The sequence below is a fragment of the Arthrobacter sp. TMS2-4 genome (assembly GCF_054511075.1).
This window is the reverse complement of the sequence record NZ_JBTNDI010000002.1, coordinates 343433-401103: the sequence shown is the minus strand read 5'-3', so window position 1 is coordinate 401103 and position 57671 is coordinate 343433. Positions and strand designations below refer to the sequence as shown.

Sequence of the window (57671 nt, the reverse complement as noted above, 5' to 3'; positions counted from 1 at the left end):
TCCACTGGCCCCGGGTGCCGCAGTTGGCGCAGGAGATGTCCTTCAGCCCGTTCTCGGGGGCACGGCCCTTCTTCTCCTCGTACTCCTCCTCGAGGTGGTCGGCCCGGTACCGCTTGTGGCACGACAGGCACTCGACCAGCGGATCGCTGAAGACCTCGACGTGCCCGGAGGCCTCCCAGACCTGGCGGGGAAGGATGACGGCGGAATCGAGCCCGACGACGTCCTCGCGGCCGCGCACCATCCGCTGCCACCACTGCCGCTTGATGTTCTCCTTGAACTCGGCCCCGAGCGGCCCGTAGTCCCAGGCAGAGCGCGAGCCGCCGTAGATCTCCCCCGACTGGAACACGAAGCCGCGCCGCTTGGCGAGCGAGATGATGGGGTCGAGTGCTGACTTGGCTGCTGCCATGGTGTGTCTCCAGTTCTGGGCAGGCCGCTGGGTGCGGTCCGCTGGTGGGGGTCGCGTGGTTCCGGCCGTCCGGCCCGGGTGGACGGGCACGGAGGCTCCCCGCCAGCCTACCGGTCCACCCCGTGTGCCCGGGGCCCGTCCCCTGCGACGAGACACACTCCGGCGCCCGGCGGACCTTGACGCGGACCCGAAGTCTTCCTAGGTTGAACCCATTGCGGCGTGATCCACGTCACTTCAGCCCGGACGGACCGGGCGCTCGCACCCCTGAGGAATACCATGACCCCATCCCTACCGCCGCGCGCCCATCTCGGTCGCTCGGCGCTGGTCCTCGCCGGCAGTGTTGCCCTCGTCGCCGGCGGAAGTCTCGCGGCGAACGCCGCCCCGACCTATGACAGCAGCACCAACAGCTCCTCGAAGAAGCTCCGGACCGCCGTCACGGTGGAGAAGGTGGTGGGGCACCTCACCGCACTGGACGCCATCGCCGAGGCCAATGGTGATACCCGGGCCTCCGGCACAAAGGGCTACTCCGACTCGGTGGACTACATCGTGGGCAAGCTGACCGCGGCGGGGTACACGCCCACCGTCCAGTCCTTCACGTTCCCGTTCTTCGCGGAACTCAGCCCCGCCGTGCTCGAGCAGTCCACGCCGGACGACGTCACCTACGGCCCCGACGACGTGGCCACCATGACCTACTCCGGCGCCGGCTCGGCCTCGGGCTCCATCGAGACCGTCGACACGACCGGCACGGCGAGCGCCGCCGGCACCAGCGGCTGCGAAGCGGCCGACTTCGCCGGATTCACGGCGGGCTCCATCGCCCTCGTGCAGCGCGGTGGCTGCACCTTCGCGGCCAAGGCCGCGAACGCAGAGCAGGCGGGCGCCACCGCCGTCGTGATCTTCAACACCGGGGTGGGGGCGAACACCGGCGCCGTGGCCGGGACGCTCGGAGCACCGGATCTCGTCGGCATCCCCGTGGTCGGGGCGAGCTTCGCCGCGGGCACCAGCCTGATCGGCGACGACGTGACCGGCAGGGTCGTGGTGGACACGATCTCGGAGAACCGCGAGACGTACAACGTGATCGCGGAGACGGCCACCGGCAGCTCGGACAACGTCGTCATGGTCGGTGCGCACCTGGACAGTGTCCTCGCCGGTCCGGGCATCAATGACAACGGGACGGGCAGTGCGGGTATCCTCGCCGTGGCCGAGGGCATGAGCAAGGTCAAGACCGCGAACAAGGTCCGCTTCGCCTGGTGGGGTGCGGAGGAGGAGGGCCTGCTCGGCTCCGAGCACTACGTGGGCGACCTCCTCGCGAAGGGCGAGCTGGACTCCGTGGGCCTGTACCTCAACTTCGACATGATCGGCTCGCCGAACTTCGGCCGGTTCGTGTACGACGGCGACAACTCGGCCTTCCCCGTCGGCCCGGGTTCCGCACCGGGACCCGACGGGTCGGGACAGATCGAGCAGGACTTCCACGACTACTTCGCCTCGGTGGGCCTGGCCTCCGGTGAGACCGCCTTCAGCGGCCGCAGCGACTACGGGCCCTTCATCGCCGAGGGGATCCCGGCCGGCGGACTGTTCACCGGCGCCGAAGGTATCAAGACCCCTGAGCAGGCGGTCCTGTTCGGTGGCGTCGCGGGAGCCCCCTACGACGCGTGCTATCACGCGGCGTGCGACGACACCAACAACCTCAGCATCGAGGCCCTCGATCAGCTGAGCGACGCCATCGCCCACCTCACCGTGACCTACGCCATGAGCACGGCCGACGTGAACGGCGCCGGAGCCCCCGTGAAGGGCAGTTCCACGAAGGACCGCTTCGAGGGCAACCCCCTCGGCGGCGGCACCGAGAGTGGCGGCGGCCTCCACCCGGAGCACGACCACGATCACGAGGTCGCGGACCGCTAGCCGGAGTCAGCAGCATCCGCAGGGGCTGGTCCTCAGGGACCAGCCCCTGCGGTGTGCCGGTCAGGCCCGGGCGCGCCGCGGCCAGGGCAGCGTGGTGAGGACGATCGCCGCGAGGGTCAGGAGCGTGCCCGCGACCGTGGCGAACACCACGATGGTGCCGGGGGCCGGGACCACGAGATCCAGGAGGAGCGAGCCCACGAGCTGGCCGCCGATCATGCACAGTCCGGTCAACAGGACGCCCAGGCTGCGCACCAGCAGCGCCCCGAGCGCGATGAAGATGCAGCCCATCGGGCCACCGAGGTAGTACCACCACTCGGAGGGCAGCGGGTTACCGGGCCCCGCGACGGCGACCTTGATGAGCCAGGCCGCGAGCAGGACGACAGCGCCGGCGATGAAGTTCATGAGCGTGGCGGCGAGCGGCGTGCCGTAGTGGAGTGCCGCGGTCCCGTTCATGGCCTGCTGGAAGCTCATGAGCACACCGGCCAGGACGGGCAGCAGGACGGGGACCAGCCACGCCGAGACGTCGCCGGCGGCCCCGAACCGCGGGGACACCGCCCAGATCACGGACAGGACCGTCAGGACCACACCGATCACCCGGAGGGGCGTCGCGGCGCGCCGGCCGCCGGGCCCGATCCCCGCCCTGTCGACGAGGAGTCCGCTGAGCGACTGGCCCATGACGGTCGCCACCGTGAACAGGGCCACGCCGAGGATCCCGATGGTCAGCGACTGCGAGAAGACGAAGAACGCCCCGATGGTCCCGGCCGCGATGTAGAAGGGCGGGAAGCGCCGTTCCCGCACGGACGGGATGATCTGCAGTGCGCCCGCCCGGGCGCCCGGCAGCACGAGGGTCAGGACGATCATGACGACGAGCCCCGTCCCGAAGCTGATCAGCGCCGCGGCGATGCCGTCGTCGAGCACTGTGCCGAGGGCACCGTTGATCCTGCCCTGGAGGGGAATCGCGAGCCCGGCGACGAGCGCGAGCGGGAAGCCGAGGGCAGGGGGCAGTACGGGGGCGTCAGACACCCGTCCAGCCTAGTGCGGCGCATCCGGCATGATGGGATGCATGACCGAGAACGCAGGCACCGCTGAACTGCCCATCCGCGACGACATGATCCGGCTCGGGCAGGCGCTGAAGCTCGCCTCGCTCGCGGAGGACGGCGTCGAGGCCAAGGCGCTGATCGACAACGGGCTCGTGCAGGTGAACGGTGAGATCGAGGAGCGCCGCGGCCGGCAGCTGCATGCCGGGGACACCGTCAGCGTCAACGGACAGACGATCCGGATCAGCCGCGCCGAGGCGTGACCCGGCCGCCCGGACCCGGGCTCAGCTGCGGCCGAGGACCGTCATGGTCAGGAATTCGCGGACGTGCGCCAGTTCCTGCTGGTTGATGCTGTGGAACATGTTCGGGTAGAGGATCTTCGTCAGCTTCGTGTGCGTCACGAGCCAGGCGTGGGTGACCTCGATGAGCTCGGGCGTGATCACCTGGTCCTCCTGGTCGCGTCCCCAGAAGAACGGGACGGGCGCCGCCGCGGCCTCGTCGTCCCGGAAGAACGCGTGGCCCTCCGAGGGCACGGTGAAACCCGAGAGCCCGACGACGCACGCGAAGTCGGCGGGACGGTGCCGCAGGAGCGACGTCGCGACGGCCATGCCCTGGGAGAAGCCGAGGAGGCTGACGCTGGAGTGGGTGCCGCGGACGGAGTCGAGCCAGCCGGAGACGGCGGTGACGCCGTCGACGACACGCCCCACGGAGTAGTCGGCCTCGCGGGAGAGCGGGAACCAGGAGTAGCCGGGTCCCGCCGACAGGGGTGCGCGCACGGACGCCACCGTGAAATCGGCGGGCAGGTGGTCGGCGAGGCCCATGAGGTCCTGCTCGTCGGCCATGTAGCCGTGGAACAGGACGAGCAGGGGTGTGCCCCCGCGCTCGGGTTCCGGCTTCGACCACAGGACCTCCGGGGCCCAGGACTCGGTGGGGGGCGCAGCGGTGCCGGTGGCAGGTTCGGTCATGGCCCCCATCCTTTCATCTCTCCGCCGCGGGGCCGTACGCTGGCTGGGTGACGCCTTCCGACGCCGAGTCCTCGCCGCCCCCCGACGCCGCCCCCGCTCCGGACGATTCCGCGCCGGATTCCGACCTCAATCCGGACCCGCATCCCTGGCACCGCTATGTGGCCCTGGGTGACTCGTTCACGGAAGGCATCGGGGACCCCAATCCGGAGAGCATCGGGGGCAACCGCGGCTGGGCGGACCGTGCCGCGGAGGAACTGGCCCGCGGCCAGGCGGATTTCGCCTACGCCAATCTCGCCGTGCGCGGGCGACTGCTGCAACAGATCATCGACCAGCAGGTGGACGCCGGCCTGGCCCTCCACCCGGACCTCGTCACCATCTCGGCCGGCGGCAACGACCTCCTGCGCCGCGGCGGGGACCCGGACCTCCTCGCCGAGAAGCTCGACCCGGTGGTCGGCACCCTTGCCGCATCGGGCGCGACCGTCGTCCTGCTCACGGGCCCCGACGTCCGTGACACGGTCCTCGGGGGCGTCCGGGCGCGGACGGCCATCTACAACGAGAACCTCCGCACGATCGCCGCCCGGCACGAAGCGGTCATCGGCGACATGTGGGCCCTGCGTCAGCTCATGAATCCGCAGATGTGGGACCCGGACCGGCTGCACTTCTCGCCCCTCGGGCACCACACCATCGCCATGATGGTGCTCGATACCCTCGCCGTCCGGCACACCCTGCTGCCGCTGCAGCCCAGGGATCTGCCGGCGCGGCGGTGGCGGACGGCGCGCGCCGAGGACCTCGTGTGGGCGCGCGAACATCTCGTACCCTGGGTCCTGCGGCGGCTCCGGCACCAGTCCTCGGGTGACGGCGTGACCGCGAAGCGGCTCGAGCCCGGGCCCATCTTCGGCCCGGGCATGCCGCCGGGAGCGGCGGAGTAGCTCCCGGCGTCGCCGCTCAGCCGTCGAGCGAGACCTCGCCGTTCGCCACGGCGTCGGCGCAGGCGCCGAGGTCCGGTCCGGGCTTGAAGTCCACGAACTGCGGCTGCAGCTTCTGGAACAGGAACTCGTAGACCTCGTCGCGGGTCTTCCCGTCCATGGTCTCCACGGCTTCCTTCACGGCACCCTGCAGCGCGCGGTCCGCGTCGAGCAGGATCTTGTCGCGGGCTTCCTGGTTCCAGCCGATGGTGCTCAGTTCCATGAACAGCTCCTTGTCATTGCACGTCGATCCGTCCGGCCTTGTCGCCCCGACGGGCCCGCCACCAGTTCCTAAGCAGGCTTAGTTCCACCCTAGGCGCTCGGCAGGGGAATCGGCTACCGGCTGTAGAAGGACGATCGGAGCTGGTCGTCGAGCTGGTGGATCTGGGTGAGGAAGGCGTCGTGTCCTATCGGGGAGGAGATCAGGTGGACGGGGACGTCGCCGGGCAGGCCGGCCGCGAGCCGGTGGGACTGCCAGGGGAAGTACAGCCGGTCGGTGTCCACGGCGGCGATGAAGAACTCGGACGTCGCCGCCCCCAGGACGTCCTCCAGGCTCCCGCGGTCGCGTGCGGCGTCGTGGCTCATGAGCGCCTCGGTGAGGATCACGTAGCTGTTCGCGTCGAAGCGGTCCACGAGCTTGTCGGCCTGGTGGTCCAGGTAGCTCTCCACCCGGTAGCGCCCGCGGTCGGCGGGCAGGGCGGACCCGACGGGCCGCTCGGCGTCCTGCTCCGCTCGACCGAAGCGTGCTTCCAGTTCCTGTTCCGCGCGGTAGGTGATGTGCGCGATGCGCCGCGCCAGGCCGAGGCCCGCTTCCGGAGGGGGGCCGTCGTAGTAGTCGCCGCCGCGGTAGGCGGGGTCGAGCCGGATGGCCTGCAGCTGTGCCTGGGCGAACGCTATCTGTTCGGCCGAACTGGCGGCAGTGCAGGCGATGACGGCGCACCGCTCCACGCGGTCCGGGAACATCAGTGCCCATTCGAGGGCCCGGGCGCCGCCCATCGACCCCCCGAGCACGGAGTGCCAGCGCCCGATGCCGAGCTGGTCGGCGAGCAGGCTCTCCGCGCGGACGGCGTCGCGGATGGTGACGAAGGGGAACCGTGCACCCCACGGCGCGCCGTCGGGCGCGAGGCTGGCCGGTCCCGTCGAGCCGTAACAGCCGCCCAGCATGTTGACGGACACCACGAAGTAGCGGTCGGTGTCCACCGTACGGCCGGGACCCACGAGGGAGTCCCACCAGCCCTCCTCCTCCGAGGCGCCCCGGGCCACGTGGGAGCTGCCGGTCAGGGCATGCTGCACGAGGACGGCGTTGGAGCCGTCCCGGTTCGGCCGGCCCCAGGTCTCGAACGCCAGCTGGACGTCGGGCAGCGTCCCCCCGGTCTCGAGGGCCAGCGGGCCGATGGACGCGATACGGAGCAGCCCATCTCCGTCCGGGGGCGCTCCGTGCGTCCGGGCGGGCAGCGGGGCAGGAGGGTACGTGGTCACGAACCCTCAGGCCCCCTTGGCGGCGCGGAAGCCTGCATCCAGGTCGGCCAGGATGTCGGCGATGTGCTCGAGGCCGACGGACAGCCGGACCAGGCCGGGCCGCACGCCGGCGGTGAGCTGCGCCTCCGCCCCGAGCTGGCTGTGCGTCGTCGACGCGGGGTGGATGACGAGCGAACGGACGTCGCCCACGTTCGCGACGTGCGAGTGCAGCTCGAGCCCGTCGACGAAGCGCTTTCCGGCATCGAGTCCCCCGACGATGTCGAAGCTCACGATCGCTCCCGTGCCGTTCGGCCCGTACTTCCGCCCGCGGTCGTACCAGGGACTCGAGGAGAGCCCGGCATAGGTGACGCGTTCGACGTCGTCGTGCCCTTCCAGCCATTCGGCGACGGCCTGCGCGTTCTGCACGTGGCGTTCCATGCGCAGGCTCAGGGTCTCCAGTCCCTGGGCGATGAGGAAGGCGTTGAACGGGGAGACGGCCGAGCCGAGGTCGCGGAGCAGCTGCACGCGGGCCTTGAGGATGTACGCGAGGTTGGCGCCGAGCGCGCTGCCCACCCCGAGGTCGCGGGCGTACACGAGGCCCTGGTAGCTCTCGTCCGGCGTGTTGAAGCCCGGGAACCGGTCGGGGTGCTGCGCGAAGTCGAAGGCGCCGGAGTCCACGATGACCCCGGCGATGGCGTTGCCGTGCCCGCCGAGGTACTTGGTGGCCGAGTGGACCACGATGTCCGCACCCCATTCGATGGGCCGGATCAGGTAGGGCGTGGCCAGTGTGTTGTCGACGATCAGGGGGATGCCGTGCTCGTGGGCGACGGCGCTGACGCCCTCGATGTCGAGGACGTCCTGCCGCGGATTGGAGACCACCTCGCCGAAGAAGAGCTTGGTGTTCGGTCGGAGTGCCGCGCGCCACTGGTCGAGATCGTCGGGGTCCTCGACGAACGTGGTCTCGATCCCGTACTTCTTCAGCGTGTGCCGGAAGAGGTTGTAGGTGCCGCCGTAGAGGCTGGGGCTGGCCACGATGTGGTCGCCCGCCTCAGCGACGTTCAGTACCGCGAAGGTGCTCGCGGCCTGGCCGGAGGCCAGCAGCAGGGCGCCGACGCCGCCTTCGAGGCTCGCGATGCGGGTCTCGACGACCTCCTGGGTCGGGTTGCCGATCCGCGTGTAGATGGGCGCGAGTTCCGCCAGGGAGAACCGGTTCGCGGCGCTCTCCGCGCTGGGGAAGACGAACGACGACGTCTGGTAGATGGGGAGCGCTCGCGCCCCCGTGGCCGGGTCCGGCACCTGGCCGGCGTGGATCTGGCGTGTTTCAAAGGACCAATCGTTGGACATGGTGCTCCCTCTGATCAGGGGCTCCGCCTGTCCGGCTCCCGCCGGCGCCGCCGTTCGGGGAGACCGGACCCCGCAGGAGCCCGCGCTTGAACGGCGCCGATGGGACGCCGGACCTGGTCCTCACCCGGGGCACCCCACCGCGGTTGGAGGGTTGCCGGCCAGCAAGCCGGGGCTGTGTGCTGGCACTCATGACCTGCCTTCATGAAAGCCGATCCGGGGGGATCCGGCAACCGTGTGACCCTCCGTGAAGCAGCCCGCAGACGCGCTCCCGATCCGGCTGCGAGACACGCGTCGCGGAGTAAGGCTTGCCTTAGTCGAGACCCAGATCACTTAGTGCCAAGATAGCCGCATGCGCCTGGACCATGTATCTTATGCCTGCGAACCCGATGGACTTGCCGCGACGGCCGAGCGGATCTCGGCCAAGCTCGGCGTGGAGCCGGTGAAGGGTGGTGTACACCCCCGCTTCGGTACGCGCAACATGATTTTTCCCCTGGTCAACGGCCAGTACCTGGAGGTCGTCGAGGTGCTGAACCACCCGGCGTCGGACAAGGCCCCGTTCGGCCAGGCCGTCCGCGCCCGCTCCGAAGCCGGCGGTGGCTGGATGGGCTGGTGCGTCGCCGTCGACGATCTGGCGCCGTTCGAGGAGCGCCTCGGCCGCAGTTCCGTGCCCGGCAACCGGAAGTTCCCGGACGGCCAGGAGCTCACCTGGCAGCAGATCGGCATCAAGGGGCTCATCGCGGACCCCCAGGTCCCCTATCTGCTGCGCTGGGACGACGGCACGGAGGAACTCCACCCCTCGAAGGCCCGCCCCGCCTCGGTGAAGCTGGACTGCCTCACCATTGCCGGCTCGTCGGAGCGCGTGACCGACTGGCTCGGCACGGATGTCGAGCAGACGCTCGACGACGTGCAGGTCGAGTGGATCGCCCCCAACGGCACGCCCGGCGTCATGTCGGTGACGTTCGAGACCGACAGCGGGCGCGTCGAGATCTGACCGGTCGTCCCCGCACCCTCAGGGGTGCGTGTAGGTGAGGCAGTCGGCGGCGTCCGCGCCCGGGCCCACCTTCACGGCCGGCGCGCTGCACAGCAGGTCGTGGTTGAAGCTGCATTCGGAGCGCTGGCACGCACCGACGTGCGCGATCACTTTCGGCAGACCGCCGCTGACGGACGTGTCGATGAAGGTGGCGCACGTGGCGTGTTCCTCCACGCCGGACACCGTGATCGCGACGGCCGTGCAGCCGTCGTGGTTGAACGAGCAGTTGTGGACAGTGCACTCGGAGACGTTGGTGACGACGCTCATGATTCCTCCTGGCTGGTCCGACGGGGCACCGGTCGCGGAGCCCCGATGGTGCTGGGTGAGCACACGGTAGCACCGGGCCCCCCGGTTCTTTGAGTCATGATTCGGGTGCGTAAATCAGCCGGGCGCCGCCCGGCCGGGGCATCTCACGCCCCGATCCCGAGGGCCGGCCCCAGCAGCGCGTAGCCGACGAATCCCGTGATGTCGATCAGCGCGTGCGCGATCACGAGCGGCAGCACCCGCCGCGTCCGGGTGTAGAACCAGGCGAACAGCAGCCCCATCAGGACGTTCCCGATGAACGGGCCGAACCCCTGGTAGAGGTGGTAGCTGCCCCGGATGAGGGCACTCGTGATGATGATCGCGGGCGTGGACCAGCCGAGCTGCCGCAGGCGGATGAACAGGTAGCCGACGACGATGACCTCCTCGAGCACCGCATGCCGGAGCGCGGAGAGGACCAGGACCGGGATGGTCCACCAGTAGTCGTCGAGCGCGGCCGGCACGAGCGCGGTCGTGATCCCGAGGGCGCGGCCCCCCGCATACACCCCGAGCGTGCCGACGGCGATGATCGCCGCGAGGCCCACCCCGGCGCCGATGGTGCGCAGCGGCTGCTCGAAGGTGAGGCCCAGGCGCCGGACGGCCGAGATCCCGGGACCGCTGAGCAGGAACAGGACGAGCGCCACGGGCATCAGGGCGAAGAAGATGTCCAGGAGCTGGTAGGCGAGGTCGAAGTACTCACGCTCGTTCAGCACCGGGTTCAGGGTGGTGGTCTGGCCGGCGAGGGGTCCACGCGTCAGTTTGTCCGTCAGGCTCACGACGGCGTACACGCCCGACTGCCCGAGCGAGAGTCCGAAGACGATGAGCAGTTCGGCGGTGATCCGACGCGGCGAGGCCGGACCCGCGGGGCCGTCCGCGGGCGGGGCGGTGGAGGACGAGGAGCCGGCAGTCATGACGCTATCCTGCCAGCGGATGCCGGGCGGCTCCCACCCGGCTCACCGGACGCGCGTGCCCGCCCGCCAGACGGCGTGGACGAGCGGCATCCCGGGCCGGTACGCCAGGTGGGTGACCGACGGCGCGTTGAGCAGCTGCAGGTCCGCGCGGTGCCCGACGGCGAGGGACCCGACGGCGCGGCGGCCGTCGGCGTCGTCCCCCGTGTGGCGCCGCAACGCCAGGGCGCCGCCGTAGGTCGCGGCACGGACTGCCTCGTGGACGGTCAGTCCCATCTGCAGGACGGCGGTGGCGACGCAGAAGGCCATGGAACTCGTGTAGGAGGTGCCGGGATTGCAGTTGCTCGCCAGGGCGATCCGGGCGCCGGCGTCGAGCAGGCGCCGCGCCGGAGGGAACGGCTGGCGCGTCGAGAGGTCGCAGGCGGGCAGGCACGTCGCGACGGTCCCCGGCACGTCGTCCGCGCCGGATGCCGTCCACGTTCCGGCGAGCGCCTCGACGTCCGCGTCCAAGAGGTGGTTCACATGGTCGACGCTGGCGGCGCCGAACTCGGCGGCGAGCGCGACGCCGGCGCCCGGGCCGAGCTGGTTGCCGTGCACGCGCAGGCCGAGACCGGCCGCGGCGCAGGCTTCGAGGACGCGGCGGGACTGGTCGGGGGTGAAGGCGCCGGTCTCGCAGAAGACGTCGGCCCAGCGCACGTACGGGCGGACGGCGTCGAGCATCGGCCCGCACACGAGGTCCGTGTAGTCCTCGGCGTCCACTCCCGCCGGGACGAGGTGCGCGCCGAGGAAGGTGACCTCGTCCACCACGCCCGCCGCGATCCGCGCGCCGCGTGCCTCCTGCGCGACGTCGAGCCCGTACCCCGTCTTCGTCTCGAGGTAGGTGGTCCCTCCCGCGGCGGCCTCGGCGACGCGGGACAGCAGGAGGCGCGTGAGGTCGTAGTCCCCGGCCGCGCGCGTGGCCTCCACGGTGACCGCGATGCCGCCGGCGGCGTAGGCCTCCCCCGCCATCCGGGCCTCGAACTCGGCCGTCCGGTCCCCGGCGAACACGAGGTGCGTGTGGCTGTCCACCCAGCCGGGCAGCGCCGCACGGCCACCGGCGTCGTACGCCTCGTCCGCCGCGGGAGCCCGGCCGGCCGGTCCGATCCAGCTGATCCGCTCCCCCTCGAGGATGACGGCGGCGTCCCGCAGCACGGCGCCGTCGGCGTCCTGCGTCAGAAGCTCACCGATGTTGGTGACGAGGACGGACATCAGTGCCGCTCCCAGGGCTGCGTGGACCGGGTCGCCGGGCTCGCGGGATCGTTGCGGGCGTTCGCGGCGGCGTCGAGGCGGCTGATCGCCGCGGCCAGCAGGGGGCCGGGGTCGCCGAGTGTCGTGTGGAGGCCGTCCCGCGCCGTCAGGACTCCCCCGACGACGACGCCCGTGACGTCCTGCGCCGTCGCCGTGTACGCGAGCTGCTCCCAGGAGGATCCGGCGGTGCGCGCCGTGTGCGGGTCTACGGCCATGTAATCGGCCGCCAAGCCCGGGCTGAAGCCCGCCCCCGGGCGACCCGCCGAGCGCGCCCCGCCGAGGGACGCGATGCCGTGCAGCCGCTCCGGATCGAAATGACCCCTCCGTCCGGTGCGCAGTCGCTCCCCGTGCTCGAGGGCCCGCATCTCGAGCCAGGGATCGACGACGGCGTGCTGGTCGGTGCCGAGGGCGAGCGACACCCCGGCGTCGAGGAGCTCCCCGGCCGGACCGAGTCCGTCCGCGAGGTCCGCCTCCGTGGTGGGGCAGAGGACGACGCTCGCCCCGGCGTCCCCGAGGAGCGCGATGTCGCGCTCCGTCACGTGGGTGGCGTGGACGGCGGACAGCCGCCCGGTCACGAGCCCGTGCCGGTCGAGCAGCGCCGTCGGGGTGCAGCCGGTGGCGCGGAGGCACTCCTCGTTCTCGGCGGGCTGCTCGGAGAGGTGCACGTGCAGGGGCAGCCCGGGCGGGAGGTGCTGCGCGATCACGGCGAGGTCCTGTTCCGGCACCGCGCGGACGGAGTGGACAGCCGCCCCGACCGCCACCTGGTGCGCGGGGTACTGCGAGGAGACCGCAGTGCGCAGCGCGGCGAGCCGTGCGAGCCACCGCTCCGCGGTCCCGTCGGAGAAACGGCGCCGGGCCGCCCCGAGCGGTGTCCCGAACCCGCCGGCGAGGTAGCACGTGTCCAGCAGTGTCAGCCGGATCCCCGCGCGGACGGCCGCCCGCGCGAGGGCCAGCTCCATGGCGTGCGGGCCTTCCTCCTGGCTGTCCTCGGCATGCTGCCCGTACGGCGTGCCGTCCTGCCGGTGGTGCACGTAGTGGAATTCGACGACGCTCGTCCACCCCGCCACCACCATCTCGGCGTACGCCGCGGTGGCGAGTTCCTCGTACAGCGCGGGCGTCAGCGCGTCCGCCGCGCGGTACATCGTCTCCCGCCATGTCCAGAACGTCCCGCCGCCCGCATGGGTGCGCCCGCGCAGGGCACGGTGGAACGCATGCGAGTGCGCATTGGCGGCGGCGGGGAACACCACGCCGCGCAGGACGACGTCGCCCTCCCGGGCCGGGACCCCCGGCAGCACGGAGGCGACCAGCCCGGCGTCGTCCACCTCGACGCGGACCCCGTCCGCCATGCCGTCGGCCTCCAGCCACGCGTGCTCGCACCACACGGCGCGGGGGTTTGTCACAGGAGGTCGTCGAGGACGTCCGCGAGAGCGGTGGCCCCGGCGTCGGCGTCGTCGCGCTCCACGAACTCCTCGGGCGAGTGGCTGACGCCGGTGGGGTTGCGCACGAACAGCATGGCGGTGGGAGCGACGGCGCCGAGGATGCCGGCGTCGTGCCCCGCGCCGGTGGGCAGGGTCGGTGCGCCGGGGAAGGACCGGCCGAGTGCGTTGCCGAGGGTGCGCTGGAGGGCGCCGTCGAAGTGGACGGTGCCGCTGCGTGACTCCTCGGTCAGGGTGGCGCGGCAGCCCTCGAACGCGCAGATCTTCTGGGCCTGTCCGTGGATCCGCTCGATGAGGGCGGCCGTGAGGGCGTCCTCCTCGTGGCGGACGTCCAGCCAGAGGTCCACGCGGGAGGCGATGACGTTGGTCCCGCCCGGCACGGGCTGCAGCCGGCCGACGGTCGCGCGGGCGCCGTCCTGCTCGGCGGCGGCCTTCCGGACGGCGAGGACCACCTGGGCGGCGGCCACCATGGGGTCGGCGCGGTCGGCCATGAGCGTGGTTCCGGCGTGGTTGCCCTGGCCGGTGATCGACAGGCGCCAGCGCCCGTGGCCGAGCATGGTGGAGCCGATGGCCACGGCCGAGTCCAGGTCGATCAGTCCGCGCCCCTGTTCGACATGGAGTTCCACGAAGTCGCCGATGCGGGCGATCGCCTCCTCGTCGCGGCCCAGGTGCGAGGGGTCGAGGCCGGCGGCCCGGGAGGCCTCGGCGAACGTGGTGCCGTCGGTGTCCGTGAGGGAACGGACGGCGTCGGGGTCGAGCGTGCCGGTGAGCAGGCGGGACCCCAGGCAGGAGACCCCGAACCGGGAGCCCTCCTCCTCGGGGAACACGGCGATCGCGAGCGAGCGCTGCGGCCGGACGCCGCGCCCGCGCAGCAGGTCGACGGCCACGAGGGCGGACGCGACGCCGAGCGGGCCGTCGAAGGCGCCGCCGCCGGGCACGGAATCGAGGTGGCTGCCGGTGACGAGGGCACCGTCGCGGCTGTCCGTGGCGTCCCACCACGCCCAGAGGATCCCGTTGCGGTCCGTCTCCACGGCCAGCCCGCGGGCCTCGGCCTCCCCGATGAACCATTCGCGCAGCGAGGATTCGGCGGGCGTGAAGACGCCCCGCGAATAGCCCCCGCGGGTGGTGTCGCGGCCGACGTCGTGAATGGAGTCGAGGACTGAGGAGACGGTCTGCACGGGGATACCTTCCGGTCGGGAGTCTTCAGGATTGCATGGGGATGCGGACCCCGCGCTCCGTCGCGACCTCGCGGGCGCGCCCGTACCCCGCGTCGACGTGGCGGATCACGCCCGTCCCGGGATCATTGGTGAGGAGCCGCTCGAGCTTCTGGGCCGCGAGGTGCGTGCCGTCGGCGACGGAGACCTGCCCGGCGTGGATGGACCGGCCGATCCCCACGCCACCCCCGTGGTGGATGGACACCCAGGTGGCCCCGGAGGCGGTGTTCAGCAGGGCGTTCAGCAGCGGCCAGTCGGCGACGGCGTCGGAGCCGTCCGCCATGGCCTCGGTCTCCCGGTAGGGCGAGGCGACCGACCCGGAGTCCAGGTGGTCGCGGCCGATGACGATCGGGGCGGACACCTTCCCTTCGGCGACGAGCCGGTTGAACAGCAGTCCGGCCTTCGCGCGGTCCCCGTAGCCGAGCCAGCAGATCCGCGCCGGCAGGCCCTCGAACTCCACGTGCTCGGCCGCGGCGTCGAGCCAGCGGTGCAGGTGCCCGTTGTCCGGGAAGAGTTCCTTGAGGGCGGCGTCGGTGACGGCGATGTCCGCCGGGTCCCCGGAGAGGGCCACCCAGCGGAACGGGCCGAGCCCCTCGCAGAACAGGGGCCGGATGTAGGCGGGGACGAACCCGGGGATGTCGAACGCCCGGCCGTACCCGCCCTTCCGGGCCTCGTCGCGGATCGAGTTGCCGTAGTCGAAGACCTCTGCGCCGGCGTCGAGGAAGCCGACCATCGCCTCGACGTGGAGGGCCATCGACGCCTGTGCCTTCTTCGTGAAGCCGTCGGGGTCCGCCGTGGCCTCACGCTCCCATTCGTCGACCGCGATCCCCTCGGGCAGGTAGCTGAGCGGGTCGTGGGCCGAGGTCTGGTCGGTGACGATGTCGACGTCGAGCCCCCGCCGGAGCAGTTCCGGGAACACGGTGGCCGCGTTGCCGACCACGCCGACGGACAGGGCCCGCCGCTCGCGCTTCGCGGCGAGGACCTGCTCCACGGCGTCGTCGAGCGTGTCCGCGACGGTGTCCAGGTAGCGTTTGGCGACGCGGCGGCGTAGGCGCGCCTCGCTGACGTCGACGACGAGGACGGCCCCGCCGTTGAGCGTGACGGCGAGGGGCTGGGCGCCGCCCATGCCGCCGCAGCCGCCGGTCAGGGTGAGCGTGCCGGCCAGGCTGCCCTCGAAGCGCTTCCGCGCGATGGCGGCGAACGTCTCGAAGGTGCCCTGGAGGATGCCCTGCGTGCCGATGTAGATCCAGGACCCGGCGGTCATCTGCCCGTACATCATCAGGCCCTCCGCCTCGAGGCGCCGGAACTCGGGCCAGGTGGCCCAGTCCCCCACGAGGTTCGAGTTCGCGAGCAGCACGCGCGGTGCCCACGCGTGGGTGCGGAAGACGCCGACGGGCTTGCCGGACTGCACGAGCAGCGTCTCGTCGTCCTCAAGCGTGGTGAGGGTGCGGACGATGGCGTCGTAGGCGTCCCAGCTGCGGGCCGCGCGGCCCGTCCCGCCGTACACCACCAGGTCCTCGGGCCGTTCGGCGACCTCGGGGTCGAGGTTGTTCATGAGCATCCGCAGCGGTGCCTCGGTCTGCCAGCTCTTCGCGGTCAGGTGCGGGCCGCGCGGGGCCCGGATGGACCGGGAGGGATCGTGTGTCGCGGAGGGAGGAGTGGTCATGCCGGTTCTCCTGTCAGGTCGTCGGGCGTGGGGACGGCGCCCGCGCCGGGCTCCGCCAGGAGGGCCGCGGCCTCCCGTGCCACGAGCGAGCCGAGGCGGTGGGCCTCCGCCTCGGTGATGCGGTAGCTGGGGACGACGACGCTGAGCGCCGCGACCGTGCGGCCGCCGGGCGAGACCGGCGCGGCGATGGCCGTGACGTCCGCCTCGACGCCGTCGCGCACGACGACGAACCCGCCGTCCGGGGGCCCGCCCGTGAGGACCGCGCCGACCGCGGTGTGGGCGAGCGGGATGCTGCGCCCCACCCAGCTGGCATGGCGTACGGAGTGGGTGCCCTCACGCATGGCGAGGTAGACGCCCTCACCGTCGTGCGAGGGGACGCTGAGGTAGGCCGACTCGCCGGTAAGTTCCACGAGGCGGTCGAGGGCCGGCTCGGCGAGGGAGACGAGGGATTCGTGGCCGAGGGCCTGGGCGCCGAGCTGCACCACGCGGAGGCCGGGCCGGTAGGCGCCGGTGACGTCGCGGCGGACGAACCCCGTGCCCTCGAGGGTGCGCAGGAGCCGCAGCGCCGTCGACGCCGACAGGTCGGCCTCCCGGGCCGCGTCCGCGAGCGTGAGCGATCCGGCACCGCAGACCGCACCGAGCAGCACGAGGGCCCGTTCGACGGTGCGGGTCGACGACTCGGCCATGGCCCTCCTTGCTTTCGCGGTCGCAGTAGATTTCACTTATTGAAACTCTCTTTTCACTCAATGGCAAGAGCGGCAGGTGCCGCGGGAACCGAGGCGCAGCGTGGACCAGCAGACCGTGATCGTGGGCCCGGGCCCGCTCTCCCCCGCCGACGTCGTCGCGGTGACGCGGGACGGCGCCCGGGTCGACCTGGCCGCCGAGGCCCTCGCCGCCATGGCCGGCTCCCGGGCGGTGGTCGACGCGCTCGTCGACGACGGCACGCCGCACTACGGCGTCTCCACCGGCTTCGGCGCCCTCGCCACCCGGCACATCCCGCTCGACCAGCGCACCCGGTTGCAGCGCAGCCTCATCCGCAGCCACGCCGCCTCCTCCGGCGCCGAGGTGGACCGCGAGGTGGTCCGCGGCCTGATGCTCGGCCGGCTCTCCACCCTCGCGACGGGCCGGACCGGGGTGCGCCCGCTCGTGGCCTCCACGTACGCCGCCCTGCTGAATGCCGGCATCACGCCGGTCGTCGGCGAGTACGGCTCGCTGGGCTGCTCGGGTGATCTCGCGCCGCTCTCCCACGTCGCCCTGGCACTGATGGGCGAGGGCCAGGTGCGCGACGGCGCCGGGCGCCTGACGGCGGCGTCGTCGGCGCTCGCGGCGGCGGGCATCACCGCGGTGGAACTGCGCGAGAAGGAGGGACTGGCCCTCATCAACGGCACGGACGGGATGCTCGGGATGCTCGTCCTCGCCGCGGCGGACCTGCGCCGGCTCCTCACGACGGCGGACCTCGCCGCAGCCATGAGCGTGGAGGGCCTGCTGGGCACGGACGCCGTGTTCGCCGAGGACCTCCACGCACTGCGACCGCACCCGGGCCAGCTGGCGTCAGCGGCGAACATCCGCACCCTGCTGGCGGGGTCCGCGCTGCTCGCCGACCAGTTCACGTCCGCGACCGGCCGGCACCGGTTCACGCGCGTCCAGGACGCCTACTCCCTGCGCTGCGCACCCCAGGTCCACGGCGCGGCCCGTGCCACGCTCGCGCACGCCGAGGCCGTCGCGGCGATCGAGCTGGGGTCGTCCATCGACAACCCGGTGATCACGCCCGATGGCCGGATCGAGTCCAACGGCAACTTCCACGGGGCGCCCGTGGGGTACGTGCTGGACTTCCTCGCGATCGCCGTCGCGGACGTCGCCTCGATGAGCGAGCGCCGCACGGACCGCTTCCTCGACCCGTCCCGCAGCCACGGTCTCAACGCGTTCCTCGCGCACGATCCCGGGGTCGACTCCGGCCACATGATCGCCCAGTACACGCAGGCCGGCATCGTGTCCGAGCTCAAGCGGCTCGCCGCCCCCGCATCCGTGGACTCCATTCCCTCCTCGGCCATGCAGGAGGACCACGTGTCGATGGGCTGGGCCGCGGGCCTGAAGCTGCGCCGGTCCCTCGACGGCCTCACGCGCGTCCTCGCGATCGAGATCCTGACGGCCGCGAGGGCGCTGGACATGCGCGACGGCGGGTTCGCCGGTGGGTCCGCGGGGTCCGCGGGCGGACCGCGCAGTTCCGCTCCGATCGCCGCCGTCCGGGCACGGCTCCGGCAGGACGTCGAGGGCCCGGGCACCGACCGCTACCTGGCCCCGGAGATCGAGGCCGCACGGGTACTGGTGGACGACGGCTCCCTGCTCGCCGCGGCGGCTCAGGCACTCCCGGCGTCCCTCCGGTAGGGCTTGTTACGGTGGACTGACCACCCCGAGAAAGAAGTGCCGCTCCATGTCCTCCCCCGCCCCCGCCGTCAAACCCCCACGACCCCAGGCGGTCCTCACCGTGCTCGAGACGCAGTGGCTGAGCCCGCACCTGGTCCGGGTCGTGGCGGGCGGACCGGGCTTCAGGGACCTGAAGGACTGTGACGCGACGGACAAGTACGCCAAACTGCTGTTCGCCAAGCCCTCCCTCGGGCTGACGCCGCCCTACGACCTCGCGGCCCTCAAGCACTTGCTGCCGGCGCATGACCGCCCCGTGAAGCGCACCTACACCGTCCGGTGGCTCGACGCCGCGACGGAGCGACTGGCCATCGACTTCGTGGTGCACGGCGACGCCGGCATCGCCGGCCCGTGGGCCGCGCAGGCCTCCCCGGGCGACCCGCTGGTCCTCATGGGCCCCTCCGGCAAGTGGTCGCCGGACCCGGATGCCGACTGGCACCTCTTCGCCGGGGACGACTCCGCGCTGCCCGCGATCGCGGCCGGACTGGAGGCCCTGCCACCGACCGCCGTCGGGCACGCCTATCTCGAGGTGGACACCGCCGCCGACATGCTCCCGCTCGGCGCCCCCGCGGGCGTCGAACTGCACTGGCTGACGCGGGACGGCCGGGAACCGGGAACGACGACGCTGCTCGCCGACGCCGTCGCCGCCGGCCCGTGGCCCGAGGGGCACGTCGACGCCTTCGTCCACGGGGAGCGCGGCGCCATGAAGGCCCTCCGGGACATCCTCTTCAAGGAGAAGGGCCTCGCCCGCGCGCAGGTCTCGCTCTCGGGCTACTGGGCGTACGGCCGGGAGGAGGACACCTTCCAGGCGGAGAAGCGCGAACCGATCGGGAAGATTCTCGACGAGGGCGTAGCCTCGTGATCGGTCACGACGTGGCGGCATCACGCGTCCCTCCCGACAAGTCGTGCTGATCGGCGACGACCGTGCCCGGCGTCCCCCTGCCGATCATCGGCGTCTTCCCCTTCCCGTGCCGGTGTCGCGCAGGATCGAGGCATGCAGCGGAACAGCAGCAGAGCGGTCGCTGCGCCCAGCACTGTCAGTCCTGCCCAGAGGGGCAGCTCGGCTCCGGATCCCACCCCCTGGCGGGCGACTTCGACGCTCGCGGCGGCGAGCGTGAGGGTGTAGACGGTCCCGCCCACGCTCATGACACCGGCCAGCACCCAGCCGGATGCGCGGCGACGCGCCAGCCAGACGGCCGCGAGGAGCATGGGCGGCACGATGAAGACGAGATCGATGACGAAGACGACCCCGGTCGGGTGACCGGAATCCAGGATCGGCTGGGGGACCTCACCGGTGGCGAGGTAGCTGAGGGACATCCCGCACCACAGGATGCCCGGACCAGCAGCGACGGCGCTCGTGTAGGCGATGGCGACAGCGCGGGCCGCGGTCCCGCCCATCCCCTCACCGAGCCGGCGAAGATCGAGGCGCGTCACGGAGAGGAGCAGGGCATACAGGGGTAGCCCGAACGATGCGACGTACAGCAGGAAGAACTGGTTGAACGCCGCGGCCACTGCATAGAACAGGTAGGCGTACATCGTGTAGAAGAGCATGCCCAGCCACAGCATCCGGCCACGCGGGGACCCCCTCACCTCCAGGACCAGCCCGAGGAGCAGCAACGGGACGGCGACCACGAGGGTGACCATGTCCTGCCCCCGGAACGTGGCCGTGATGAGGTCGTTGTCGCGGTAGAGCCAGTCGGTGGCGAGGACTCCGCCCGCTGACGAGGACGCCATGGTGATGGCGGCGAGAACGGTCAGCAGGTAGGCCACCCGAAGGTCGGATCGTCGGGCGGTCGTCGGGAGGTGCCCGGGGTTCCTCATTGTGCTCTCCCCGTGAGGTGTGGACAGGCGGAAGACGATGTCAGCAGACCATCCCGCGTCCCGGCCGCGGTAGGGCCGAAGGGCTCGGGCGCGGAGGTGCCCTGCCGTGCACGGACCGGGCCCCGGCTCGCGCGGATCAGGTTGCGGGGACCGTCCGCCGACCCTGCTTCAGGAGGCGTCCGGCGAGTTCGGTCGCCGGTTCGGCGATACGCGCCAGCACGGGCCCGAGCACGGCCATGATCAGCACGTACGTCGTTGCGAGGGCGGCGATCTCGGGGATCACGGCGCCGGAGGTCACCGCAAGCCCCGCGATCACGATCGAGAACTCCCCGCGCGCCACGAGGGCCGTGCCGGCACGGGCCCGCCCCAGGCGTCCGATGCCCTGGCGGCGGGCAGCCCACCAGCCGGTGGCGATCTTCGTCGCCGTCGTGACGAGGGCGAGGAGCAGCGCGACCCCGAGCACCGGGGGGATGGTCGCCGGGTCGGTGTTGAGCCCGAAGACCACGAAGAAGATGGCGGCGAAGAGGTCCCGCAGCGGTTCGAGGAGGCGGGCGGCGTTCTCCGCCGTCGCGCCGGAGATCGCGATGCCGAGGAGGAACGCCCCCACGGCCGCCGAGACCTGCAGGGCGGAGGCCACGCCCGCGACGAGCAGGGCCGCCCCGATGAGCGTCAGGAGGAAGACCTCGCGGTCCTTGCTGTCGACGACCGCCGAGACCGCGTTCCCCCAGCGCAGCGCGACGACGAGCACGAGGGTGACGACGAGGAGGGAGACCCCGACCGTGCCGAGTCCGCCGGCGAAGCTGAGCCCGGCCAGCACCGCGGTGAGTACCGGTAGGTAGACGGCCATCGCCAGGTCCTCGAACACGAGGATCGCGAGGACGGTGGGCGTCTCCCGGTTGCCGAGGCGGCCGAGATCGCTCATGACCTTCGCGGCGATCCCCGAGGAGGAGATGTACGTGACGCCGCCCATCACGAGAGCCGCGACCGGCCCCCAGCCCAGGATGATGGCGACGAGGGCGCCGGGCGTGAAGTTCAGGACGAGGTCGACGATCCCCGCCAGCCAGGACTGGCGCATCCCCGTGACGAGTTCCTTGGCCGTGTATTCCAGCCCGAGCATCAGCAGGAGCAGGACGACGCCGATCTCACTGGCCACCTCGCTGAACTCGATGACCCCGTCGAGCTCGAGGAAGCCACCCTGCCCGAAGAACAGGCCGCCGAGGAGGTACAGGGGGATGGGCGAGAGCCCGATCCGGCCCGCAAGCCGCCCGAGGACCCCGAGGAACAGGAGAATCGCGCCGAGTTCGATCAGGGTGAGGGCGGTCGTGTGCATAGGCGGCGATCAGCCGTTGCGCAGGATGGCTGCTGCGGCGTCCAGGCCCTCCGTGGTTCCCACCACCACCAGCAGGTCGCCGGCGGCGAGCGTGAAGTCGGGGGTGGGTGAGGCCTGGACCTGGCCGGAGCGGAGTACGGCGACGAGTGACGCGCCGGAGCGCGAGCGCATCCTCGTGTCACCGAGGGAGCGGCCGTCGAAGGGCGATCCGTGGTCGATGTAGAACTGGCGCGTCGAGACGCCGGGGAGGTCCCGGTGTTCCTCCGTCAGCTGGGCGACGAGCTGCCGGGACCCGAGGAGGTTGCCGATCGTCGCCGCCTCGTCGGGGGTCAGCGGGATGGAGGCTACGCAGGCATCGGGGTCGTTGGCCTTGGAGATGATGAGGTCGAGCTCGCCGTCGCGCTGCGAGACGATCCCCACCCTCCGGCCGGATCCGGTGACGATCTCGCGCCGCACCCCGATGCCGGGCAGGCGCGTTTCGATGACGTTCATGCGAATATCCTAGTCCCGCGTGGACTGCCCGCCGGCGGGCAGGGCGCCGATTGCGCTGCCGTTCGCTGAGGGCGTCGAGGCGCTCCCCCGCGCGCAGCCGTCAGGCCGGACGGAGCGCGGCGGCGGCCGCGTGCACGCGGTCCGGATCGGCGCCGAGGTCGGCCGGATCGGCGCCGGTGAGGAGGACGGCGGCCAGTTCGGCGATGCCCGACGACGTCTGGAACCCGTACCCGCCCTGTCCCGCGAGCCAGAAGAACCCGGGGTGGCCCGGGTCGAATCCCACCACCGGCACGGTGGTGTCCCGCTGGGTCCGCAGCCCCGTCCAGGACCGGCGGACGCTGGTGATCCCGAGGGTCGTCACAGCTGCGAGCCGCTCGATGAGGCGTTCGACGTCGCCCGGGTGCGGCTGGGCGTCCCCCGCCTCCGCCGGCTCGGACTCGGCGGGCGAGATGAGGACGCCGCCGGCGTCCGGGCGGTAGTAGAAGGACTCGTCGGCCGCCGCGACCATCGGGGACCCCGCCCGGGGCGCGTTGTCCGCCGCGACGATCGCCGCGGTCCGTCGGAACGGCACGAGTCCCTGGGGCGCGACGCCGCACAGCGCCGCGACGCCGTCGGCCCAGGCTCCCGCCGCGTCGACCACGATCTCCGCGGTGATCGGGCGGTAGCCGGCGCGGACGTTCCACGCGGAGCCGTCGTAGCGGGCCTCGGTGACGGGCGCGGAGGTGAGGATGATGACGCCGTCGTCGCTCGCGCTCCGCCGGTGGTATTCGAGCAGCAGGTCCGTGTCCGTCCCCACGCAGTCCGTGTCGATGGCGGCGGCCGCGAAGGCCTCGGGGCGCAGCTGCGGGCAGAGGTCGAGTGCCTCGGCGTGCGTGAGGCGGCGCATCGCAGGGCTGGCGTGCGCCTCGATGTCGGCCTCCGATCCGACGAGGACGAAGGACCGCGGCACGGTCAGGGGCAGCCCCGTGGAGGACTGGACGCCGTCGAGCAGGTCGAGGGTGCGCCGGGTCAGGTCCAGGACGGGGGCCGGGCCGTAGCTGGGGATCAGCTGCCGCGCCGAACGGGAGGAGGTGTGGTAGCCGAGGGTCGGCTCGGACTCCACGAGCACCACGCTGGAGAACGGCGCCAGTGCGGAAGCCAGGGACAGGCCTGCGATGCCGCCGCCGACGATCAGGATGTCGCACTCGAGGGAGCTCATTGCGTCATCCTAGGCTCGCGCACCTACCTTTCCGTCAGCCCACGTGCGCGCCCGGGGCGCCGTCGACGTCGGCCGGGCCCGCCGTCACGTCCGCGCGGGAGGCGACGAAGGCCTGGACGCAGGCCTCGATGTCCCCGGCGGTGTGCGCGGCCGAGAGCTGCACGCGGATCCGGGCGGCACCCTTCGGGACCACGGGGTAGCTGAAGGCCGTGACGAAGACGCCCCGCGCGAGCATGGCGTCAGCGGTCCGGGCCGCGAGGACGGCGTCGCCGAACATGACCGGGACGATCGCGTGCTCCCCCGCGAGCAGGTCGAAGCCCTCCTCCGTCATGCGGCGGCGGAACAGCGCCGCGTTGGCGGTGAGCGTCTCGCGGAGCTCCCCGCTGTTCTGCACCAGGTCCAGGGCGGTGAGGGTCGCGGCGACGATCGACGGGGCGAGCGAGTTCGAGAACAGGTAGGGGCGGGCACGCTGCCGCAGGAGGGCGACGATCTCCGCCCGGGCCGCCACGTAGCCGCCGGACGCTCCGCCGAGCGCCTTGCCGAAGGTGCCCGTGAAGATGTCGACGCGGTCGGCGATGCCGGCGTGCTCGGGTGTGCCGGCACCGGTGGCACCCATGAAGCCGACGGCGTGCGAGTCGTCGACCATGACCATCGCGTCATAGCGTTCGGCGAGATCGCAGATTCCCTCGAGCGGCGCCAGGTAGCCGTCCATGGAGAAGACGCCGTCGGTGACGATCAGTCGCCGTCGTGCCCCCGATGCCTCCTGCAGCTTCGCCTCGAGGTCCGCCAGGTCGCGGTTGGCGTAGCGGAAGCGCTGCGCCTTGGACAGGCGGATGCCGTCGATGATGGACGCGTGGTTCAGGGCGTCGGAGATGACGGCGTCCTCCGCCCCGAGCAGGGATTCGAACACGCCGCCGTTCGCGTCGAAGCAGGAGGAGAACAGGATGGTGTCCTGCGTGCCGAGGAACCGCGAGACGCGGCGTTCGAGCTCGAGGTGCAGGTCCTGGGTGCCGCAGATGAAGCGGACGGACGCCATGCCGAAGCCGCGCTCGTCGAGGGCCGCCTTGGCCGCCGCGATGATGTCCGGGTGGTCGGCGAGGCCGAGGTAGTTGTTGGCGCAGAAGTTCAGCACCCGGGCGTCGTCGGCCCCCAGCGCGCCGGCCGTGATGTGGCTGGACTGCGGTGAGGAGATGCGGCGCTCGTGCTTGAACAGTCCGGCACGGCGGATCTCGTCGAGTTCCCCGGCGAGCTGGTCGCGGACTGCTGAGTACATGGTGTTCCAAACCTCCTAGAGGGTGGTCCAGTCGAGGACCACTTTGCCGCTCGCGCCGCTGCGCGCTATCGCGAATCCCTGCTGCCACTGGCCGGCGGGAAGGCAGTCGGTGACCACGGACGAGACGGCGTCGCGCAGGGTCCCGTTGGACTGCAGCATGGCGCTCATCGCGTACCAGGTCTCGAACATCTCCCGGCCGTAGATGCCCTTGAGGGTCAGCATATGGGTGACCACCTTGCCCCAGTCGATGGAGATCGGCCCTGCCGGCAGGCCGAGCATGGCGATGCGCCCGCCATGGTTCATATTGTCGATCATCTCGGGCAGCGCCGTGGCATGCCCGGACATCTCCATCCCGATGTCGAAGCCCTCCTTCATGCCCAGTTCGCGCTGCGCGTCGGCGATGCGCCGGCGGCTGACGTCGATGGCCACATCAGCGCCGACGCCGCAGGCGAGGGCGAGCCGCGACGCGGAGACGTCCGTGATGGCGATCTTGCGGGCTCCCGCGTGGCGGGCGACGGCGACGGCCATCAGCCCGATGGGACCCGCGCCGGTGATCAGCACGTCCTCCCCGACGAGCGGGAAGCTCAGGGCGGTGTGGACGGCGTTGCCGAAGGGGTCGAAGACGGCACCGAGCTCGGGCGTGATGGTCGCGTCGTGCACCCAGACGTTGGTCTCGGGCACGACGACGAACTCGGCGAAGGCGCCGTCGCGCTGGACGCCGACGCTCGAGGTGCGGATGCACATCTGGCGGCGTCCGGCACGGCAGTTGCGGCAGATCCCGCAGACGATGTGGCCCTCGCCGGAGACGCGGTCCCCGATGCGGACGTCGCGGATGCCCTCGCCGAGCGCGACGACCTCGCCGTAGAACTCGTGGCCAGGGATCAGCGGTGCGGTGATCATGCCCTGCGCCCAGGGGTCCCAGCTCTCGATGTGGAGGTCCGTGCCGCAGATGCCGGTGGTGATGACCCGGATCTTGACCTCGCCCCACCCCGGATCGGGTTCGGGCCGGTCCACGAGCTCGAAGCCGGGGTGCGCCCCGGATTTGTACAGCGCCTTCACTGAACGGTTCCTTCCATGCCGCGCCTGTCCCCGACGGATCGCGTCGGGATCGTGCGGTACGAGTGCCAGGGCGGAATGTGCCCGGAGCAACAGTAACAGCGGGTGCGTGCCGGCAGGGCTACGGTGCGTCCTCGAGGACCGCTGCCAGCGTCTCGACGCCGAGGCGGAGGAACGCCGGGGAGTCGTCGGAGGATGCCGCCATGGCGCTCCCCATGCTCAGCGCCCAGCCCCTCGCCCGATCCCACGTCGCGGCGTCGACCGGACGCAGTCGCTCCGTCTCGGCGCGGAAGACGGATCGCCCGACGGCGTCGAAGTGCAGCCATGCCGCCGCGAGGTCCGTGGCCGGATCCCCGGAGCACAGGTCGCCGAAGTCGACGACGCCGGCGAGCGTGCCGTCGGGCGCGAGGACGACGTTGGCCGGATGCAGGTCACCGTGCAGCCAGAGCGGCTCCCCCGACCATCCCGGCGCGGCGAGGGCCGTATCCCAGACGCGCAGCAGGGACCCCGCGGGCACCCCGACACCCTCTGGAAGGGCCGCCAGGCGAGGCCGGACGACGCCGTCGCGCGCCGCCAGCGGACCACCGCGACCCACGGGGCTGACGGGAGCATCGGTGGGCGCCGACCGATGGAACTCCGCGAGGAAGCGCGCGAGCGGGGAGGCGGCAGAGGAGCGTGCGGCGCGCGGGACCGTGCTGCCGCTTGCGCCGTCGATCCACCGGGAGATCGACCAGTGCCACGGATATCCGGCACCGGGTCGACCGAACTGCAGGGGCGCCGACGTCGGCACGGGCAGGGTGGCGGTGAGACGCGGCAGCCACTGCTGCTCCGCGACCATCAGGGCGTCGGCGACGGCGCGCCTGGGCAGGCGTGCCACGAGGTCATCCCCCACCCGGAACAGCGTGTTGTCCCAGCCGCCGCTCACGAACCGCACCGGCAGATGGGCCAGCTCCGGCATCTGCTCGTCGAGCAGGGTGTCGACGAGGGACGGCGTGACGTCGAACTCGGCCTGGGGCATGACGGCCATGTGGACCTCCTCGGGACGCAGGGCCGGGGCGACGGTGCAGACCCGTGGGAACGTTACCCCGGATCTGCACCGCCGCCGCGGCGGCTGGCGCTAGGCACCGCCGCCGCGGCGGGAGCTACCCTTCGACGCCGAGGCGCTGCAGGATGAGCTCGCGCACGCGACCGGCGTCGGCCTGCCCGCGGGTGGCCTTCATGACGCCACCCACGATCGCGCCGACGGCCTGGACCTTGCCGCCCCGGATCTTGTCCGCGACATCGGGCTGGGCCGCGAGGGCGCCGTCGATCGCCTCGAGCAGCGGGCCGTCGTCGGACACGACCGCGAGGCCGCGCTTCTCGACGACCTCCGCGGGTGTGCCCTCGCCGGCGAGGACGCCGTCGAGCACGTCGCGGGAGAGCTTGTCGTTGATCTTGCCGCTCTCGATGAGCGCGTTGAGCTCGACGATCAGCTCGGGCGTGACCCCCAGCTCGGCGGGCTCGACGTCGGCCAGCTTGGCGCGGCGGGAGATCTCGCCCATCCACCACTTGCGGGCCACGGCGGCGGTGACGCCGGCGGCGATCGTGTCCTCGATCGAGGACATCACGCCGGCGTTGACGACGTCGCGGAACTCGGCGTCGGAGTAGCCCCAGTCGGCCTGCAGGCGCTTGCGGCGCTCGGCGGGCGGCTCGGGGAGTTCGGCGCGCAGCTTCTCGATCCAGGCGTCGTTCGTCACGACGGGCACGAGGTCCGGCTCCGGGAAGTAGCGGTAGTCGTCGGCGTCGGACTTGGGGCGTCCCGACGTCGTCGACCGCGTGTCCTCGTGCCAGTGGCGCGTCTCCTGCTGGATCGGTGTGCCGGAGTCGAGGACGGCGGCATGCCGCTGGATCTCGTACCGGACGGCGTGCTCGACGGCGCGCAGCGAGTTCACGTTCTTCGTCTCGGTGCGGGTGCCGAACTTCTCCTGGCCCTTCGGCTTGAGGGAGACGTTCGCGTCGCAGCGCACGTTGCCGCGCTCCATACGGGCGTCGGAGACGCCGAGGTTCTTGACGATCTCCCGGATCGCGGCGACGTAGGCCTTCGCGAGTTCGGGGGCCCGCGAGCCGGCACCGACGATCGGCTTCGTGACGATCTCGATCAGCGGCACGCCCGCACGGTTGTAGTCCACGAGGGAGAACTCGGCGCCCTGGATGCGGCCCGTCGCGCCGCCCATGTGGGTGAGCTTGCCGGCGTCCTCCTCCATGTGGGCGCGCTCGATCTCCACCGTGAACACGGTGCCGTCGGCGAGCTCGATGTCGATGCTGCCGTCGTAGGCGATCGGGTCCTCGAACTGGGACGTCTGGAAGTTCTTCGGGGTGTCCGGGTAGAAGTAGTTCTTCCGCGCGAAGTAGCACTTCTCGGCGATCCTGCAGTTCAGCGCGAGGCCGATCTTGATCGCGGACTCGACCGCGACGCCGTTGACGACGGGCAGCACGCCGGGCAGGCCGAGGTCCACCGGGGTCACGTTGGTGTTGGGCACGTCGCCGAACGCGTTGGGCGCGGAGGAGAACATCTTGGTCCGCGTGTTGAGCTCCACGTGGACCTCGAACCCGAGCACCGGATCGTACTTCTCCATGGCCTCGTCGAAGGACAGGACCTCATCGGTTGCAGCAGTCATCATTTACCACCTGTGATCTCGGGGGCCTGGGCCAGCAGCGGCCCGCCCCACGTGGCTTCGAGCAGCGATTCCAGGACGGCACCCACACGGTAGAGGCGCGCGTCCTTGCGGGCGGGGGCGAGGAGCTGGATGCCGACGGGCAGCCCGTCCTCGTCCGCGAGGCCCCCGGGCAGGGACAGGCCGGGCACGCCGGCCATGTTCGCGGGGATGGTGGCGACGTCGTTCAGGTACATCGCCAGCGGGTCGTCGAGCTTCTCGCCCAGCTTGAACGCGGTGGTCGGCGCAGTGGGCGAGATGAGCACGTCGGCCTGCTCGAACGCGGCGGCGAAGTCGCGCTGGATGAGCGTGCGCACCTTCTGCGCCGAGCCGTAGTAGGCGTCGTAGTAGCCGGCGCTCAGGGCGTACGTGCCGAGGATGATGCGGCGCTTGACCTCGTCGCCGAAGCCGGCCGCGCGGGTGGCGCCCATGACGCGCTCGATCGTGGGCATGCCGTCGGGCACCACGCGCAGGCCGAAGCGCACGCCGTCGTACTTGGCCAGGTTGCTGGAGGCCTCCGACGGCATGATCAGGTAGTAGGCGCTGAGCGCGTACCGGAAGTTGGGGCAGGAGACCTCGACGATCTCGGCGCCCGCCGAGCGCAGCAGTTCGAGCGACTCGTGGAAGCGCGTGAGGACGCCGGCCTGGTAGCCCTCGCCCTGGAGCTCCTTGATGACGCCGATGCGCATGCCCTCGACCTGGCCGAGGCGGGCGGCCTCGACCAGGGCGCCGACCGGGTCGGTCAGCGACGTCGAGTCGTGGGGGTCGTGCCCGCCGATGACCTCGTGCAGCAGTGCGCTGTCGAGGACGGTGCGGGACACGGGACCGATCTGGTCGAGCGAGGAGGCCATGGCGATCGCGCCGTAGCGGGAGACACCACCGTAGGTCGGCTTCACGCCGACGGTGCCGGTGACGGCGCCCGGCTGGCGGATGGAGCCGCCGGTGTCGGTGCCGAGCGCAAGGGGTGCCTCGAACGCGGCGACGGCGGCCGCGGACCCGCCGCCGGACCCGCCGGGGATGCGGTCAAGATCCCAGGGGTTGCGCGTGGGTCCGAACGCGGAGTGCTCGGTGGAGGAGCCCATCGCGAACTCGTCGAGATTCGTCTTGCCCAGGATCGGCATCCGCGCGGCGCGGAGCCTGCGGACCACGGTGGCGTCGTACGGGCTCTGCCAGCCCTCGAGGATCTTCGACCCGGCCGTGGTCGGCTGGCCCTTGGTGACGATCAGGTCCTTCACGGCGATCGGGACGCCGGCGAGCGGGTGAAGGGTATCGCCGTCGGTGCGGGCCTTGTCGACCCCGGCGGCGACGAGCAACGCCTCGTCGGTGTTGACGTGCAGGAACGCGTTGATGGCGCCGTCCACGGCCTCGATGCGGTCCAGGTAGGCCTGCGTCGCCTCGACGGCGGAGACCTCCTTCGCGGCGAGCTTCTGCGAGAGGGCGTCGGCGGAGAGGTGGATCAGGTCTGTCATGGGTTACTCCCCGTCCAGGATTGCAGGGACCTTGAAGCGGCCGTCGGCGTTGTCGGGAGCGCCGAGGAGGGCCTCCTCGTTGCTGAGGGTCTCCCCCACGACGTCGTCGCGGAACACGTTGCTCAGCGGGATCGGGTGGCTCGTTGCGGGGACGTCGTCGCCGGCGACCTCGCTCACACTCTTGATGGAATCGACGATCACCGCGAGTTCCCCGGCCATGCGGTCGAGCTCGTCGTCGGTCATATCGATGTGGGCGAGCCGCGCAAGGTGCGCGACGTCGTCCCGGTTGATCTCGGCCATGGATCTCCCCTGGAAGTCGGAGGTGGGTATCTGCCTCCAGTCTAGTGCTGGCGCGTGCGGCGCCCGGCACCAGCGGGGGCGGCGTCCGACGACGGCGCAGCGTGCGCCTCCAACGGCAGGCGGAAGACCCAGAGCAGGATGTCCTCGTTCGGGACCTCCCAGTCACGGCCCGGAACGCGGACGAAGCCCATCGACTCGTAGAGGCGGTGCGCCCGCACCATGTCGGAGCCGCTCGTCAGGCTCACGGCCTCGATGCCGGGGAGGGTGCGGGCGTGCTCGATGATGCGCTCCACCATGGCGCGGCCCACGCCGCCGCGCTGCACGGCCGGATCGACCGCGAGCATCCGGAACTCCAGCTCACCTTCGACGGCGATGTCGGTGTACCGCTGGCCAGCGAACGTGAGGGCGACCGACCCGACGATGACGCCGTCGCGCTCGGCCACCCAGACCTCGGCGTGCTCGGCGCGGTGCTCGATATCGGCCAGGACCGCCATGTACGGGTGCGCCTCGTCGGTGAAGTACCCGGCGTCGAGGTACGCGCCGCGCGTGATGCGGCGGACGTCGTCGTAGTCCTCGGGCTGGACGGGCCGGACGGTGATGCGGGCGTCGGAGGGTGCGGTGGTCACGGCCTCATTTTGCCACGCGGCGACACCGCCGGGACGCCGTCGTCCCGGCGGGCGCCGGCCCTGCTGATGGTGCTGGTCAGCCCCGCCTGATGGGGAGCTTCCTGGGAGGGCCGGCAGCGCGTTGCATCATCCGGAAGCGGCGTCCTGACGTCCAGGACGCCGTCGGTGTAGCTCGCCCGGATGTCCTCGTCCTTCACGCCGTCGGGGAGCACGATGTCACGCCGGAAGCCCGATGCTGCGGGCGCTCGACCGGGTGCACCTGGCCCCCGGTTTCACCTACTCCGAGCGCGACGCCGGGACCAACGGGATGGGGCTGGCGCTGGCCGACCGTTCCCCGGCCCTGGTGCGCGCAGGAGCATTACAGCACCCGTCTTCGACCCGGCCAGCGGGACCCTCAAGGGGTGCGTCAACATCACCACCTGGTCCGATGCGTCCGCCGAGTGGTTGCTGGCCCTCGCGCAGTCGGCGGCCGGGAACGCCACGGCCCTGATGCTCGGGCCGTCGCAGGGCCGACGTCAGAAGCAGGGCCCCAGAGTTGGCGTGTTCCGACTGCGGCGCGACGGCCTGGAACCCGCCGCCGGGACCCCCGCGGATCGACGTGCGGCATCTGCCCGCCCACACCCTGGGGCGGTGCGGCACGCACCTGAGCCGGATCGAGACGCTCGAACGCGACGAGATCGTTTGATGCCTGGCGCAGCCGGGGGCCACGGTGACTGCCGCCGCGGCGGGAGCTCGGCATCAGCCGCGCGACCATCTACCGCCGGATCGCCCGGCTGGGGATCACGCCTCCGAGGTGATCCGGCGCGTCCCGGCGGAAGCTTGTGTCCTCGCGATCGGAGGTCGAAAGGCGCCGTTCGTTCGTCGCGTCCTTACTCACTCGATCGACGGCATCCGGCGCTCACCACAGCGCCGGCGGAATGCATGGTCGGACGAGCTTCCCCAGCTGCAATCCACGGAGATTTCCCGTGCAGCGACTGGCCGCGACGACCCCAATAATGTCGGTGGTGGTTGGGAGAATTCAGTATGGACAGCAGCCGGAACGCTCCTCCCGAAACCGCCGATATCGGTGGTTCTGCCGGGTCGGGTGCGGTTCCGGCCGGTCGCGTGAGTGTTGGCTGGGTGGGGGATCTGATCGACGCGATGGGCTCCCTGCCCATGTCGGCGGATGGTGCTTCGTTGATCGATGAGGTGCGTGCCCTGGAGGAGTTGAAGTCGGCGATCGCGGGTCGGCAGGCGCGGGCCGCGGTGGCGTTCGATCTGGTCCGGCGTCAGTGCGATGCCGCGGCCGGTGTCCCTGCCGTTGAGCAGGGTCGCGGGGTGGCCGCGCAGCTCGCCCTGGCCCGCCGCGAGTCCCCAGCACGCGGTGGCCGGCTGCTCGGCCTGGCCCGGGCGCTGGTGACGGAGATGCCCCACACAATGGCAGCCCTGGAGGCGGGCCAGGTGAATGAGTGGCGGGCGACCCTCATGGTCCGGGAGACGGCGTGCCTGTCCGCGGCGGACCGGTGCGCGGTCGACGACGAGGTGGCAGCGGATGCGGGCACGTTCGACGGCGCCGGGGACCGACGGCTCGTCGCCGCGGTGCGGGCGGCGGCGTACCGGCGGGACCCGAGGTCTGTGACCGAGCGGGCGAGCCGGGCGGCGGCGGACCGGCACGTGAGTCTGCGCCCGGCCCCGGACACCATGACCTACTTGACCGCCCTGCTCCCGGTCGCGCAGGGGGTGGCGGTGCACGCGGAGCTCACCCGGCACGCCGACACCCAACGCGCCAAGGGTGATTCCCGCAGCCGGGGCCAGCTCATGGCCGACGCCCTCGTCGAACGCACCACCGGCACCCCGGGCGGGTTCTCCCGGATCGAGGTGCAGCTGATCATGACCGACCGGACCCTGTTCCAGGGCGAGAGTGAACCGGCCCGCCTGCCGGGCTACGGGATCGTCCCCGCCGGCTGGGCCCGCAACCTCCTCACCCAGAAGAACGCAGGACAGCAAGCCGGGCAGCATCCCGGACAGCCGGCCGGGCGACCGGCAGGGCACCGGGCGGAGCACGCACCCGATCAGCCCACCGGGCGGCCCGGACAGGGTGCAGGACACGCGTCGAGGAGCGAAGCCGATCCCGCAGCCGATCCCGCCGCCGATCCCGCAGCCGCGCAAGCGTTTCAGGTCTGGCTCCGGCGCCTCTACACCGCCCCCGGGACCGGGGAGCTGATCGCCGCCGACTCCCGGGCCCGGCTCTTCACCACCGGGCAGCGCCGCTTCCTCCAGGCCCGGGACCACCTGTGCCGCACCCCGTACTGCGACGCCCCGATCCGGCACTACGACCACATCATCCCCTGGCACACCAACGGACCCACAAACCTCGCCAACGGGGCAGGGCTCTGCGAGGCATGCAACCACACCAAAGAACTCCCCGGCTGGACAACCACAGCACCACCCAGCAGCCTCAATCCCGACCCCGACAGCAGCCCCGGATCCGGGGCAAGGCACGGCCTCGCCATCAGCACGCCCACCGGCCACACCTACCACTCCACCGCCCCACCCCTCCCCGGCAACGGACCGAACGGGAGGGACCACGAGTTCGAGGCCGGGAGGCGCGCCGACGCGGCGCCCCCGCCCACATCGCCGGACCACGCGCCGGACCACGCGTCAGAGGATCAAGGTACACCGGCGTATTCCTCCGCGCGACGGAGCCGACGAGCCGAACTGCTCTACGCCTGACGTCCAGACTGGACGTTCGATCAACCCTCCACCGCGAGGGCCGAGTGGACGGGCGTGCAGTCTTCATGGCTCTGAGGCCGGCGATCCGACGGCGAGCCGCGACCTCCACCCAACGCGAGCTACGGGCCTGCGTACCCGACCACCGGGAAATGCGGCCCAACGCCAGTCAGGACGCCGTGACCCGCCGGTAGCCGGTCCCGTCGGGGTGGCGCTCCAGGAAGCCGTGGTCGACGAGCGCGCGCCGCAGTATAGGGATGTCGTGCGTAACGGTGGCAAGCAGCCGGTTGACCTCGGGTTCGCCGAGTTCCTCGTCGGTCGGGAAGAGCCGCCCCGCGAGATGCGCGAGCAGGTCGGTGCGGTCCTGTCCGACACGCGGCAGGCCGTCGAGCCGTCCGTCCCGGAAGAACCGGTCCACCCCTTTCGGGGTGGGGACTGCCGCAGCGGCGAGAACCTGTTTGAACAACCCGTCAGCCACGGCATGCTCCGGCGTCAGCAGCCCGGCATCGACCAACCGTTGCAGCTCCTTCGGCGTCGCGTCGAGCGGCTCCCCGAGCACGGCTCGCGCGTACAGCTCGCGCGAGCGGCCGCCCGCGAGCGTGGACAGGACCTTCTGCCAGGACGGCGTGGTCATACCTGGCCCTCGCCGGACGCGGACCCGGACGCGGCCGCGGAACCGGGAGGGGACCCGGATGCGGAACCGGGAGGGGAACCTGATGCGGAACCGGAACCGGGAGGAGACCCGGACGCGGACGCGGCCGGGGAACCGGGAGCGGAACCGGGAGCGGAACCGGGCGCGGAACCTAATGCGGGTCCGGAATCCATGAGGGGGCCGAGGAGGTCGGCAGGCCCGGCCGCGGTGACGCCCGCGAGCCGTTCGGCCTCGGTGGGTCCGCCGTCGAGCATGGATCGGAGCAGCGGCCGATAGACGGCCAGGCCGGCCTCCTCCGCGATCAGGGCGCCGGCCGCGTAATCGTGCTCGTTCAGGCCGCGCTCCACGAAGGCGTCGAGCGTGCGGTCGGCCACGAGGCACAGATCCAGGGCGGCCGAGCCGAGGCGACGGACGTCGCCGTACCCCTCGATGAGCGTCCCGAGAGCGCTGATCTGCTCTGTCCGGGTGGCGGCGTCGTACGAAAATCCGGTACCGAGCAGCCGACCCTGCCCGGTACGCGGACCGAGGAGGCGCCGCACGGACCCGTGGTCGCTCAGCCAGGCTCCCCCACCGCGGGACGCCCAATACACACGGTCGAGCGCTGGGGCGTGGACGACGCCGGCGAGCCAGGTACCGTCTGCGGCCGCGGCGGCCACGGAGGTTCCGTAGTAGACGATGTCGCGGATGAAGTTGGTGGTGCCGTCCAAGGGGTCGATCGACCAGCGGACGCGGTCACCCTCGGGGGTGAACCCGTCAGGCACGGTGGTGCCGAGCTCCTCGCCCGTGATGGCGTCGTGCGGCCGGGCGCTCAGGATGACGGTCCGGACCGCGCGCTCGGCGGCGACGTCGAACGCGGTCACCCAGTCGCTGTCGGAACTCTTGCTCGTGGCGTCCAGCGCCCCGGGATCCCGCCGGGCCAGCACTGCCGCGCCCGCCGCAGCGGCCTGTCGGGCGAGATGGAGAAGCGCCTCCGGGGACGGTGCCCGGGCATCACCGGGCGCGATGGTCATTCGGCGGCCCGCCCGTCAGGATCCGTACCGGCACCGGCCTCGAGCTCCTCGCCCACCTCGGAGTCCTCACTCGCGTTAGCCTCGGTGCCGATACCCCCGCCGTCATCGGCTTCCGTACCCGCGGGACCCTTCTCGAGGAGGGCGATGAACCCCTCTTCGTCGAGGACCGGGATGCCGAGCGCCTCTGCCTTCTCCAGCTTGGTGCCTGCATTCTCGCCGGCCACCACGTAGCTGGTGTTCTTCGACACCGATCCCGCGGCCTTGCCGCCGCGCGTGATGATCGCCTCCTTCGCCTCGTCGCGGTTGTACCGTTCGAGGGAGCCGGTCACGACGACGGTCAGGCCCTCGAGGGTGCGCGGCGTGCTCTCGTCGACGTCGTCCTCCATGCGCACTCCGGCAGCAGCCCACCGGTCGACGATCTCGCGGTGCCAGTCCTCCGCGAACCACTCGGTGAGCGCGACGGCGATGGTGGGGCCCACGCCGTCGACGCCGGCGAGCTCCTCCTCGCTCGCGGCGCGGATCCGGTCCATGGACCCGAAGGCCGTGGCGAGGGCGCGGGACGCCGTCGGGCCGACGTGCCGGATGGACAACGCGACGAGCACGCGCCACAGCGGCTGCGTCTTCGCCTTCTCCAGCTCGGTGAAGAGTTTGCGGGTGGTAGCACTCGGCTCGGAGGGCTTCTTCGCGGTGCCCTTCGAGTAGAAGTACGGCACGAGCTCGCGGCCCGTGACCACGCCCTTGACCTTCTTGTCCCGCTCGATCCTCACGTCCGCCAGCTTCTCCGGCGTGAGGTCGAAGATGTCGGCCTCTGTGGTGATGGGCGGCACCGCAGGCTCGGCGGGCTGGGTCAGGGCGATGGCGGCCTCGTACCCGAGGGCCTCGATGTCGAAGGCGCCACGGCCGGCGAGATGGAAAACCCGTTCGCGCAGCTGCGAGGGGCAGGACCGTGCGTTGGGACAGCGGATGTCGACGTCACCCTCCTTCGCCGGCTGCAGCGGGGTGCCGCAGGAGGGGCATTCAGTGGGCATGACGAACTCGCGCACCTTCTCGGGGTCGCGCAGCGCCATGACGGGGCCCACGATCTCGGGAATGACATCGCCTGCCTTCCGCAGCACCACCACATCGCCGATCAGGACTCCCTTGGCCTTGACCACTTCCTGGTTGTGGAGCGTGGCCATGCTGACCGTGGACCCGGCGACCTTCACCGGCTCCATGAGCCCGAACGGAGTGACGCGGCCGGTCCTGCCCACGTTCACGAGGATGTCCAGCAGCTTCGTGTTCACTTCCTCGGGCGGATACTTGTAGGCCACGGACCACCGGGGCACGCGGGACGTGTGGCCGAGCGCACGCTGCAGCGCGAAGCTGTCCACCTTCACCACGATGCCGTCGATCTCGTGCAGCAGGTCGTGGCGGTGGTCGCCGTGATGCGCGATGAAGTCGACCACCTCGTCCTGGCTGTGGAGCACCCGGTAGTACGGCGACGTCGGCAGGCCCCACCCCTTCAGCAGCTCATAGGTCTCCGACTGCGTCTGGGCCGACAGCCCCGTCCGGGCGCCGATGCCGTGCACGTACATGTCCAGCGGTCGCTCCGCGGTCATGGCCGGGTCCTTCTGGCGGAGGGATCCCGCGGCGGCGTTGCGCGGGTTGGCGAAGGGCGCCTTGCCGGCGGCCACCATGCGCTCGTTGAGCTGCCCGAACTCCTTCGTCGGGAAGAACACCTCGCCGCGGATCTCCACCTCCTCCGGGTGGTCGGAGCCCGCGAGGTGCCGTGGGATCGAGGCGATCGTGAGGACGTTGTGGGTGATGTCCTCCCCCGTCACGCCGTCGCCCCGGGTAGCCGCCCGCACCAGTTCCCCGTTGCGGTAGAGCAGGTTGACCGCGAGTCCGTCGATCTTCAGTTCCGTCAGCCAGGCGATGGGCGCGCCGGGGCTGCGCTGCTCGACGCCGGCGCTCGCGCGCTCCAGCCAGGCGGTCAGTTCGTCCAGGGAGAAGACGTCCTCGAGGCTGTACATGCGGGCCAGGTGGTCGACGGGGGCGAATGCGGCGGACACCTCGCCGCCCACTTCCTGCGTCGGCGAATCGTTCGCCACGAGCTCCGGGTGGAGCGCCTCGAGCTCCTCGAGGCGACGGAACAGGGCGTCGAACTCGGCGTCGGAGATCGTAGGGGCAGCGTCCTGGTAGTACGCAACGCGGTGCGCCCGGATGCTGTCGGCGAGCTGCGCGTACTCCTCGCGCAGGGCCGCGTCGGGGGGCATGGGGTGAGCGGTATCGGCGGCGTCTTCGGTTCCTGTGGTCACTTCCCCATCTTGCCCCACACCCCCGGGACGGGCCAGCGGTCGCCCGCATCGGGGGACGACGGCGATCCCTCACCCTGTGCGGCCCGAGCCACGCGCTCCGTCGTCCAGCCGGGCGCCGTACGGGTCAGGCCGGTCCGCCCGACACCCAGGCGCCCCGATCGGCCTCGAAGAGACCACCGGGCTGCACCGGGGCAGCAGCGGCGCCGTCGTCGAACACCGCGTCGACGACCACGACCGTGACGTTGTCCCGGGCACCGGAGCGCAGCGCCGCCGCGATCAGTCGGTCGCACGCCTCCTGCGGATCACGGACGGTGTCGAGGATCGCGTGGATGTCCTCGTCGGTCAGTTCGCCGCTGAGCCCGTCCGAGCAGAGCAGGATGCGGTCGTGGTCCTCCACCGGCAGCAGCCAGAAGTCCGGGTCGGCGTCGTCCCCGGTCCCCAGCGCACGGGTCACCACGTGCCGGCGGTGGTGGGTCCGGGCCTCGTGCTCGGTGATGCTCCCGAGGTCCACGAGCTCCTGGACCTCGGAGTGATCCACGGAGATCTGGCCGAAGATGCCGCTGCTCAGCCGGTACGCCCGGGAGTCCCCCACATTGAAGAACAGCCAGGCGGCCGCGCCGTGCTCCTCGACGAGCACGACGCCCGTCAGGGTGGTTCCCGCATGCCCGCCGGCCTCCGTGCGGATGCGCCGGTCGGCCTCCTGGATGAGGTCCTCGAGATCGGCTGCGGTGACGTGTGGCACCCGGGTGCCGGGGAGGCCGCTGGCCTCCAGGGTGCGGACGCAGACGCTGCTGGCCACCTCACCGGCCTCGTGGCCGCCCATTCCGTCCGCGACGGCGAAGACGGGCTCGACGGCGAAGAAGGAATCCTCGTTGAGTTCACGACGCAGCCCGCGATCGGTGCCGAAGCCGTACGTGAGCCGGACACCCAGGCCGGGCGCCGTCCCCGCGTCCTGCCGGCGGGGGGCGGAAGTCCTGGCGGAAGTAGCGCCGAGGTCGACGGCGTGTGAGCCGTTCGCCCGCGGTTCGAGGCCGCCTTGCTGGTCAGTCATGGTCCCCATTCTGCCCTCTGACCTGCTCCGGACGGTCAGTCGCCGCCGCGAACCGGCGAGGGCGTGGCGTCAGTCGAGGATGATCCCCGTGCCGGTACCCCGTGCGAGGGTCACCGGCTGCACCTCTCCGAAGCCGCGCACCTGCCGGGGCTCGTGCGAGGTCAGCACGAACCTGTCGTTCGAGTCGAGCGTCGCGGCGGTACCGGAATCCACCAGGACTTCGCCCGGTTCCGCGAGTGCGGTGAGGCGCGCCGCGAGGTTGACCGTCGGCCCATAGATGTCGCCGAGGCGTGAGAGCACCCGGCCCCAGACCAGCGAGCAGCGGGCGGCGGGAAGGAACTCGTCCTCGGAGAAGGCCTTGGCCAGCGCCAGCGAGATCTCGGCCCCGGCCTCCGGCGATTCGGCGATGTAGAGGACCTCGTCACCGATGGTCTTCACGAGCCGGCCGCCACCGACGGAGATGATCTCGGCGCTCTTGTTCTCGAACCGCTGCACGAGCTGCGCCAGCGTCCGCTCGTTCATCTGCCGGGACAGGCTCGTGTAGGAGACCAGGTCGGCGAAACCGACGGCGCGCGCGAGCGGCAGCGGGGCGTCCTGCTCGTCGCCGTCGCGGCCCGACTCGCTCGAGGCGAGACCCGATTCGGCGCGGAGGGCCAGGCGCTGCACCGCGGCGTTCATCTGCCGGCGCCAGGCGTAGACGAGCGTCTTCTCGAGCGGTTCGATGAGATCCGGCAGTTCGGACACGAGGGTCTTCCGCGCGTCGGCGTCGGAGAGCCCGCGCTGCGCCACCATCTCCTCCACGATCGCCTCGATCTGCCACACGACCATGCGGTCCGTCATCTGCCCGACGGCACGGGTGATGGAGATGGCCGCGTCCTCGGTGAGCTGCTCCTGCCGCACGAGGTCGATGATCGTGGTGAGGGCGCCGAGGTCCTTCTCGGTGAAGGCGACGTCGTCGTCCCCGATGTTGGGGAAGCCCATCGCGCGCCACAGCTTGCGCGCGGAGAGCAGGGACACGCCCGCACCTGCCGCGATGTCGCGGCGCTTGAGGGTGCGTTCGGCCCCGAGGAGTTCGCGTTCCAGGCGCCGGATCGTCTCGCGGTCCAGCTCGATCGGCGCCGCGCTCGTCGGCGGGGCCTCCGGATCACTGCCGGCCGCTATGTCGGGCACCAGTTGCCAGACGGCCTTCGGCGACGTCGAGGCTGCAGCGTCGGGCGCGTCGGCGCCCTGCCCGGAGGATCGGATGACCTCACCGGCACCCTTGGGGTCAGCGGATTGCCCGGCCTCGCGGCGGTCCTCGACTGTCACGGTTGCGCGTCCCTCCATTCCTGCTGCACCCGGGGCGTCCCGCCGCGGGCGTACTGCGGATCGATTTCCATGTCTACTCCGTCGAACATGCGGGTGAGTGGGAGCTCGCCGATCGCCTGAACCACATATTCCTTGAACGTTGCAATCTGTGGAACGTGCCGGTAGGCGTGCGCGCGATCGAACCCGAGGTCGGCAACGAGCGTCCCGCTGCCCACCATCCGCTGGATCAGTCCCTGATCCGTCTGGAGCTGCGAGATGGCGGCCAGGCTGATCTGGTGCTCGGTGCGCCGCGTCGCCCCGGACCGGTGGATGAGCCGCATGCTCGTGAGCACGTACCGGTTGCCGGCCCAACGGACCAGCGGCCGCACCACGACCACCAGGAGCATCAGTACCGCGGCGGCCAGCACCGCCGGCAGGAGCACGGGCTGCCACTCGGCGAGTCCGCCGGGGAGGTCCGGCCGGGCGAGGTAGCCGAGCCCGAAGCCCCCGAGGGCGAGGAGGAGGAACCCGGCGAGAACCGGTCCGGCGAGCGGCAGGGGGTTGGGCCGCGTCCGGACGAGAACGCGCTCCCCGGGCAGCAGCCTGATCCGCACGGGCTACACCTGCGGGCGCACGTGCACCACGTCTCCGGCGGAGATGGTGTGCCGCTCGCCGTCGTCGTCGCGCACCACGAGACCGCCGTGGGCGTCGAGGGACAGCGCGCGGCCCGCCAGCACTGTGCCGCCGGGCAGCTCCGCGCGGACGTCCTGGCCGAGCGTCGCCATCCGGGCGCTGACTCGCTCCAGGAGCGACTGACCGGTGTCCCACGCCGCCCGGGCGTCGCCGTCCACATCGCAGAAGGCGCGGTAGGAGTCCGCGAACGTGCGCAGGAACGACTTCAGCAGCACGTTGCGGTCGGTGGTGCCCGCATACTCCAGGAGCAGACTCGTGGCGGTGGGGACCGGGAGTTCGTCGTCCGTGAGGCTGACGTTGAGTCCCACCCCGACGACGACGGCGGGCGGCTCGGCACCCGCGCCCGGCACGAACTGGGCCAGGATGCCCGCGAGCTTCCGGCCGTCCACGGTGACGTCGTTGGGCCACTTGAGCTGCGGGGCGATCTTCGTGCGCTCCTCGACGCTTTCGGCGAGCGCGAGCGCGGCGAGGAGGGAGAACCAGGAGTAGGCCGTGGTGGGGACGGGCCGTCCGTGCCGGTTGAAGGGGCGCAGGAGCACGCTCACGAACAGCGAGGAGCGCTCCGGTGCGACCCACCGGCGATCGAGCCGGCCGCGCCCCGCGGTCTGCGTCTCCGCTCCGAGCACACTGAGGTCCGGCCACCCGGCCGCCTCCACCTGGGCGTACTCCACGAGGTCCGTGTTGGTTGAACCGGTCGTGTCCACGATGTCGAGGCGCTGAAAAGGACCGGACGGCATGCACAGGGCTGTCCTCAGGGCGCCGAGGTTCAGGCCGGGGCGCTCGAGATTGGAGTACGGGGAGGACATGACATCGATCCTATCCGGCCCCGCCCACCCCGGCCGGGGTGTCAGAGGAAGATGTCGGGGACCAGCCGGTCCTCCGGCGCGCCGAGGCTGTACCGGGCCAGATCGGTGACGCCTTCCTCGCGCAGCACCTCCTCGTCGGTGTAGAAGTTGCCGGTGCAGGAGCGCGACGGACGCACGAGCACGGCGTGGGCCGCGTCGGCGACGATCTCCGGGCTGCGGGCCGCCTGCACGAGGCGATTCCCGCCGGGCATGTTGCGGATGGCCGCGGTGTCGATCAGGGTGGCGGGCCAGAGCGAGTTGACGGCAACGCCGTCGTCCTTGAGCTCCTCGGCGAGCCCGAGGGTGGTCAGGCTCATCCCGTACTTCGCCATGGTGTAGGCCAGGTGCAGGCCCGCCCACTTCGGCGCGAGGTTCAGGGGCGGGGAGAGCGTCAGGATGTGCGGGTTCCGCGAGCCACGCAGCGCGTCGAGCGCGAACTTGCTGAGCATGAAGGTGCCCCGCACGTTGATGTCCGCCATGAGGTCGTAGCGCTTCATGTCCACGTCGGGGGTTTTGGACAGGTCGATCGCGGAGGCGTTGTTCACGATGACGTCGATGCCGCCGAACGCGCGGACGGTCCCCGCCACGGCGGCGGCGACGTCGTCGTCGTTCCGGACGTCACCCACGATCGGGAGGGCCTTGCCGCCCGCGGCCTCGATCTGCTCCGCCGCCGTGTACACGGTGCCCTCGAGCTTGGGGTGCGGCTCCCCCGTCTTGGCCATGATGGCCACGTTCGCGCCGTCGCGGGCGGCGCGTAGGGCGATCGCCAGGCCGATGCCGCGGCTTCCGCCGGACATGAGGATGGTGCGCCCGGCGAGCGTTGCCGGGGCGTGCGGTTCCTGCGCTTCATTGCGTTCGGTCATGGCTCCACCATATGCAGCGGGGAGCTCCGGAGGGCCCGCGACGCACCGATGTTACTCGTGAGTAACATCGGTGGCCCGGCTAAGCGATGGCGGGGGAAACTGTAGACGTCCTACAACGGCGGCTCCGGGGATCCTCACTAGACTGGTGGAAACGCGCCGCCCCTTGTCGGAATCCTCCAGTTGCGGCTGGAGTTCCCGGCGGTGTCCACCCTCCCCGACCCGCCGACCGGAGTATTCATGCATCAGGACCTGCAACCCGACCTCACCACGACGGCCGGGAAGCTCGCCGATTTCCGGAGGCGCAAGGAGCTCTCGGAGCAGCCCTCGGGACCCGAGGCGATCGAGCGGCAGCACGCCCGCGGCAAGAACACGGCGCGCGAGCGCATCGACCTGCTCGTGGACGAGGACTCCTTCGTCGAGTTCGACGCCCTTGCGGTGCACCGGTCCACGGCCTTCGGCATGGAGAAGAAGAAGCCCCTGGGCGACGGCGTCGTGTCCGGGTACGCGACCGTCGACGGCAGGCTGATCGCCGTGTACAGCCAGGACTTCACCGTCTACGGCGGCTCGCTGAGCCAGGTGAACGGGGAGAAGATCGTCAAGGTGCAGGAATTCGCACTGCGCAACGGCTGCCCCGTGGTCGGTATCAACGACGGCGGCGGCGCCCGCATCCAGGAGGGCGTGGCGTCGCTGGCGATGTTCGCCGACATCTTCCGCAACAACGTCCACGCCTCGGGCGTGGTCCCGCAGATCTCCCTCATCATGGGCCCGTGCGCGGGCGGCGCGGCCTACTCCCCCGCGCTCACCGACTTCGTGGTGATGGTGGACAAGACCTCGCACATGTTCATCACCGGGCCCGACGTCATCAGGACCGTGACCGGCGAGGACGTGGACATGGAGACGCTCGGCGGCGCGCGGCAGCACAACTCGACGACGGGCACCTCCGCCTACCTCGCCACGGACGAGGCGGACGCCATCGGCTTCGTCCGCGAGCTCCTGGACTTCCTGCCCTCCAACAATCTCGCGGAGGCCCCACTGACGGCCTTCGTCGAGGAGCCCGAGGAGACGGAGGAGGACCTCTCGCTCGACACCCTGATCCCCGACGCCGCAAACCAGCCGTACGACATGCACACCGTCATCGACGCCGTGGTGGACGACGCCCACTTCCTCGAGATGCAGGCCCTCTACGCTCCGAACATCATCACCGGCTACGCCCGGGTGGAGGGGCACACCATCGGCATCGTCGCCAACCAGCCCCTGCAGTTCGCAGGGACCCTCGACATCAACGCCTCCGAGAAGGCCGCCCGCTTCGTCCGCCACTGCGACGCCTTCAACATCCCGATCCTTACCCTCGTGGACGTGCCGGGCTTCCTGCCGGGCAAGGACCAGGAATTCCAGGGCATCATCCGCCGCGGAGCGAAGCTGCTCTACGCCTACGCCGAAGCCACGGTGCCGAAGCTGACGGTGATCACGCGGAAGGCCTACGGCGGCGCGTACATCGTCATGGGCTCGAAGAAGCTCGGCGCCGATCTCAACCTCGCCTGGCCCACGGCGCAGATCGGCGTCATGGGCGCCCAGGGAGCCGTCAACATCCTGTACCGCGGGCAACTCAAGGCCGTCGCGGAGGCCGGCGGGGATGTGGAGGCGACGCGCGCCGACGTGGTGCAGCAGTACGAGGAGGAACTGCTCAACCCGTACCAGGCGGCAGAGCTCGGCTACGTGGACGCCGTGATCGCGCCGTCCGAGACGCGCCTGCAGATCGTCCGCGGGCTCCGCGCCCTGCGCGACAAACGCTCGGCGAACCCGGCCAAGAAGCACGGGAACATCCCGCTGTGACCGGTCACGAGCCGTTGGAGGAGGGTGCGGCGGCCGCCCCGTCCGAGGAGGACCCCGCGGTCCTCTCCGTGGTATCCGGCAACCCCACCGACGAGGAGCTCGCGGCGCTCACCGCCGTCGTCCTCGCCCTGCAGGAAGGCGGCACCGGCGACGACGTGCGGGGCCACGGTCGGTCCTGGCTGCGGCGGGCGCTGCTGCGACTGGGCCCGACGCCGGGCCCGGGGTCGTGGCGGCGCAGCGTCCGCTGACGCCGGGCCCGGGGTCGTGGCGGCGCAACGTCCGCTGAGGCCGGAGCGACCCGCGCCGGCGGGCCAGTTGACCACGTCCATGACCGTGTCGCCTCGACGGGCGATCGTCGCGTCCTAGGATCGACGCATGACACTCGACAGGGACGAGATCAACGGAATACCCGTCTTCTGGGTCGACGGTCCTCCGCCCCTGAGCGCCGAGCTCGTCTTCCGTGTGGGTGTCAGGGACGAGTCCCTGGTGACATCCGGCATCACCCATCTTGCTGAGCACGTCGTGATGGGCGGCATACGGTCTCCTCGGCACGACCACAATGCAACAGTCGAGCTGAGCTTCACCTCGTTCGAGGCCACCGGCCGTCCGGAGCAGGTGGTGGCGTTTCTCAATGATGTCTGCTCGAGCATCTGCGCGCCTGATCCGAGCTCCCTGGACGTCGAGAAGAAGGTCCTGGCTGCAGAGGCCTCCTCCGTCGTCGAACCAGCAGTCGCAGAACATCTCCTTCGCCGGTACGGTCTTGCCTCCCTCGGGCTTGCCGGGGTCGACCAGCCGGCACTCAACGGGATCAGCGGGGCCGCGGTCGAGGCGACCATCAGCACCTTCTTCTGCAGGGGCAATGCAGCACTGGCGCTGACGGGCCCTCCTCCCCCGGGCCTGGCACTCGATCTGCCTCCAGGTGAAGCACGGCATCCCTCCCCTGCCCGTCCGATCGGAAATCTTCCGCTCCCGCTCTGGTTCGAGTCGGGCGGGCCACCGCTCGCTCTGTCCTTCGAGGTCGAGTCGGGGTCCGAGATGGCGAGGAACAGTGCTTCCGCGATCGCGCAGATCGTCTGCCAGCGGGCACTGGCTGTCCTGAGGAAGCAGCGTGGACTGATCTATGACATCGGATACGACGCCTTCGAGGCGGGCGCTGGGCGGGGCGTGCTGTGCTTCACGGCCGATCCGCGGAAGGAGGACGCCGAACTGGTATGCAGCGAGCTTCGGGGAATCCTCGAGGACCTCGCGTTGCATGGGCCCGAGGAATCGGAACTGCAGCAGTTGACGGACGACATCACGGATTTCGTGGCGGATCCTCGCTCAGCAGCCGTCGCCGCCACCGATGCCGCGCGACGCCACCTCGTCGGTGAACACATCGTCCTCCCCGAACAGATGATCACCGGGACCGCCGCAGTGACCCGACAGGCGGCGCGGGATGCACTCTCCCTGCTCGACAGGACACTCATCGTGGGCATGCCCGAGGGAACAACCGCGTCCGATCCCTCATTGCGCATGCTCGGGAGCGAAGACCACGAACCTGTGTCCGGGCGCTCCTTCAAGCGCAGTCTCCGAGGCTCCTTCCAGGGAGTCCCATCAGGGGCTCGCCTGGTGGTCGGCGACGACGGCGTCAGTCTCGTGGAGCGTGTGGTGACCACCGTTCTCTGGGAGGACGTCCGCGGACTGGAATACACGCCCTACGGGATCGCGCTCCACGCGGTCGACGCCGTATCCGTGGAACTTCAGCAGTCGTGGTTCGCCAAAGGCCATGAGGCGTTCGCGCTCATCGAGAGCCGCGTCGATCCTGCCCTCGCCTACCGGGCCGAGCTCAGCTGACCAGGTCCTGGCCCTCAGCGTGGGTCGCCGACCGTGCCGAGGAACAGCGGCAGTCCGGTGTCCTCGTGGATGATCTGGTAGCCGAAGGGCCGATCGAACGAGATGCTGACCTCGGGAGTCACCGGGGCGCTCGTCATCATCGCCAGCTGGGTGACGGCGGCGGCGATGGTCCCCTTCTCGGCGACCGTGATGGAGGCGGCCTGGGCGGCCCCCGACACGCGGAGCCCGGGACGGATGGCGTCGAAGTCGGCCGTCGCGCCGACGGTCCGCTCGAGCCCCAGCCCCGCCAGTATCGCCATCAGGTCCAGGGCCGTGCTGTGCTCCCATATCGGTAGCGAAAGGTCGACACGGATGCTCTCGGCACCGTCGAGTCCATCCCCGATCGCGAGCAGCTCCTGCTCGTCCCACGCAGGCTGGACGCCCTCGTCGGGCAGGACGAGGCGCAGGAAGAACCCTTCGCCGTAGGGCAGATCGACGCCCCGCCAGTCGTGTCCACCGGCGTAGCGCACCCAGCGGTAGCCATGCATCGTCGGAACGAAGGCGCGCGTGCCGTCGCTCAGGGTGAAGGCGTCCGTGCCCGTGCCAGCGGCATCGAACGGTTCGTCCCAGGCCGCGGCGAAATACACGGCGTTCAGCAGGGACAGCCCGGTGTCCGGGCCGACGGTCAACGGCGCTTTCGCGACGCGACCGCCGGTCTCCCTCCGGACCCACTCGTCGATCAGGCCGGGCGTGGCGGGATCGGCGAAGTCCACCGAATGGACACCCACGCCGTAGTGCCGGGCGAGCGTGTCGAGGAACTGCTCACCGATCTCCCCTCCCGCGGGGGCGAAGACCGCGCTGGCGAGGTGCAGCAGGGGCTGCTCGGGAGGATCCTCCTCATCCACGGCGACGGGATCGCCGTCGAAGTACTGCAGTGTTCCGAGGAGCGCATTCATGGCCGCGTGATGCTCCGCCGGGAGCCCCAGGACCGTGTCCAGCTCCGACGCCGTCGCGGTGCCCGCACCGGCGCGCAGCATCGAGAGCGCGTAGAGAGCGCTCACCGGGCTGCAGACCTGGTTCGTGGCGGGGCGCGTGACGAGTGCCGCGCCGAGCCGGAAGGCCGTACGGCGGAGGGCATCCTCCGCCTCGGGGAACCGACCCGGCTCGACGACGATGCGTGCCGCGGGCACCTCGGACTGCGTCATGGAATCCCCCTCGCGTGATTCCCCCACGGTAGGCGCGGGCCTGTCGAATGGAAACGGGCGCGACGGAGTGCCGGCGCGCCGTCCGGACGGGTGGCTCAGCCGGTATCAGCCGAGGGAGGCGAGCAGTTCGTCGCAGGCTTTCTCGCAGCGGCGGCACGCCTCGGCGCAGATCCTGCAGTGGTCGTGCATCTCGGCGTGTTGTGAGCATTCGTCGGCGCAGGCCTTGCACGCGGCCCTGCAGGCTTCCATGATGCTACGGGTGAGGTTCGCGTCATACCCGGTGTGGCGCGACAGGATGGTGCCCGTCGCCGCGCAGATGTCGGCGCAGTCCAGATTGGTCCGGATGCACGTGGTGAGTTCGGCAACCATATCCTCGCTGAGACAGGCATCGGCGCATGCCGTGCAGGTCTGCGCGCATTCGAAACACGCCTTGATGCATTCCGCGAGCTTGGCGCGGTCCACTCCTCCCAGGTCCTTCGGGTAGGTCTCGAGCATGGACGTCACGTGGTCTGTCATGAGCTCTCTCCTGATTCGTCGGTGGGGATGCGCACCATCCAAACAGAAGATCAGCCTGCTGACCAGTGCAAGAGGGCAGCAGAATCACCCTCGGTGACTTGACCGGACCCCTTGACCGCATACCCCCCGGGGGTATATGTTCAGAGGCACCTGAGAGAGCTGTCTCCCCGATACCGAGGACCTAGCTCCTGCCAGACGGGACACCGGAGGAGAATCACCATGAGCACGGACAAGCACGTTCACTCGCAGGGCCACGCAGACACGGAACCGACACACGGCCAGGCGATGCCCGCCGATCAACCCCGCTCGGCCCTTTCCGCCGAAGAACAGCCCGCACCACGCGGTGCCGGGCATGACGTGGACGAGGATCACCAGGTCCACTCCCACGGCGAGCACGCCGGCCATTCGACCGCGATGTTCAGACAGCGCTTCTGGGTCAGCCTGGCCCTCACGCTGCCCGTCCTCGCGTTCAGCCCCATGTTCACCATGCTTCTCGGGACCATGCCACCCGAGTTTCCGGGGTCCCGGTGGATCGCCCCGATCCTCGGGACGGTGATCTTCGTCTACGGCGGTGCCCCATTCCTGAAGGGCGGGGTGGCGGAGCTCAAATCGCGGCAACCCGGCATGATGCTGCTGATCGCCATGGCAATCAGCGTCGCGTTCGCCGCCTCCTGGGTCACCACCCTGGGCATCGGCGGTTTCGACCTCGATTTCTGGTGGGAACTGGCCCTGCTGATCGTCATCATGCTGCTGGGGCACTGGATGGAGATGCGTGCCCTCGGCTCTGCCGCCGGCGCCCTCGACGCCCTGGCCGCTCTGCTCCCCGACGAAGCGGACAGGGTCACCGCTACCGGCGTGGAGACCGTGCCGATCAGCACCCTCGTGACGGGTGACGTCCTCCTCGTCCGCTCCGGGGCGCGCGTCCCTGCGGACGGAAGGATCGTCGACGGGACTGCGGAGTTCGACGAGTCGATGATCACCGGGGAGTCACGCACCGTCTCCCGCGGCGTCGGGGAGACGGTGGTCGCCGGCACCGTGGCGACCGACACCGCGGTCCGCATGGAGGTGACCGCCGTCGGCGCGGAGACCACGCTTGCCGGCATCCAGCGCCTGGTCGCCGAGGCACAGGCATCCTCCTCGAAGGCCCAGGCCCTCGCGGACCGCGCCGCCGCGCTGTTGTTCTACTTCGCGCTCGGGGCCGGCATCCTGACCTTCATCACCTGGCTGCTCCTCGGGAGCCCGGACGATGCGGTGATCCGGACCGTCACCGTCCTCGTGATCGCCTGCCCGCACGCGCTCGGCCTCGCCATTCCCCTGGTCATTGCGATCTCCACAGAACGCGCCGCGAAGGCCGGAGTCCTGATCAAGAACCGGATGGCCCTGGAGCGCATGCGCACGGTCGACGTCGTGCTGTTCGACAAGACCGGGACCCTCACCGAGGGCCGACCCGCGGTCACCGCGATCACCGCGGTCGACGGCGTTCCGGACGCAGAGCTGCTCGCCCTGGCCGCAGCCGCGGAGGCGGACAGCGAGCACCCCGTCGCGCGGGCCATCGTGGCCGCCGCACAGGCCGACCCGGCCGCCGCGGAACTCGCCCGCGCGGGGACCGGGTTCAGCTCGTTGACCGGCCGCGGCGTCCGGACCACCGTCGATGGCCAGGACGTGATGGTGGGCGGGCCCAACCTGCTCAAGCACCTGGGCCTCAGCACTCCCGTGGACGTCGAGGACACCGTCCGGGCCTGGGTCGGCCGCGGCGCGTCCGTCCTGCACGTCATCCGGGACGGCGCCGTGATCGGTGCGCTCCGGCTCGAGGACAGGGTCCGTGAGGAATCCCGGGCCGCCGTGACAGCCCTGCAGTCCCGCGGGGTGAAGGTCGCCATGATCACCGGCGACGCCCGCCAGGTGGCCGACGCCGTCGGCGCGGACCTGGGGATCGACGAGGTGTTCGCCGACGTCCTGCCGCAGGACAAGGACTCCAAGGTCGCCGAGCTGCAGGCCCGCGGTCTGAAGGTCGCGATGGTCGGGGACGGCGTCAACGACGCCCCGGCCCTCGCCCGCGCGGAGGTGGGTATCGCGATCGGCGCGGGCACGGACGTCGCCATGGAATCGGCGGGCGTCGTCCTCGCGGGCAACGACCCACGATCGGTGCTGGCGATGATCGACCTGTCCCGCGCCAGCTACCGGAAGATGATCCAGAACCTCGTCTGGGCCACCGGGTACAACCTGCTCGCCGTACCCCTCGCCGCCGGCGTGCTGGCCTTCGCTGGGATCCTCCTCTCGCCCGCCGCCGGCGCGGTCCTGATGAGCGTGTCCACGATCGTCGTCGCCCTGAACGCGCAGCTCCTGCGGCGGATCGACCTCCGCCCCGAGCGGTTCGGGACGCTCTGACCAGCCCCGAGACAGTGGGTGCAGAGCTCATCGGGACGTGAGCTCTGCCTCATCGGCGAACCTGCACCTCTGCCTGGTCGTTGGTCATGCGACGTCGTGATCGGAGCTGTGACCAGGCAGACGGCGTGAACGGGACGACTCGCCCGTTTCGTTAGGCTGGTAGGACGACACCAAATGACGACCGCCCAGGCGTAAGGGACAACGCGGACAGAGAGGACGGAGACGGTGACCAGGAACCGGGCATCACACACTGTTTTCTCCCTGCTACGCGCCGTCGTACCGTCAGTTGTCGCCTTCGTCGGCCTGACAGCCGTCATCGTCGGGATCCTCGCGATGCACGTCTGGATGGGCGGCCACGGGGCGACGTCCCACCATGTAGCGGCCCCCGCCGCCGGCACGACCACGAGTACTCATCCGGTCGACAGGTCAGGCCACGGAGGCACGACTCTTCATGCCCAGACCACGACTGCGGTTGTCGCTGCCATGGCAACGGTCGAAGCAACTGCCCTGGACGCCGCGTCGCATGCCGCCTCGAACACCGTCACGAAGGCCGTCCCAGACGGTGGTGGGTTGGTCGGGTGCGGTGGGGACTGCGCCGACGAGATGATGGTGGGCCTGTGTGTGCTGGCGATGATCGTCGTCGGCATCGGCGGTCTGCTGACTCCAGCCGGCCGCGCCCTCCTGTCGACGTTGGGGCGGCGGGGTCCTCCTGCACTGTCCTGGGTGTCCCGACCTGCGCCTACTCCTTCACTGACTCGTCTCTGTATCAGCCGGACTTAGGATCCGCGGCCCGCACCTGCCCCTTCCCCGGGGCGGCTGGGCCACCTTCTCGCCTTCGACTGCGCCCGCCCGCCCGCGCAGCCTGGCCCTCGCCGTACCCGCCCTGCGCGGTACGAGCAGCTGACACCCCCACCTGAGCACTGAAGGATCTGACCACCATGAAGCGTTCCCTTTCCCTTGCGTCCCTGTCCGTCGCTGCCCTCATCACCCTGTCCGCCTGCGGCTCCTCCGGCGGAGACACGGCGGGCACGAGCGGCGGAAGCTCCGCAGCGGCCGTCCCCAGCGCCACTGCCGAAACCAGCACCGAAGCGACGTCAGGCTCATCCGAGGCCACGGCCGAGCACAACGACGCGGACGTCATGTTCGCGCAGATGATGATTCCCCACCACCAGCAGGCCGTGGAGATGAGCGACATGATGCTCTCCAAGGACGGCATCAGCCCGGAGATCACCGACCTCGCGACGAAGATCAAGGACGCCCAGGGCCCCGAGATCGAGACCATGACCGGCTGGCTGGAAGCCTGGGATGAGCCCATGGAGCCCGAAGGCGGCATGGACGGCCACTCCATGGGATCTGACATGGGCGGCTCTGAGTCGATGGAAGGCATGATGACCGAGGACCAGATGTCCGAGCTCGAGTCCGCCGAGGGCACCGAGGCGTCCCGCATCTTCATGGAGTCGATGACCGCTCACCACGAGGGCGCGGTCGGCATGGCGGAAAACGAGATCGAGAACGGCCAGAACCCGGAAGCGATCGAGCTGGCCGAGACGATCGTCGAAACCCAGAACGCCGAAATCGCCGAGATGGAAGAGCTCCTCGCGGGCCTCTGATCCGCGCGAGCAAGCTCCAGGGCATGCGATCGCCCTCTGACCGGTGCCGGTGTAGGTGTCCCCGTTCCACCCACACCGGCACCCTTCCACCACCAGGTCGACCACCCGGTGGACCACCCTCGACCCTTCAAGGATGCCCGTTGCCTTCGACCCCGTCCCGCACCGCATGCCTGAGCCTGACCGCGGCCCTCGCCGTGCTGCTCAGCGCGTGCACCACCCCGACCCCCGCACTCCAGGACACACCCACGGAACCGACAGCCTCAGCGGGGTACCCGTCCGGGCACATCCATGGGATGAGCGTGGACCCGGGAACCAACCGCATCCTGCTCGCCACCCACGACGGCCTGTTCGATGTCACCCGAACCCCCGCCCAGCAGATCGGCCCGACGATCGACCTCATGGGCTTCACCGGCACCAGTGACGGAACCCTCTACGCCTCCGGGCACCCCGGACCCGGCACCGACCTGCCCGACCCGGTCGGATTGATCACCAGCACCGACGACGGGCGCACCTGGGAGCCCGTGTCCCGCCAGGGTGAAACAGATTTCCACGCCCTCGCCGCAACCAGCACCGGGCTCATCGGCTACGAAGGACGAATCGTCACCAGCGCCGACGGGCATCACTGGACCGTCACCGCCGATGACGTGCCCGCGTACAACCTCGCCGGAGCCACCAACGGAATCGTCCTGGCGACCACCGAGCAAGGGCCCTACCGGTCCGAGGACGACGGGGGCACGTGGGCCTCCGTCCCGAACGCTCCCCTGCTGGCCTTCACCACCTTCGCCGGCGACACCGCCGTCGGTGTGACGCCCGACGGAACGATCCACACCAGCGCCGACGCCGGACTCACCTGGGCACAGCAGGGAACCATCCAGGGCGAACCCGCGGCCATCGCCGCGGACCACACCGGTGATGACACGTACCGGATCTGGGTAGCCACCGATCAGGGAGTCGAGGTCTCCAGCGACAGCGGAGCGACGTTCCACCCCCTGGCCGCACCGTAGCTCCTGGCGAGCAGGACTCGGAGGTACCCGGATCACGCCCGTGGACCGCTGGTTGGGATGCAGACGGGATGTGAGGTCCCGCCGGCACCAGTCCGTTCAGCGCCGCTGCCGCAAAGCCGTCGGCAGGGTGGTCCGGGACCTCGGACTCTACCTGTCAGCCGAGGCCGCGCGAAGAGTCGGAGGTAACTCCGGAAATGAAAGGCACTCATCATGATGTCGGGCTACGGACAGGGCATGGGATGGCTGTGGCTCTGGATTCCCCTGGTACTCGGTGAGGGCCCGTAGTGCAGCCCATCAGCCGTCGTCAGGCGTTGGTGCTGGGTGGGCTCGGCGTCGCGGGGACAGCAGCCAGCAGTGCCGGGCTGATCTGGACCCTGACGTCCCGGGATGTCCCGGTCACGGGGAGCGACCTGACCCAGCCTCCGGAAGAACGGAGCACCAACGGTCGACTGCAGGTACGGCTCGAAGCCGCACCCGGACAGCTACTGCTGGCCGGCCGGCCGGCCGCGGCCCTCGGCTACAACGGCGGCATCCCCGGCCCGACACTCCGCGTACGCGCCGGCGACGTTCTGCAGATCGGGCTCGTCAACAACCTGGCCGAGACCACCAACCTGCATGTGCACGGCCTCCACGTATCCCCGGAAGGCAATGGGGACAACGTTTTCGTCTCAGTCGATCCCGGCGGCACCTTCGACTACGAGTACACGCTTCCCGACGATCATCCCCCAGGCGTGTACTGGTACCACCCCCACCACCACGGCATGGTCGCCGATCAGATCTTCGCCGGACTCTTCGGAGCGATCATCGTCGAGGACCCTGAACACATCGAGGCAAGCGCAGAACGGGTACTGGTCATTTCGGACACCACCCTGGACGACCTCGGGAACATCCCGGAAGTCTCCGCGATGGAACGGATGATGGGCCGCGAGGGTGAGCTGATCCTGGTCAACGGTCACCGCAACCCCCACATCAGCGCCCGCCCCGGACAACGCGAACGGTGGCGCATCATCAACACGTGCGTGTCCCGCTACCTCGGTCTACGGCTCGACGGACAGCAGCTGCAGCTCCTCGGCATGGATTCCGGCCGCTTCCCGACACCCGAGCCACTGGATGAACTTCTCCTGACGCCAGGAAACCGCGCAGACCTCCTCGTGACCACCACGACCGGGGACTCCACGCTGCGCGCGCTCCACCGGGACCGGGGAAGCATGGCGGGAATGATGGGATCGGGAGCCGGAGCACGCAACCCTGCAGACCAGCCGGGCGGCACCGCACTGGCCACCCTCCGCGTGGCCGGCGAACCGGTGGCAGCCCTGACAGCCGTGCCCGCCCAGCCAGGGCCGGCAGACCTCCGGTCGGGGTCCGTCGCGGCGCGCCGGCGGATCGTCCTGGCCGCCGACATGGGCATGGGTATGGGCGGGGGCATGATGCGTTTCACCATCAACGGCAGGGAATTCGACGAGGCCAGAACGGACACCACGGTAGCGGCCGGGGATGTGGAGGAATGGACGTTGATCAACACCAGTCCCATGGATCACCCGTTCCACCTTCATGTCTGGCCGATGCAGATCATCGAGGAAGACACCCCAGGAACGAATGTCGCACTCTGGCAGGACGTAGTGAACGTACCCGCCAACGGGCATGTGAAAGTAAGGGTGGCATTCAAGGACTTCCGTGGCCGCTCGGCCTATCACTGCCACATCCTGGACCACGAAGACCTCGGCATGATGGGCACCATCCAGGTCCGGTGAAAAGCCGCACCTCGCGACCTCTGGGGCCGGTGTCCACAGGTGTCCGCCGGTGTCCGCCGGTCTGGCCGGCCGTACTGGCCACACCGGCAGCACCCAGTCGGTAGCCCGCGGCAACGGTCTGCCGCTAGGCTCGGAGCGTGACCCACGACACCCCAGCCCCCGCCCCGTCCGCCAGCGAGCTGCCCGCACGACAAGCCACGGCCATCGACGCCGTCGCGACGTCGTACTACGAGACGCTGCTCGAACTGATGCCCAACTTCGCCACCGAGCTGGGCCTTCCCGGCCACGAGACGGAGTACCAGGACTACTCGCCCGCCGGCCTCGAGGCCCAGGCGGAAGCCGCCCGGACCACCCTGCGGCGACTCGACGACCTGCAGCCCGCCGACGACGTCGACGCCGTCACGCTGGACGCCCTACGGGAGCGGCTCGAACTCGCCCTCGAGATCCACGAGGCCGGCTTCGACTACTCCGAGCTGAACAACATCGCCTGCCCCGCCCAGAACATCCGCGCGATCTTCGACCTCATGCCCACGGCCACCGCTAAGGACTGGGACCACATCGCCGGACGCATGGCGAACGTGCCCGACGCGATCGACGGCTACATCTCCTCCCTGAAGGCCGGACGCGAGCGCGGCCTGGTTGCCGCGCGCCGCCAGGTCGCGATCGTCGTCGAGCAGTCCACCAAGTACGCCGAGGACGGCGGCTTCTTCGACACCCTCGGTGGGACCGCCACGGCGGACGACGGCGAGCTGCCCGAGGCGGTGCGCGACCGGCTGCGTTCCGGTGCCGAGGCCGCCCGCAGCGCCTACCGCACGCTCGCCTCCTTCCTGCAGGACGACCTCCTGCCCTCCGCCCCGGAGAAGGACGCCGTCGGCCGCGACCACTACGCGCTGATGTCCCGCGTCTTCCTCGGGTCCGCCGTCGACCTCGAGGAGACCTACCAGTGGGGTGTCGAGGAACTCGACCGCGTCATCGCCGAGCAGGAGGCCGTGGCCAACGAGATCCGCGAGGGCGCCTCGATCGAGGAGGCCATCCGTATCCTCGACGAGGACCCCGCCCGCCAGCTCCAGGGCACCGACGCCCTGCAGGCCTGGATGCAGGGACTCTCGGACAAGGCGGTGGACGCCATGGCCGGGGTCCACTTCGACATCCCCGACGTGATGCGGCGCCTCGAGTGCAGGATCGCCCCGACCAACGAGGGCGGCATCTACTACACCGGCCCCAGCGACGACTTCTCGCGCCCCGGCCGCATGTGGTGGTCCGTCCCCGAGGGAGAGGACTCCTTCACCACGTGGAAGGAGACGACCACCGTCTACCACGAGGGCGTCCCCGGACACCACCTGCAGATCGCGACGGCCACCTACCAGCGTGCACTGCTGAACCCGTGGCGCCGCAACGCCATCTGGGTGTCCGGGCAGGGCGAGGGCTGGGCCCTGTACGCGGAGCGCCTCATGCAGGAACTCGGCTTCCTGTCCGATCCGGGTGACCGGCTCGGGATGCTCGATGCCCAGCGCATGCGCGCCGCACGGGTGGTGTTCGACATCGGCGTCCACCTCGAGCTGGAGATCCCCGCGCGATGGGGCGAGGGCACCTGGACGCCGGAGAAGGGCTACGACTTCCTGCGGAAGAACATCGCGATCAGCGAGGGGCAGCTCAATTTCGAGTTCACCCGCTACCTCGGCTGGCCGGGACAGGCGCCGTCCTACAAGATCGGCCAACGCCTCTGGGAGCAGGTCCGCGACGAGGTCCGGGCGGCCGAGGGCGACGCCTTCGACCTCCGCACCTTCCACACACGGGCCCTCAACCTGGGCTCCGTGGGACTCGACACGCTGCGCCGCGCCCTCGTCTCCTGACGTAGACGTTCGTCACAGGCGGACCGGGGTACTCCCCCGGTCCGCCCGCCAGGACGGCGGCATCGCGCGGATATGCAGCGGAACCGGGCACGACGACGGCCCGGCGGGTCGTAACATTCCGCAACCTCCGCTTCGCCTTGGTATACGGCGTCCCTAGAGTTTCGGGCGTGTCTACTGAAACCAGCTCCCCGCCCACCCGGCGCAGGCTGCCCCGCTGGGCGACCTCCTTCGGACCCCAGATCATCGCAGCCCTGGTCGTCGGGCTGGTCCTGGGCCTCATCGCCAAGTACTCGGGGCACACCCAGGAGACGCCCACCGGTCTCGGCACCACGCTCGCCACCCTCGGCTCGAGCTACGTGGCCCTGCTGCGCGCCGCCGTCGTCCCCCTGATCTTCACCGCGGTCGTGAGCTCCATCGCGAACCTCCGCGCCGTCACCAACGCCGCCCGGCTCGCCGCCCAGACCCTCCTGTGGTTCGCCATCACCGCCCTGATCGCCGTGGTCATCGGCATCGGCCTCGGCGTCCTCTTCCAGCCCGGCGCCGGCACGGACGCCACCCAGCCCGCCGAATACACCGGCAACACCGGCAGCTGGTGGGCCTTCCTGACCGGACTGATCCCCGCCAACTTCCTCGGCCTCCAGGCCTCGTCCGCCGTCGCCGACTCCGGAACCGTCACCACGTCGCTGAACTTCAACGTGCTGCAGGTCCTCGTGGTCGCCGTGGCCGTCGGGATCGCCGCCCTGAAGGTGGGCAAGCAGGCGGAACCGTTCCTCGCCGTCAACGCCTCCGCCCTGGCCGTCATCCAGAAGGTCCTCTGGTGGATCATCCGGATCGCCCCCCTCGGCACCGTCGGCCTGATCGGCAACGCCGTCGCCGTCTACGGCTGGGACACCATCGGCTCCCTCGGCAAGTTCACCCTGGCCGTCTACGTGGGCCTCGCCCTCGTGCTCTTCGCGGTGTACCCGGTGCTGATCAAGGCACACGGGCTGTCGGTCAGGCAGTACTTCTCGGGCGCCTGGCCCGCCATCCAGCTGGCCTTCGTCTCGCGCTCCTCGGTGGGCACGCTGCCGCTCACGCAGCGCGTCACGGAGCGGAACCTCGGCGTGCCCCGCGGGTACGCCTCGTTCGCCGTACCCCTGGGTGCGACGACGAAGATGGACGGCTGCGCGGCCATCTACCCGGCGATCGCCGCGATCTTCGTGGCCCAGTTCTTCGGGATCGACCTCAGCCTCACCCAGTACCTGCTGATCGCGCTCGTCTCCGTCCTCGGCTCCGCCGCCACCGCCGGGACCACCGGTGCCGTCGTCATGCTGACGCTCACGCTCTCCACGCTGGGGCTCCCCCTCGCCGGCGTCGGCCTGCTCCTCGCCGTCGATCCGATCCTCGACATGGGCCGCACCGCCGTGAACGTCGCAGGCCAGGCCCTCATCCCCACGATCGTCGCCCGGCGCGAGGGACTGCTGGACCTCGACCTCTACAACGCCCGGCGCACCGGCGACCCGTTCGCCGATGACAGCGTGACCGGCGCGGCGGATGCCACCGGCCCGGCCGCGAACGACGACAGCCCGGCGTCCCTCACCCGCTAGAGTCCGGCCGCAGCATCGACGGCCCGCTCCCGGCCCCCGCCGGGAGCGGGCCGTCGCGCGTCCCGGCTAACGATTCGGCGCCGTTCAGGGCCACGGCGGCGCTTTTTGCCTG

The 57671-nt window shown here is 70.8% G+C and carries 50 protein-coding genes, 1 pseudogene and 1 riboswitch (1 of these 52 cut by a window edge); of the genes and pseudogenes, 16 read left to right on the top strand and 35 right to left on the bottom strand.

Annotated features, from left to right (window positions below):
* Positions 1-406 carry the 5' portion of a glycine--tRNA ligase gene (locus ACX80F_RS04960; protein WP_459335264.1) on the bottom strand. Its footprint begins 983 nt before the window's first position, so 406 of the gene's 1389 nt are visible here — the first part of the coding sequence; the start codon lies at positions 404-406; its stop codon lies beyond the left edge, outside the window.
* Positions 407-682: 276 nt separating this feature from the next.
* Between ACX80F_RS04960 and ACX80F_RS04955 the strand changes: the two genes are divergently transcribed.
* Entirely contained in the window at positions 683-2305 is a 1623-nt protein-coding gene (locus ACX80F_RS04955; protein ID WP_459335263.1) for a M28 family peptidase, read from the top strand.
* A gap of 60 nt (positions 2306-2365) precedes the next feature.
* Here the strand turns inward: ACX80F_RS04955 and ACX80F_RS04950 are convergent, their stop codons facing one another.
* Positions 2366-3328: a DMT family transporter gene (locus ACX80F_RS04950; protein ID WP_459335262.1), complete on the bottom strand. Its 963-nt coding sequence runs from the start codon at positions 3326-3328 to the stop codon at positions 2366-2368.
* A gap of 40 nt (positions 3329-3368) precedes the next feature.
* On the opposite strand from ACX80F_RS04950, the gene ACX80F_RS04945 reads away from it, so the two are divergent.
* The gene (locus tag ACX80F_RS04945) at positions 3369-3605 is read left to right on the top strand and encodes an RNA-binding S4 domain-containing protein (RefSeq protein ID WP_459335261.1); all 237 of its coding nucleotides are present in this window, start codon (positions 3369-3371) and stop codon (positions 3603-3605) included.
* Positions 3606-3626: 21 nt separating this feature from the next.
* On the opposite strand, the gene ACX80F_RS04940 is transcribed toward ACX80F_RS04945, so the two are convergent.
* Positions 3627-4307, bottom strand: coding sequence for an alpha/beta hydrolase (locus ACX80F_RS04940; protein ID WP_459335260.1), 681 nt, complete (start codon positions 4305-4307; stop codon positions 3627-3629).
* Positions 4308-4354: 47 nt separating this feature from the next.
* Here ACX80F_RS04940 and ACX80F_RS04935 point away from each other — a divergent pair, with 47 nt between their 5' ends.
* Complete coding sequence (locus ACX80F_RS04935; protein WP_459335259.1) at positions 4355-5236, top strand: SGNH/GDSL hydrolase family protein; 882 nt, start codon at positions 4355-4357, stop codon at positions 5234-5236.
* 16 nt (positions 5237-5252) lie between these two features.
* On the opposite strand, the gene ACX80F_RS04930 is transcribed toward ACX80F_RS04935, so the two are convergent.
* The 3 genes from ACX80F_RS04930 to ACX80F_RS04920 form a co-directional block, all read right to left on the bottom strand.
* Positions 5253-5495 carry a hypothetical protein gene (locus tag ACX80F_RS04930; protein WP_459335258.1) on the bottom strand — a complete coding sequence of 81 codons (243 nt, stop codon included), beginning with the start codon at positions 5493-5495 and terminating at the stop codon, positions 5253-5255.
* A gap of 113 nt (positions 5496-5608) precedes the next feature.
* Entirely contained in the window at positions 5609-6727 is a 1119-nt protein-coding gene (gene metX / locus ACX80F_RS04925) for a homoserine O-acetyltransferase MetX (protein ID WP_459335375.1), read from the bottom strand.
* A 30-nt stretch (positions 6728-6757) separates the two neighbouring features.
* Positions 6758-8074 (bottom strand): bifunctional o-acetylhomoserine/o-acetylserine sulfhydrylase, encoded by a 1317-nt coding sequence (locus ACX80F_RS04920; RefSeq protein WP_459335257.1) that lies wholly within the window; start codon positions 8072-8074, stop codon positions 6758-6760.
* Between the two features lie 77 nt (positions 8075-8151).
* Positions 8152-8268: riboswitch (SAM riboswitch) on the bottom strand.
* Positions 8269-8423: 155 nt separating this feature from the next.
* Here ACX80F_RS04920 and ACX80F_RS04915 point away from each other — a divergent pair.
* On the top strand, positions 8424-9065 hold the full coding sequence (locus tag ACX80F_RS04915; RefSeq protein WP_459335256.1) for a VOC family protein: 642 nt from the start codon (positions 8424-8426) through the stop codon (positions 9063-9065).
* Between the two features lie 18 nt (positions 9066-9083).
* Here the strand turns inward: ACX80F_RS04915 and ACX80F_RS04910 are convergent, their stop codons facing one another.
* The 7 genes from ACX80F_RS04910 to ACX80F_RS04880 all read right to left on the bottom strand — a co-directional run bounded on the left by ACX80F_RS04910 (position 9084) and on the right by ACX80F_RS04880 (position 16601).
* Positions 9084-9371, bottom strand: coding sequence for a DUF1540 domain-containing protein (locus ACX80F_RS04910; RefSeq protein ID WP_459335255.1), 288 nt, complete (start codon positions 9369-9371; stop codon positions 9084-9086).
* Between the two features lie 143 nt (positions 9372-9514).
* Positions 9515-10315 carry a CPBP family intramembrane glutamic endopeptidase gene (locus tag ACX80F_RS04905; protein ID WP_459335254.1) on the bottom strand — a complete coding sequence of 267 codons (801 nt, stop codon included), beginning with the start codon at positions 10313-10315 and terminating at the stop codon, positions 9515-9517.
* A 42-nt stretch (positions 10316-10357) separates the two neighbouring features.
* Positions 10358-11560: an imidazolonepropionase gene (gene hutI, locus ACX80F_RS04900; protein WP_459335253.1), complete on the bottom strand. Its 1203-nt coding sequence runs from the start codon at positions 11558-11560 to the stop codon at positions 10358-10360.
* Positions 11560-12999 (bottom strand): formimidoylglutamate deiminase, encoded by a 1440-nt coding sequence (locus ACX80F_RS04895; RefSeq protein ID WP_459335252.1) that lies wholly within the window; start codon positions 12997-12999, stop codon positions 11560-11562. The genes hutI and ACX80F_RS04895 overlap by 1 nt, the downstream gene beginning before the upstream one ends.
* Positions 12996-14213, bottom strand: coding sequence for an allantoate amidohydrolase (locus ACX80F_RS04890; protein WP_459335251.1), 1218 nt, complete (start codon positions 14211-14213; stop codon positions 12996-12998). Before ACX80F_RS04890 ends, ACX80F_RS04895 begins: the two co-directional genes overlap by 4 nt.
* Before the next feature lie 25 nt (positions 14214-14238).
* Complete coding sequence (hutU, locus tag ACX80F_RS04885; RefSeq protein ID WP_459335250.1) at positions 14239-15915, bottom strand: urocanate hydratase; 1677 nt, start codon at positions 15913-15915, stop codon at positions 14239-14241.
* Positions 15912-16601 (bottom strand): IclR family transcriptional regulator, encoded by a 690-nt coding sequence (locus ACX80F_RS04880; protein ID WP_459335249.1) that lies wholly within the window; start codon positions 16599-16601, stop codon positions 15912-15914. The genes hutU and ACX80F_RS04880 overlap by 4 nt, the downstream gene beginning before the upstream one ends.
* Before the next feature lie 100 nt (positions 16602-16701).
* Here ACX80F_RS04880 and hutH point away from each other — a divergent pair, with 100 nt between their 5' ends.
* Together hutH and ACX80F_RS04870 are read left to right on the top strand one after the other, a co-directional pair.
* On the top strand, positions 16702-18300 hold the full coding sequence (gene hutH / locus ACX80F_RS04875) for a histidine ammonia-lyase (RefSeq protein WP_459335248.1): 1599 nt from the start codon (positions 16702-16704) through the stop codon (positions 18298-18300).
* A 46-nt stretch (positions 18301-18346) separates the two neighbouring features.
* The gene (locus ACX80F_RS04870; RefSeq protein ID WP_459335247.1) at positions 18347-19198 is read left to right on the top strand and encodes a siderophore-interacting protein; all 852 of its coding nucleotides are present in this window, start codon (positions 18347-18349) and stop codon (positions 19196-19198) included.
* A gap of 20 nt (positions 19199-19218) precedes the next feature.
* On the opposite strand, the gene ACX80F_RS04865 is transcribed toward ACX80F_RS04870, so the two are convergent.
* The 12 genes from ACX80F_RS04865 to ACX80F_RS04810 all read right to left on the bottom strand — a co-directional run bounded on the left by ACX80F_RS04865 (position 19219) and on the right by ACX80F_RS04810 (position 30806).
* Positions 19219-20157 carry a hypothetical protein gene (locus ACX80F_RS04865; protein ID WP_459335246.1) on the bottom strand — a complete coding sequence of 313 codons (939 nt, stop codon included), beginning with the start codon at positions 20155-20157 and terminating at the stop codon, positions 19219-19221.
* Positions 20158-20293: 136 nt separating this feature from the next.
* On the bottom strand, positions 20294-21487 hold the full coding sequence (locus tag ACX80F_RS04860) for a cation:proton antiporter (RefSeq protein WP_459335245.1): 1194 nt from the start codon (positions 21485-21487) through the stop codon (positions 20294-20296).
* Between the two features lie 9 nt (positions 21488-21496).
* On the bottom strand, positions 21497-21979 hold the full coding sequence (locus tag ACX80F_RS04855) for a cation:proton antiporter regulatory subunit (RefSeq protein ID WP_459335244.1): 483 nt from the start codon (positions 21977-21979) through the stop codon (positions 21497-21499).
* A 100-nt stretch (positions 21980-22079) separates the two neighbouring features.
* Positions 22080-23177, bottom strand: coding sequence for an NAD(P)/FAD-dependent oxidoreductase (locus ACX80F_RS04850; RefSeq protein WP_459335243.1), 1098 nt, complete (start codon positions 23175-23177; stop codon positions 22080-22082).
* Positions 23178-23211: 34 nt separating this feature from the next.
* The gene (locus ACX80F_RS04845; protein WP_459335242.1) at positions 23212-24450 is read right to left on the bottom strand and encodes a glycine C-acetyltransferase; all 1239 of its coding nucleotides are present in this window, start codon (positions 24448-24450) and stop codon (positions 23212-23214) included.
* Between the two features lie 15 nt (positions 24451-24465).
* Complete coding sequence (tdh, locus tag ACX80F_RS04840) at positions 24466-25509, bottom strand: L-threonine 3-dehydrogenase (protein WP_459335241.1); 1044 nt, start codon at positions 25507-25509, stop codon at positions 24466-24468.
* A 118-nt stretch (positions 25510-25627) separates the two neighbouring features.
* Positions 25628-26533, bottom strand: a complete 906-nt coding sequence (locus tag ACX80F_RS04835; protein ID WP_459335240.1) for an aminoglycoside phosphotransferase family protein — start codon at positions 26531-26533, stop codon at positions 25628-25630.
* 115 nt (positions 26534-26648) lie between these two features.
* Positions 26649-28163: an Asp-tRNA(Asn)/Glu-tRNA(Gln) amidotransferase subunit GatB gene (gatB, locus tag ACX80F_RS04830; RefSeq protein ID WP_459335374.1), complete on the bottom strand. Its 1515-nt coding sequence runs from the start codon at positions 28161-28163 to the stop codon at positions 26649-26651.
* Positions 28163-29668: an Asp-tRNA(Asn)/Glu-tRNA(Gln) amidotransferase subunit GatA gene (gene gatA / locus ACX80F_RS04825; protein WP_459335239.1), complete on the bottom strand. Its 1506-nt coding sequence runs from the start codon at positions 29666-29668 to the stop codon at positions 28163-28165. The genes gatB and gatA overlap by 1 nt, the downstream gene beginning before the upstream one ends.
* 3 nt (positions 29669-29671) lie before the next feature.
* Positions 29672-29968: an Asp-tRNA(Asn)/Glu-tRNA(Gln) amidotransferase subunit GatC gene (gatC, locus tag ACX80F_RS04820; protein WP_104168350.1), complete on the bottom strand. Its 297-nt coding sequence runs from the start codon at positions 29966-29968 to the stop codon at positions 29672-29674.
* A gap of 41 nt (positions 29969-30009) precedes the next feature.
* A complete protein-coding gene (locus ACX80F_RS04815; RefSeq protein WP_459335238.1) occupies positions 30010-30594 on the bottom strand; it encodes a GNAT family N-acetyltransferase in 585 nt (194 codons plus the stop codon).
* The gene (locus ACX80F_RS04810; protein ID WP_459335237.1) at positions 30591-30806 is read right to left on the bottom strand and encodes an Hsp20/alpha crystallin family protein; all 216 of its coding nucleotides are present in this window, start codon (positions 30804-30806) and stop codon (positions 30591-30593) included. The genes ACX80F_RS04815 and ACX80F_RS04810 overlap by 4 nt, the downstream gene beginning before the upstream one ends.
* Positions 30807-31617: 811 nt before the next feature.
* Between ACX80F_RS04810 and ACX80F_RS04805 the strand changes: the two genes are divergently transcribed.
* Complete coding sequence (locus tag ACX80F_RS04805; protein WP_459335236.1) at positions 31618-33306, top strand: HNH endonuclease; 1689 nt, start codon at positions 31618-31620, stop codon at positions 33304-33306.
* Positions 33307-33472: 166 nt separating this feature from the next.
* Here the strand turns inward: ACX80F_RS04805 and ACX80F_RS04800 are convergent, their stop codons facing one another.
* The 8 genes and pseudogenes from ACX80F_RS04800 to ACX80F_RS04765 all read right to left on the bottom strand — a co-directional run bounded on the left by ACX80F_RS04800 (position 33473) and on the right by ACX80F_RS04765 (position 42001).
* Positions 33473-33937 (bottom strand): DUF2087 domain-containing protein, encoded by a 465-nt coding sequence (locus ACX80F_RS04800; RefSeq protein ID WP_459335235.1) that lies wholly within the window; start codon positions 33935-33937, stop codon positions 33473-33475.
* 197 nt (positions 33938-34134) lie between these two features.
* Positions 34135-34965 (bottom strand): annotated as a pseudogene (locus ACX80F_RS04795) (inositol monophosphatase family protein); the annotation flags it as partial.
* The gene (gene ligA, locus ACX80F_RS04790) at positions 34962-37220 is read right to left on the bottom strand and encodes an NAD-dependent DNA ligase LigA (protein ID WP_459335373.1); all 2259 of its coding nucleotides are present in this window, start codon (positions 37218-37220) and stop codon (positions 34962-34964) included. The pseudogene ACX80F_RS04795 and the gene ligA, both read right to left, overlap by 4 nt.
* A gap of 166 nt (positions 37221-37386) precedes the next feature.
* Positions 37387-38313, bottom strand: a complete 927-nt coding sequence (locus tag ACX80F_RS04785; RefSeq protein ID WP_459335234.1) for a PP2C family protein-serine/threonine phosphatase — start codon at positions 38311-38313, stop codon at positions 37387-37389.
* Positions 38314-38382: 69 nt separating this feature from the next.
* Positions 38383-39621 carry an adenylate/guanylate cyclase domain-containing protein gene (locus ACX80F_RS04780; protein ID WP_459335233.1) on the bottom strand — a complete coding sequence of 413 codons (1239 nt, stop codon included), beginning with the start codon at positions 39619-39621 and terminating at the stop codon, positions 38383-38385.
* Positions 39618-40214, bottom strand: coding sequence for a PH domain-containing protein (locus ACX80F_RS04775; RefSeq protein WP_459335232.1), 597 nt, complete (start codon positions 40212-40214; stop codon positions 39618-39620). The genes ACX80F_RS04780 and ACX80F_RS04775 overlap by 4 nt, the downstream gene beginning before the upstream one ends.
* A gap of 3 nt (positions 40215-40217) precedes the next feature.
* Positions 40218-41099, bottom strand: coding sequence for a biotin--[acetyl-CoA-carboxylase] ligase (locus tag ACX80F_RS04770; protein ID WP_459335231.1), 882 nt, complete (start codon positions 41097-41099; stop codon positions 40218-40220).
* 41 nt (positions 41100-41140) lie between these two features.
* Complete coding sequence (locus ACX80F_RS04765) at positions 41141-42001, bottom strand: SDR family oxidoreductase (RefSeq protein ID WP_459335230.1); 861 nt, start codon at positions 41999-42001, stop codon at positions 41141-41143.
* 249 nt (positions 42002-42250) lie between these two features.
* Between ACX80F_RS04765 and ACX80F_RS04760 the strand changes: the two genes are divergently transcribed.
* From ACX80F_RS04760 to ACX80F_RS04750, 3 genes are all read left to right on the top strand, one after another.
* Positions 42251-43834, top strand: coding sequence for an acyl-CoA carboxylase subunit beta (locus tag ACX80F_RS04760; RefSeq protein ID WP_459335372.1), 1584 nt, complete (start codon positions 42251-42253; stop codon positions 43832-43834).
* The gene (locus ACX80F_RS04755) at positions 43831-44082 is read left to right on the top strand and encodes an acyl-CoA carboxylase subunit epsilon (RefSeq protein ID WP_459335229.1); all 252 of its coding nucleotides are present in this window, start codon (positions 43831-43833) and stop codon (positions 44080-44082) included. Before ACX80F_RS04760 ends, ACX80F_RS04755 begins: the two co-directional genes overlap by 4 nt.
* A 127-nt stretch (positions 44083-44209) precedes the next feature.
* Positions 44210-45667, top strand: coding sequence for a peptidase M16 family protein (locus tag ACX80F_RS04750; RefSeq protein ID WP_459335228.1), 1458 nt, complete (start codon positions 44210-44212; stop codon positions 45665-45667).
* A 14-nt stretch (positions 45668-45681) separates the two neighbouring features.
* On the opposite strand, the gene ACX80F_RS04745 is transcribed toward ACX80F_RS04750, so the two are convergent.
* On the bottom strand, positions 45682-46851 hold the full coding sequence (locus tag ACX80F_RS04745; protein ID WP_459335227.1) for a serpin family protein: 1170 nt from the start codon (positions 46849-46851) through the stop codon (positions 45682-45684).
* Positions 46852-46956: 105 nt separating this feature from the next.
* Entirely contained in the window at positions 46957-47367 is a 411-nt protein-coding gene (locus ACX80F_RS04740) for a four-helix bundle copper-binding protein (protein ID WP_459335226.1), read from the bottom strand.
* Between the two features lie 219 nt (positions 47368-47586).
* Here ACX80F_RS04740 and ACX80F_RS04735 point away from each other — a divergent pair, with 219 nt between their 5' ends.
* The 6 genes from ACX80F_RS04735 to ACX80F_RS04710 all read left to right on the top strand — a co-directional run bounded on the left by ACX80F_RS04735 (position 47587) and on the right by ACX80F_RS04710 (position 57559).
* Positions 47587-49755 (top strand): heavy metal translocating P-type ATPase, encoded by a 2169-nt coding sequence (locus ACX80F_RS04735; RefSeq protein ID WP_459335225.1) that lies wholly within the window; start codon positions 47587-47589, stop codon positions 49753-49755.
* Between the two features lie 938 nt (positions 49756-50693).
* Positions 50694-51365, top strand: a complete 672-nt coding sequence (locus ACX80F_RS04730; RefSeq protein ID WP_459335224.1) for a DUF305 domain-containing protein — start codon at positions 50694-50696, stop codon at positions 51363-51365.
* A 140-nt stretch (positions 51366-51505) separates the two neighbouring features.
* On the top strand, positions 51506-52369 hold the full coding sequence (locus ACX80F_RS04725; RefSeq protein ID WP_459335223.1) for a F510_1955 family glycosylhydrolase: 864 nt from the start codon (positions 51506-51508) through the stop codon (positions 52367-52369).
* A gap of 284 nt (positions 52370-52653) precedes the next feature.
* Positions 52654-54120, top strand: a complete 1467-nt coding sequence (locus tag ACX80F_RS04720; protein WP_459335222.1) for a multicopper oxidase family protein — start codon at positions 52654-52656, stop codon at positions 54118-54120.
* Between the two features lie 137 nt (positions 54121-54257).
* Entirely contained in the window at positions 54258-55973 is a 1716-nt protein-coding gene (locus ACX80F_RS04715; RefSeq protein ID WP_459335221.1) for a DUF885 domain-containing protein, read from the top strand.
* A gap of 167 nt (positions 55974-56140) precedes the next feature.
* Positions 56141-57559 (top strand): dicarboxylate/amino acid:cation symporter, encoded by a 1419-nt coding sequence (locus ACX80F_RS04710; protein ID WP_459335220.1) that lies wholly within the window; start codon positions 56141-56143, stop codon positions 57557-57559.
* Positions 57560-57671 lie beyond the last annotated feature (112 nt).

Coding starts and splice junctions, on each gene's coding strand:
- ACX80F_RS04955 (WP_459335263.1), top strand. CDS start 683: ATGACCCCATCCCTACCGCCGCGCGCCCATCTCGGTCGCTCGGCGCTG.
- ACX80F_RS04945 (WP_459335261.1), top strand. CDS start 3,369: ATGACCGAGAACGCAGGCACCGCTGAACTGCCCATCCGCGACGACATG.
- ACX80F_RS04940 (WP_459335260.1), bottom strand. CDS start 4,307: ATGACCGAACCTGCCACCGGCACCGCTGCGCCCCCCACCGAGTCCTGG.
- ACX80F_RS04930 (WP_459335258.1), bottom strand. CDS start 5,495: ATGGAACTGAGCACCATCGGCTGGAACCAGGAAGCCCGCGACAAGATC.
- ACX80F_RS04920 (WP_459335257.1), bottom strand. CDS start 8,074: ATGTCCAACGATTGGTCCTTTGAAACACGCCAGATCCACGCCGGCCAG.
- ACX80F_RS04915 (WP_459335256.1), top strand. CDS start 8,424: ATGCGCCTGGACCATGTATCTTATGCCTGCGAACCCGATGGACTTGCC.
- ACX80F_RS04910 (WP_459335255.1), bottom strand. CDS start 9,371: ATGAGCGTCGTCACCAACGTCTCCGAGTGCACTGTCCACAACTGCTCG.
- ACX80F_RS04905 (WP_459335254.1), bottom strand. CDS start 10,315: ATGACTGCCGGCTCCTCGTCCTCCACCGCCCCGCCCGCGGACGGCCCC.
- hutI (WP_459335253.1), bottom strand. CDS start 11,560: ATGTCCGTCCTCGTCACCAACATCGGTGAGCTTCTGACGCAGGACGCC.
- hutU (WP_459335250.1), bottom strand. CDS start 15,915: ATGACCACTCCTCCCTCCGCGACACACGATCCCTCCCGGTCCATCCGG.
- ACX80F_RS04880 (WP_459335249.1), bottom strand. CDS start 16,601: ATGGCCGAGTCGTCGACCCGCACCGTCGAACGGGCCCTCGTGCTGCTC.
- ACX80F_RS04870 (WP_459335247.1), top strand. CDS start 18,347: ATGTCCTCCCCCGCCCCCGCCGTCAAACCCCCACGACCCCAGGCGGTC.
- ACX80F_RS04865 (WP_459335246.1), bottom strand. CDS start 20,157: ATGAGGAACCCCGGGCACCTCCCGACGACCGCCCGACGATCCGACCTT.
- ACX80F_RS04860 (WP_459335245.1), bottom strand. CDS start 21,487: ATGCACACGACCGCCCTCACCCTGATCGAACTCGGCGCGATTCTCCTG.
- ACX80F_RS04855 (WP_459335244.1), bottom strand. CDS start 21,979: ATGAACGTCATCGAAACGCGCCTGCCCGGCATCGGGGTGCGGCGCGAG.
- ACX80F_RS04850 (WP_459335243.1), bottom strand. CDS start 23,177: ATGAGCTCCCTCGAGTGCGACATCCTGATCGTCGGCGGCGGCATCGCA.
- ACX80F_RS04845 (WP_459335242.1), bottom strand. CDS start 24,450: ATGTACTCAGCAGTCCGCGACCAGCTCGCCGGGGAACTCGACGAGATC.
- ACX80F_RS04835 (WP_459335240.1), bottom strand. CDS start 26,533: ATGGCCGTCATGCCCCAGGCCGAGTTCGACGTCACGCCGTCCCTCGTC.
- gatB (WP_459335374.1), bottom strand. CDS start 28,163: ATGACTGCTGCAACCGATGAGGTCCTGTCCTTCGACGAGGCCATGGAG.
- gatA (WP_459335239.1), bottom strand. CDS start 29,668: ATGACAGACCTGATCCACCTCTCCGCCGACGCCCTCTCGCAGAAGCTC.
- gatC (WP_104168350.1), bottom strand. CDS start 29,968: ATGGCCGAGATCAACCGGGACGACGTCGCGCACCTTGCGCGGCTCGCC.
- ACX80F_RS04805 (WP_459335236.1), top strand. CDS start 31,618: ATGGACAGCAGCCGGAACGCTCCTCCCGAAACCGCCGATATCGGTGGT.
- ACX80F_RS04800 (WP_459335235.1), bottom strand. CDS start 33,937: ATGACCACGCCGTCCTGGCAGAAGGTCCTGTCCACGCTCGCGGGCGGC.
- ligA (WP_459335373.1), bottom strand. CDS start 37,220: ATGCCCCCCGACGCGGCCCTGCGCGAGGAGTACGCGCAGCTCGCCGAC.
- ACX80F_RS04785 (WP_459335234.1), bottom strand. CDS start 38,313: ATGACTGACCAGCAAGGCGGCCTCGAACCGCGGGCGAACGGCTCACAC.
- ACX80F_RS04770 (WP_459335231.1), bottom strand. CDS start 41,099: ATGTCCTCCCCGTACTCCAATCTCGAGCGCCCCGGCCTGAACCTCGGC.
- ACX80F_RS04765 (WP_459335230.1), bottom strand. CDS start 42,001: ATGACCGAACGCAATGAAGCGCAGGAACCGCACGCCCCGGCAACGCTC.
- ACX80F_RS04750 (WP_459335228.1), top strand. CDS start 44,210: ATGACACTCGACAGGGACGAGATCAACGGAATACCCGTCTTCTGGGTC.
- ACX80F_RS04745 (WP_459335227.1), bottom strand. CDS start 46,851: ATGACGCAGTCCGAGGTGCCCGCGGCACGCATCGTCGTCGAGCCGGGT.
- ACX80F_RS04740 (WP_459335226.1), bottom strand. CDS start 47,367: ATGACAGACCACGTGACGTCCATGCTCGAGACCTACCCGAAGGACCTG.
- ACX80F_RS04735 (WP_459335225.1), top strand. CDS start 47,587: ATGAGCACGGACAAGCACGTTCACTCGCAGGGCCACGCAGACACGGAA.
- ACX80F_RS04730 (WP_459335224.1), top strand. CDS start 50,694: ATGAAGCGTTCCCTTTCCCTTGCGTCCCTGTCCGTCGCTGCCCTCATC.